Origin of the sequence: Rhizobium indigoferae, assembly GCF_034554815.1 — a bacterium.
Lineage (GTDB): Bacteria > Pseudomonadota > Alphaproteobacteria > Rhizobiales > Rhizobiaceae > Rhizobium > Rhizobium leguminosarum.
This window is the reverse complement of record NZ_CP140637.1, coordinates 228884-286554: the sequence shown is the minus strand read 5'-3', so window position 1 is coordinate 286554 and position 57671 is coordinate 228884. Positions and strand designations below refer to the sequence as shown.

At 60.7% G+C, this 57671-nt stretch carries 48 protein-coding genes and 1 pseudogene (2 of these 49 running past the window's edge); 20 read left to right on the top strand and 29 right to left on the bottom strand.

The annotated features are described in order from the left end of the window. From U5G49_RS27865 to melA, 5 genes are all read right to left on the bottom strand, one after another. Window positions 1-682, bottom strand: partial view of a carbohydrate ABC transporter permease gene (locus tag U5G49_RS27865; protein ID WP_193444469.1) — the 5' portion only. The gene continues 236 nt to the left of window position 1, outside the view; the window shows 682 of its 918 coding nt (coding positions 1-682); it begins with the start codon at window positions 680-682; its stop codon lies beyond the left edge, outside the window. Beyond that, window positions 679-1935, bottom strand: a complete 1257-nt coding sequence (locus tag U5G49_RS27860) for an ABC transporter substrate-binding protein (protein WP_193444470.1) — start codon at window positions 1933-1935, stop codon at window positions 679-681. The genes U5G49_RS27865 and U5G49_RS27860 overlap by 4 nt, the downstream gene beginning before the upstream one ends. A gap of 31 nt (window positions 1936-1966) precedes the next feature. Beyond that, a complete protein-coding gene (locus U5G49_RS27855) occupies window positions 1967-2926 on the bottom strand; it encodes an N-acetylglucosamine kinase (protein ID WP_193444471.1) in 960 nt (319 codons plus the stop codon). Beyond that, the gene (locus U5G49_RS27850) at window positions 2923-3717 is read right to left on the bottom strand and encodes a DeoR/GlpR family DNA-binding transcription regulator (RefSeq protein WP_193444472.1); all 795 of its coding nucleotides are present in this window, start codon (window positions 3715-3717) and stop codon (window positions 2923-2925) included. The genes U5G49_RS27855 and U5G49_RS27850 overlap by 4 nt, the downstream gene beginning before the upstream one ends. Before the next feature lie 188 nt (window positions 3718-3905). Beyond that, entirely contained in the window at window positions 3906-5222 is a 1317-nt protein-coding gene (melA, locus tag U5G49_RS27845; RefSeq protein WP_193444473.1) for an alpha-glucosidase/alpha-galactosidase, read from the bottom strand. A 99-nt stretch (window positions 5223-5321) separates the two neighbouring features. Between melA and U5G49_RS27840 the strand changes: the two genes are divergently transcribed. Further along, window positions 5322-6188: a helix-turn-helix domain-containing protein gene (locus U5G49_RS27840; protein ID WP_193444474.1), complete on the top strand. Its 867-nt coding sequence runs from the start codon at window positions 5322-5324 to the stop codon at window positions 6186-6188. A 131-nt stretch (window positions 6189-6319) separates the two neighbouring features. On the opposite strand, the gene U5G49_RS27835 is transcribed toward U5G49_RS27840, so the two are convergent. Then, complete coding sequence (locus tag U5G49_RS27835) at window positions 6320-7279, bottom strand: HD-GYP domain-containing protein (protein WP_312861311.1); 960 nt, start codon at window positions 7277-7279, stop codon at window positions 6320-6322. Between the two features lie 86 nt (window positions 7280-7365). After that, window positions 7366-9180, bottom strand: a complete 1815-nt coding sequence (locus tag U5G49_RS27830; RefSeq protein ID WP_193444476.1) for a putative bifunctional diguanylate cyclase/phosphodiesterase — start codon at window positions 9178-9180, stop codon at window positions 7366-7368. Between the two features lie 369 nt (window positions 9181-9549). On the opposite strand from U5G49_RS27830, the gene U5G49_RS27825 reads away from it, so the two are divergent. The 7 genes from U5G49_RS27825 to U5G49_RS27795 all read left to right on the top strand — a co-directional run bounded on the left by U5G49_RS27825 (window position 9550) and on the right by U5G49_RS27795 (window position 17844). Continuing rightward, window positions 9550-11085 (top strand): sensor histidine kinase, encoded by a 1536-nt coding sequence (locus tag U5G49_RS27825; RefSeq protein ID WP_018245619.1) that lies wholly within the window; start codon window positions 9550-9552, stop codon window positions 11083-11085. Between the two features lie 290 nt (window positions 11086-11375). Further along, the gene (locus U5G49_RS27820) at window positions 11376-12386 is read left to right on the top strand and encodes a LacI family DNA-binding transcriptional regulator (protein WP_193444477.1); all 1011 of its coding nucleotides are present in this window, start codon (window positions 11376-11378) and stop codon (window positions 12384-12386) included. A gap of 42 nt (window positions 12387-12428) precedes the next feature. Continuing rightward, entirely contained in the window at window positions 12429-13703 is a 1275-nt protein-coding gene (locus U5G49_RS27815; protein WP_032983656.1) for an ABC transporter substrate-binding protein, read from the top strand. A 72-nt stretch (window positions 13704-13775) separates the two neighbouring features. After that, on the top strand, window positions 13776-14627 hold the full coding sequence (locus U5G49_RS27810) for a carbohydrate ABC transporter permease (RefSeq protein WP_018245616.1): 852 nt from the start codon (window positions 13776-13778) through the stop codon (window positions 14625-14627). Further along, on the top strand, window positions 14624-15481 hold the full coding sequence (locus U5G49_RS27805) for a carbohydrate ABC transporter permease (protein ID WP_018245615.1): 858 nt from the start codon (window positions 14624-14626) through the stop codon (window positions 15479-15481). The genes U5G49_RS27810 and U5G49_RS27805 overlap by 4 nt, the downstream gene beginning before the upstream one ends. Window positions 15482-15494: 13 nt before the next feature. Beyond that, entirely contained in the window at window positions 15495-16553 is a 1059-nt protein-coding gene (locus U5G49_RS27800; protein ID WP_193444478.1) for an ABC transporter ATP-binding protein, read from the top strand. A gap of 19 nt (window positions 16554-16572) precedes the next feature. Beyond that, complete coding sequence (locus U5G49_RS27795; protein WP_193444479.1) at window positions 16573-17844, top strand: MGH1-like glycoside hydrolase domain-containing protein; 1272 nt, start codon at window positions 16573-16575, stop codon at window positions 17842-17844. Between the two features lie 13 nt (window positions 17845-17857). On the opposite strand, the gene U5G49_RS27790 is transcribed toward U5G49_RS27795, so the two are convergent. From U5G49_RS27790 to U5G49_RS27725, 14 genes are all read right to left on the bottom strand, one after another. Further along, window positions 17858-20485 (bottom strand): AAA family ATPase, encoded by a 2628-nt coding sequence (locus U5G49_RS27790; RefSeq protein WP_018245612.1) that lies wholly within the window; start codon window positions 20483-20485, stop codon window positions 17858-17860. Continuing rightward, window positions 20482-21606 (bottom strand): metallophosphoesterase family protein, encoded by a 1125-nt coding sequence (locus tag U5G49_RS27785; protein WP_131590891.1) that lies wholly within the window; start codon window positions 21604-21606, stop codon window positions 20482-20484. Before U5G49_RS27785 ends, U5G49_RS27790 begins: the two co-directional genes overlap by 4 nt. Before the next feature lie 289 nt (window positions 21607-21895). Continuing rightward, the gene (locus U5G49_RS27780; protein ID WP_193444480.1) at window positions 21896-23287 is read right to left on the bottom strand and encodes an aldehyde dehydrogenase family protein; all 1392 of its coding nucleotides are present in this window, start codon (window positions 23285-23287) and stop codon (window positions 21896-21898) included. Between the two features lies 1 nt (window position 23288). Next, a complete protein-coding gene (locus U5G49_RS27775) occupies window positions 23289-24935 on the bottom strand; it encodes an acetolactate synthase large subunit (protein ID WP_018245609.1) in 1647 nt (548 codons plus the stop codon). 248 nt (window positions 24936-25183) lie between these two features. Then, window positions 25184-25711: a GNAT family N-acetyltransferase gene (locus U5G49_RS27770; protein WP_131590896.1), complete on the bottom strand. Its 528-nt coding sequence runs from the start codon at window positions 25709-25711 to the stop codon at window positions 25184-25186. After that, window positions 25708-25986: a type II toxin-antitoxin system TacA family antitoxin gene (locus U5G49_RS27765; RefSeq protein ID WP_018245607.1), complete on the bottom strand. Its 279-nt coding sequence runs from the start codon at window positions 25984-25986 to the stop codon at window positions 25708-25710. Before U5G49_RS27765 ends, U5G49_RS27770 begins: the two co-directional genes overlap by 4 nt. Before the next feature lie 154 nt (window positions 25987-26140). Beyond that, complete coding sequence (locus tag U5G49_RS27760; RefSeq protein WP_026188693.1) at window positions 26141-27019, bottom strand: DUF6030 family protein; 879 nt, start codon at window positions 27017-27019, stop codon at window positions 26141-26143. A 320-nt stretch (window positions 27020-27339) separates the two neighbouring features. Then, complete coding sequence (locus U5G49_RS27755; protein ID WP_018245605.1) at window positions 27340-29454, bottom strand: carboxy terminal-processing peptidase; 2115 nt, start codon at window positions 29452-29454, stop codon at window positions 27340-27342. 147 nt (window positions 29455-29601) lie between these two features. Then, entirely contained in the window at window positions 29602-30081 is a 480-nt protein-coding gene (locus U5G49_RS27750) for an MEKHLA domain-containing protein (protein WP_020493431.1), read from the bottom strand. A gap of 130 nt (window positions 30082-30211) precedes the next feature. Further along, a complete protein-coding gene (locus U5G49_RS27745; RefSeq protein WP_018516795.1) occupies window positions 30212-31402 on the bottom strand; it encodes a M20 aminoacylase family protein in 1191 nt (396 codons plus the stop codon). 71 nt (window positions 31403-31473) lie between these two features. Then, window positions 31474-32253 carry an amino acid ABC transporter ATP-binding protein gene (locus tag U5G49_RS27740; RefSeq protein ID WP_018245602.1) on the bottom strand — a complete coding sequence of 260 codons (780 nt, stop codon included), beginning with the start codon at window positions 32251-32253 and terminating at the stop codon, window positions 31474-31476. Next, the gene (locus U5G49_RS27735; protein WP_018245601.1) at window positions 32250-33179 is read right to left on the bottom strand and encodes an amino acid ABC transporter permease; all 930 of its coding nucleotides are present in this window, start codon (window positions 33177-33179) and stop codon (window positions 32250-32252) included. The genes U5G49_RS27740 and U5G49_RS27735 overlap by 4 nt, the downstream gene beginning before the upstream one ends. After that, on the bottom strand, window positions 33176-34066 hold the full coding sequence (locus U5G49_RS27730; RefSeq protein ID WP_026188692.1) for an ABC transporter substrate-binding protein: 891 nt from the start codon (window positions 34064-34066) through the stop codon (window positions 33176-33178). The genes U5G49_RS27735 and U5G49_RS27730 overlap by 4 nt, the downstream gene beginning before the upstream one ends. Window positions 34067-34121: 55 nt before the next feature. Next, window positions 34122-35084, bottom strand: a complete 963-nt coding sequence (locus U5G49_RS27725; protein WP_193444481.1) for a substrate-binding domain-containing protein — start codon at window positions 35082-35084, stop codon at window positions 34122-34124. Window positions 35085-35185: 101 nt separating this feature from the next. Between U5G49_RS27725 and U5G49_RS27720 the strand changes: the two genes are divergently transcribed. Continuing rightward, a complete protein-coding gene (locus U5G49_RS27720) occupies window positions 35186-36511 on the top strand; it encodes an aminotransferase-like domain-containing protein (RefSeq protein WP_026188691.1) in 1326 nt (441 codons plus the stop codon). Between the two features lie 58 nt (window positions 36512-36569). Here the strand turns inward: U5G49_RS27720 and U5G49_RS27715 are convergent, their stop codons facing one another. Both U5G49_RS27715 and U5G49_RS27710 read right to left on the bottom strand, forming a co-directional pair. Beyond that, complete coding sequence (locus tag U5G49_RS27715; RefSeq protein WP_003562390.1) at window positions 36570-37292, bottom strand: response regulator transcription factor; 723 nt, start codon at window positions 37290-37292, stop codon at window positions 36570-36572. A gap of 13 nt (window positions 37293-37305) precedes the next feature. After that, window positions 37306-38544, bottom strand: a complete 1239-nt coding sequence (locus tag U5G49_RS27710) for a GAF domain-containing sensor histidine kinase (protein ID WP_018444724.1) — start codon at window positions 38542-38544, stop codon at window positions 37306-37308. A 281-nt stretch (window positions 38545-38825) separates the two neighbouring features. On the opposite strand from U5G49_RS27710, the gene U5G49_RS27705 reads away from it, so the two are divergent. From U5G49_RS27705 to U5G49_RS27680, 6 genes are all read left to right on the top strand, one after another. Continuing rightward, complete coding sequence (locus U5G49_RS27705; protein WP_063475766.1) at window positions 38826-39842, top strand: ABC transporter substrate-binding protein; 1017 nt, start codon at window positions 38826-38828, stop codon at window positions 39840-39842. 71 nt (window positions 39843-39913) lie between these two features. Beyond that, on the top strand, window positions 39914-41365 hold the full coding sequence (locus U5G49_RS27700) for a sugar ABC transporter ATP-binding protein (protein ID WP_193444482.1): 1452 nt from the start codon (window positions 39914-39916) through the stop codon (window positions 41363-41365). Further along, window positions 41362-42309, top strand: coding sequence for an ABC transporter permease (locus U5G49_RS27695; protein ID WP_193444483.1), 948 nt, complete (start codon window positions 41362-41364; stop codon window positions 42307-42309). The genes U5G49_RS27700 and U5G49_RS27695 overlap by 4 nt, the downstream gene beginning before the upstream one ends. Further along, window positions 42306-43256, top strand: a complete 951-nt coding sequence (locus U5G49_RS27690; RefSeq protein ID WP_193444484.1) for an ABC transporter permease — start codon at window positions 42306-42308, stop codon at window positions 43254-43256. The genes U5G49_RS27695 and U5G49_RS27690 overlap by 4 nt, the downstream gene beginning before the upstream one ends. A 14-nt stretch (window positions 43257-43270) precedes the next feature. Continuing rightward, the gene (locus tag U5G49_RS27685; protein WP_193444485.1) at window positions 43271-44185 is read left to right on the top strand and encodes an SMP-30/gluconolactonase/LRE family protein; all 915 of its coding nucleotides are present in this window, start codon (window positions 43271-43273) and stop codon (window positions 44183-44185) included. 420 nt (window positions 44186-44605) lie between these two features. Beyond that, complete coding sequence (locus U5G49_RS27680) at window positions 44606-46651, top strand: SPFH domain-containing protein (protein ID WP_193444486.1); 2046 nt, start codon at window positions 44606-44608, stop codon at window positions 46649-46651. Window positions 46652-46969: 318 nt separating this feature from the next. Here U5G49_RS27680 and U5G49_RS27670 read toward each other — a convergent pair whose 3' ends face one another. After that, on the bottom strand, window positions 46970-48196 hold the full coding sequence (locus U5G49_RS27670) for an MFS transporter (protein WP_193444487.1): 1227 nt from the start codon (window positions 48194-48196) through the stop codon (window positions 46970-46972). A gap of 118 nt (window positions 48197-48314) precedes the next feature. Here U5G49_RS27670 and U5G49_RS27665 point away from each other — a divergent pair, with 118 nt between their 5' ends. After that, a complete protein-coding gene (locus U5G49_RS27665) occupies window positions 48315-48905 on the top strand; it encodes a TetR/AcrR family transcriptional regulator (protein ID WP_026188688.1) in 591 nt (196 codons plus the stop codon). Between the two features lie 300 nt (window positions 48906-49205). Then, window positions 49206-49774, top strand: a pseudogene (locus tag U5G49_RS27660) (nucleoside 2-deoxyribosyltransferase). Window positions 49775-49946: 172 nt separating this feature from the next. Here U5G49_RS27660 and U5G49_RS27655 read toward each other — a convergent pair. From U5G49_RS27655 to U5G49_RS27645, 3 genes are all read right to left on the bottom strand, one after another. Continuing rightward, on the bottom strand, window positions 49947-51293 hold the full coding sequence (locus U5G49_RS27655; protein ID WP_193444488.1) for an SLC13 family permease: 1347 nt from the start codon (window positions 51291-51293) through the stop codon (window positions 49947-49949). A 95-nt stretch (window positions 51294-51388) separates the two neighbouring features. Then, a complete protein-coding gene (locus U5G49_RS27650; RefSeq protein WP_193444489.1) occupies window positions 51389-52903 on the bottom strand; it encodes a malonate--CoA ligase in 1515 nt (504 codons plus the stop codon). After that, the gene (locus U5G49_RS27645; protein WP_193444490.1) at window positions 52900-54324 is read right to left on the bottom strand and encodes a malonyl-CoA decarboxylase; all 1425 of its coding nucleotides are present in this window, start codon (window positions 54322-54324) and stop codon (window positions 52900-52902) included. The genes U5G49_RS27650 and U5G49_RS27645 overlap by 4 nt, the downstream gene beginning before the upstream one ends. 165 nt (window positions 54325-54489) lie before the next feature. Here U5G49_RS27645 and U5G49_RS27640 point away from each other — a divergent pair, with 165 nt between their 5' ends. Continuing rightward, window positions 54490-55140, top strand: coding sequence for a GntR family transcriptional regulator (locus U5G49_RS27640; protein WP_026188687.1), 651 nt, complete (start codon window positions 54490-54492; stop codon window positions 55138-55140). Window positions 55141-55199: 59 nt separating this feature from the next. Here the strand turns inward: U5G49_RS27640 and U5G49_RS27635 are convergent, their stop codons facing one another. Further along, window positions 55200-55457 carry a hypothetical protein gene (locus U5G49_RS27635; RefSeq protein ID WP_246288961.1) on the bottom strand — a complete coding sequence of 86 codons (258 nt, stop codon included), beginning with the start codon at window positions 55455-55457 and terminating at the stop codon, window positions 55200-55202. Between the two features lie 62 nt (window positions 55458-55519). Here U5G49_RS27635 and U5G49_RS27630 point away from each other — a divergent pair, with 62 nt between their 5' ends. Continuing rightward, window positions 55520-56386 (top strand): creatininase family protein, encoded by an 867-nt coding sequence (locus U5G49_RS27630; RefSeq protein ID WP_193444491.1) that lies wholly within the window; start codon window positions 55520-55522, stop codon window positions 56384-56386. Here U5G49_RS27630 and U5G49_RS27625 read toward each other — a convergent pair. Beyond that, window positions 56349-57338 (bottom strand): LysR family transcriptional regulator, encoded by a 990-nt coding sequence (locus U5G49_RS27625; RefSeq protein WP_193444492.1) that lies wholly within the window; start codon window positions 57336-57338, stop codon window positions 56349-56351. The genes U5G49_RS27630 and U5G49_RS27625 overlap by 38 nt on opposite strands. Window positions 57339-57522: 184 nt before the next feature. Between U5G49_RS27625 and U5G49_RS27620 the strand changes: the two genes are divergently transcribed. Continuing rightward, window positions 57523-57671, top strand: the 5' portion of a protein-coding gene (locus U5G49_RS27620) for an ABC transporter substrate-binding protein (RefSeq protein WP_193444493.1). It continues 868 nt past the right edge of the window; 149 of the gene's 1017 nt are visible here — the first part of the coding sequence; the start codon lies at window positions 57523-57525; its stop codon lies off the right edge, out of view.

Below are 57671 nucleotides of genomic sequence, written 5' to 3'. Positions count from 1 at the left end.
TCGCGCTGCGAACCAGCGGAAGGGTTACCAATGCGAACATCTGAACGCGCGTCGCCCCATCGATCCGCGCAGCCTCATAGAGATGAGCAGGGATACTCTGCATCGCCGCAAGGACGATGACGATCGTCAAAGGCATCATGCGCCAGACGTGGACGATTGTTACGGCGACGATGGCGCTGGTGCGATCGTTGAACCAGACGTGATTTTCGAAGGGGAGCCCGAGCGCAGAAAGAATGCCGTTCAACAGACCCGCACCCGGTTGATAAATCCAAAGCCAAATGACCGAATTTACAACGCCGGGCAGCGCCCAGGGCAAGATCACTGCTGCGAGAACCCACTGCCGCCCGACCTTGATCTGATTGATGAGAGCGGCGGCAAGAACGCCGAACACGGTTTCGGCGACGACGGCCAGAACAACGTATGTGAGCGTGTTGCTCCAGGTGGTCGCGAGCTGGCCATCCGATAGCATTCGGCTGTAGTTTTCCAGGCCGATGAATGGAGTGCCGGCCTGCATGGGGTTGACCCTGTGCAGGCTGTCCCAGACGGTTCTTCCCATCGGGTAGAAGACCAAAGCTGCCATCGTGATAACGATGGGCGACACCAACAGCAAGCCGAGCGTGGCGTCGGCGTTGAAGCCGACCCCACGCTTGCTCGTGGCCCCCTCGGACGCCAAAGCTGTCATTGCGCCATCGCCTGCTTGGCGGCGGAAGCGATAGCCTCCATCGCCTGGTCGACGCTCATCTGTCCCTTGGCAGCGCTATTGATCGCTGTGTTTACGCCGCTGGAAAATTGCGGATACCAAGGCGGCGTGCCCTGCGGAAACAGCGGCTCAACGGTCTTGGACTGTGCCACGAGAGCATCGCCGCTGTTCAGCTTTCCGGACTCGTTGAGTTCGGAAAGCGCCGACGTGCGGGTCGGCAAGAAGCCGTTCACGGCATTCTTCTTCTGGAAGTCCTTGCTGGTGAACCATTTGACGAAGGCGATCGCCGCCTCCTTGTTGGGAGAGACGTTTGGAATAGCCAGCGCTTCTGGAAGCCCGAAACTGCGCGTTTCACCGCTTGCCGTCGGCACGAGGATCGCTTCCACCTGGCCGGCGACTTTCGACTGCTTGGGGTCGTTCATCTGGCCAAGACGACCAGGCTCACCGGAGATCATGATGCTGGTGATGCCCTGCCCGAACATGCTCTCATTGATCTGGCTGTCTTTCAGGCCGGTAGACGCCGGATCGACCAGCCCTTCTTTGAGGAGCATCAGCTCGAAAGCAAGCGCCTTGTAACCAGCCGAATCCGGCGAGGTGAAGAGCGGATTGAAGTCCTTGTCGAAGAGTTCGCCACCGAAGGCTTTGGTCAGCAAGTACCAGCTCGTTGACGCGCCTTCGGTTGCTGAAACCGGCAGGCCGATCGGATACTCGACAATGCCCTTTTCCTTGATTTTCTTGGCTGCAGCGACCAGGGCGTCCAATGTTTTCGGCATCTCGGTGATGCCTGCATCCACGAAATGCTTCTTGTTGACGAGCATCACCCGGAAGTCGTTGGTGTAGGGGATACCCAATAACTTGCCGTCGACGGTGAAGATCTTCGCAACACCGATATCTTTCACGGTGTCGGCGTCGATCACATCATCAAGCGGCATGTACCAACCTGCGGCGCTGAACTGACCGGTCCAGGACCAATCGAATTCGGTCACATCAGCCGGCGCTGTCCCGGCAACCAAGGCCGTCACCAGCTTCGGGCGGATGTCGTCCCAGGACAAGGTCTGCAGGTCGACGTGAATGCCGGTTTCGGCTTCGAAGTCAGAGGCGATATTCGGTCCCTGCGGCGATGGCATGAGCACCGTGATCGATTGACCGGCAAGCGGCTTGGCGTCCTGGCCAAGAGCGGGTACGGCGATTGCCAGGGCTGCTGATGCAAGTAGAGGCAAGATCAATTTATGCATGTTCCCATCCTTCATTATTCTTGAGCTCAATTCACTGGGATGCGCAGTCACCGCCTTCGGCCGTGGCCACGATTTGCCCGAACCAGCCATCGTCTAATGGCCAGTCGAGAAGCTGGGCGGCAGCCAGGAGCGCGCCGCCGATCGGAGGAAGTTTCGGCAAAGCCGGAGGCCTGCCAATAAGGCGTTTAAGCGCCTCCAGAAGTAGCCGGCTCGAAAAGGTACCGCCGGCATAGGTCCAGCCGGAATCCGGATCACAATGGCCGGCAATTGCCGCATGATGCTTCGCCAATTCATCGGCCGCCTGCTCGATCAACGCGATCGCCCCTTTGTCGCCGCCAAGTGCGACCTGATCGACGAGGGCCGAAATTGCTGCAATGTCTGCCCGCGGGTTCGCCAAGGAGCTGGCCCAATCGCCGAGGCCATTCATGGGATTGCTCGGGTCGATGTGAAGGTGGTCAAACAAGGCCTTTGCGAGAGCCGTTGTGGGAGCACGCCCGTCCAAGCTTTGGCTGACGAGGTTGAGCGCCCTCCGCCCGATCCAATGGCTGCTGCCCTCATCACCGACAAGATCTCCCCAGCCGCCAGTGCGCGCCGACTGGCCTTTGGAATTACGCGCCCATGCCATTGAACCCGTGCCGGAAAGAATGAGGATACCCGGCTCACCCGCAAAAGCACCGAGATGGGCCGCGTCAACGTCGTTGAGGACGCGCCGGTGGACGTTTGGGAACAGGCGCTCGATCGCATCCCGTTGTAGAACCGACAGGCGCTCAACCTCCCCGTAGGCGGGCAGCGCCGCGGCGACGGCCGCCAGATTTCCTTCATCGCGAAAGGGAAGGAGATGCTGCTCCAGCTCCTGGAGCCAATTCGGATTGTCCATGGGATTGACCCCGTGGCCGCGGGAACGCCGCAATATCCGGCCACGCTTGTCCGCGAGGGCAACGAGCACCTTGCTTCCGCCACCGTCGATGCCGAGGATCAGCGCGTCGCTCACTCTTTCGCCCTCACGTCGGCGATCGTTGCGTCGACGCCGAAGTTGACAAGCTCGTCGCGCCAATGCCGCGAAAGCCCGGAATCGGTAATGACTTTCGCGGTGTCCAGCGGCGCGACCTTGTAGGTCGCCGTGGTTCCAAATTTCGAGGAATCGGCCAGGACGAAACGATTGGCCGACCGAGCCAGCATGCGCCTGTTGAGGCTCGCTTCCGCACTGTCCACGCTGTAGATCGCGCCGTCGGAACTAATGGCGCTGGCGCCAAGAAAGAGCTGGTCGAACCATAATGTTTCCAGCATTGCCTCCGCCTGAGGTCCGACAAGCGACGCATTCTCGCTACGCAGCTGACCACCGAGAAGTACCACCTCCAAATTCGGAATGTTCAGGAATTCCTGCGCTACCGTCAGGCCGTTGGTGAATATCCTGAGCGGCATGGGGTTGATGCGAACGAGGCGCGCAAGCTGCAGGACGGTCGTTCCGGCGTCGAGAAAGATTGCCGTACGCGGATGAAGCAGGTCGTAGGCCGCGGTGGCAATCGCCCGCTTGGCCGATAAATGGCGCTTTTCCCGCTCCTGAAATGCAACCTCAACCGATGATCCTTCGGCAATGCGCGCTCCGCCATGCACGCGATCAATGGCCCCCTCCTGCTCAAGGATCTGCAGGTCTCTACGAACCGTGGCAAGCGATGCGCCGATCGCATCGGCAAGAGCCTGGATGGTCGAAAAGCCGTTCGCGTAGAGGTGGCTGCGAATGGCATCCAGCCGATCGACCTTTACTCCAACTGCTTGGCTCAACGAAATTCTCCCTCACGATCCATCCCAATTTCGATCACATTTTCATTTCAAATGATCAGTGTCAATCAATTTACTGACGTTTTTTGATTTATTGGATGACGCTGGAACGAAAAGGGCGCGCCGTGAATTCACGGCGCGCCTAAAACGAATGAACTATCATGCGCATGTGGCTGGATTATCCGCGGATCTCACTGATATCTCGGCAACAAATCGCCGTGCGCATCGATCAGGTCGTCGACAAGGTTCCAGATTTGGTCTGGAGACAATTCCGCAGACGTATGCGGATCGAGCAGAGCGGCTTGGTAGATGCGCTCGCGGTTTTTTGTAAGGGCCGCCTCGACCGTCAACTGCTGAACAGAAACGCTCAAGTTCATGACGGCGGAAAGCTGAGAGGGGATCCGACCGACCCGGACCGGCTGAATTCCGTTTCTGTCGACATGGCAAGGCACTTCCACGATACACTCATCGGGCAGATTCTCGATCAGGCCGTTGTTTGGAACATTGCCGTATATCAGCGCCGGGTTGCCGGTTACCGCGGCATGAATGATGCCGGCCGCGTATTCATTGCTGCGGCACACCTCGATCGGCTTGTCGCCTTCCAGTTCCTTGCGCAGGGCATGCCACTCTTTGATCTGCACTTCGCAGCGGCGGATGTATTCGTCCAACGGAATATTGAGCTGATCGATCAGATCCCCTCGTCCCTCCTTGATGTACCAGGAGGTATACTCGGAGAAATGCTCGCTGGATTCGGTGACGAAGTGGCCGAGCCGTTTGAGCACATCGAACCGCACCCGATCGTCCGGCGGAACGCGGCCATCGGCGGCGAGAGCGTTCAGTCTCGGATAGAGATCTTCAAGCCGTCCGTCGCTGTGAACTTTCTCATATTTCAGGAAGAAGGCGACGTGATTGATGCCAGCCGAAACGTAGTTCACGTCGGCAATGTCCTCGCCGAGGCATTGCGCGAGATGCCCGGCAGTGTGCTGCACACTATGGCACAAGCCGACGGTGCGGATTTCCGGGGCCAGATCCTTGATCGCCCAGCAGTTGATGGCCATCGGGTTGACGTACTGCATCAGAAGAGCCCGCGGGCAAACCTCCTGCATGTCTCGGCAGATCGCCTCAAGGACTGGTATCGTCCGCAAACCGCGGAAAATACCCCCGATGCCAAGGGTGTCGGCGATCGTCTGACGCAAGCCATATTTTTTCGGAATGTCGAAGTCGGTGACGGTAGCCGGCTTGTAGCCACCGACCTGCATCATGAGGATCACGAAATCGGACCCGCGCAGTGCTTCCCGCCGGTCGAGCGTGGCGTCGATCCTGACGCTTGAAAGCTTAAGCGACTCGCAGATCCGGCGAGTGACGATTTCTGACGTCTTCAGTCGCTCTGGATCGATATCGAAGAGGCTGATGGCGTAGTCGCTCCCTCTCTGCGTGGACAGGACATCTCCCAGAATGTTCTGGGCAAAAACGGTGCTGCCAGCGCCAACCAGACAAATCTTCGGCATTGCAATCTCCCCATCGGTTGTGATTGCTTATTGCTCCTTCTAGATCAGAATTTCTTCCTGACATCGGCCTATTAATTCCGGGATTCGAGTCTCAGACACATGAAACATACCCAAAGCCGCGGCGAATGGATTGGATCCCGAGGGCAGTTCCTGATCGAGCGTCACATCGCTGATGCGATGGCCGCACCGCATTGGCACGATCACGTTGAATTAAACCTGCTCATGGCAGGCCAGATGACCTACCTTTTCAATGGAAGGCTGGAACAGGTTGAGGCCGGCCGCCTGGTTTTATTCTGGGCCGCAATTCCCCATCAGACGATCGCTGTTGCCGAAAACGCGCCGCTCGTATGTCTCTATCTTCCCCTTATCGATTTCCTTGGTCTGCCGGTGGACAGAAAGGCGAGGCAGTCGATCATGCAGGGGAGGTTTCTGGCGCAAGCAAATCAGGAGACGATGGATGCGTTGACACTCCCACGATGGGAAATAGAATGGCAGGGCGGCAGTGCGGCAAGACGGAAATTGATCGTCGAGGAAGTACGACTGCGAATACGACGTCTGATCCTGGACAATGCTGAAATCGACAATTCGCCAACCCATGTCTCTCCGACATCGTTGGCTGACCACGCGGTGCGCCACGTCGAGCTGCTGATCGACCTCATCAATTCCCGATACGCAGATCCGATAAGCGTGCCCGATCTCGCCAAGCTTGCGGGAATGCATCCAAGCACCGCTAACAGCGCTTTCCGAAAGATTCTGGGAATATCAGTCAACGAATACCTGACCCGACATCGGATTGCCCGGGCGATGCAGCTTCTGGCAGACACGGAGAACCCCGTCCTCCAGATCGGTTTTGACTGCGGGTTCGGTTCCAGCAGTCGCTTCTACGAGATTTTCAAGGAGCGAACGGGCACGACCCCCCGTCACTTCAGAGAAGCGGTGAACTCCAGGAACACTCCAGCACCCTGATGGGATTCAAACCGACGAGGTGGAGATCGCTCCTGTGCCCTTGGCCTCTGCTGCCGAAGTGACCGCCGATCCGGAGCGGAGTTGCAATTGACGTTTGGCCGGTGCGACGCGCCGTCCGGCAACTGACGGCTCTAGTGGAGCGTGCCGCTGATCACCATTTTTGATACAAATGCGGAAAGAAGCTGGCTGTCGAAATGGCCCGGCGAATTCATCATCATGTTGATTGCCTCCGCTTGCGAGAAGGCGCGCTTATACGGCCTGATTGTGGTCAACGCTTCGTAAACGTCACAAATCGCCGCAAGCCGGGCTACGTAAGGGATCTTCTTTCCGGCGAGCCGACCAGGATAGCCAGAGCCATCGAACTTTTCGTGGTGGTAGCGACAAATGTCGAGCACCTGCTTGGGAACATGCGCGACATGAGAAACCAGCTCATATCCTCGCTGAGGATGCCCGCGCACAAGATCCATTTCCTCGGCCGTCAGTTTACCGGGTTTCGTCAAAATTTCGTCCGGCAGCGCCATTTTTCCCAGATCGTGAACCAGTCCACCCAGTCCCAGGACCCGTACCTCCTCTTCTCCATGACCGAGGCTGCGCCCCAGGGTGATCATCAGTGCGCTAACCGCCAGCGAGTGGAGGAACGTCAGCTCATCTTTTTCCTTCAGCTTCGCGACTGCGATCAGCGCACCGGCATTGTCGAAGGCTGCCGACATGATCCGCTCCACAGCTGAGCTTGCCGCATCGCTGGCAAAAGAGGCTTTGATCCTGGCGTGGGCAAGCATTTGGCGGATCTGCGGTCTCGTATCCTCTACGCATTCCTTCGCCTGCTTGATATCCTTCGCCGAAAACACGGCACGAAGCTGGGCGTCAAACGCAGCCCGGTCGATGTCCTGTGTCGCACCCGGGTCGACATCCGCGCCTTTTCGGACGTCGATCACGACCGTCATCAGGCGGCTTGCCATCAAACTCTCGACCTGACCGGCCGCCGAGATCAGGAACGGCTTGAACCGGCGTGTCCTGTCTTCCCCCTCAATCTCGACGTCCTCGACATACATTCCGACCCGCAATTGGCTGACATGTATCCGTTTTCGCATCTCTGATCCGTTCAAAATGATCTTGGTACTCATGTGTTGTCTCAGGTATCGGGCCTTGCCCGAGCGCGAAACCTCGCCCAGGGAGGCTATCGGGCTCCGGCACGGGTCTTGTCTTTGTTGGGCCATTGTCCATGCTGCTCTAAAATGGCTGCGGCAGCCGTTCGATCGACTGCTTTCGAAAAGAGGTAGCCCTGTCCGAGCTTGCAGCCGAGCTGGCTCAACTGAGCAGCTTGGGATTCTGTCTCAATCCCCTCTGCGACAACCCGGATTCCCAGCTTGTCAGCTATTCCGATCAGGCCTTCAACGATGAAAGTTCCTGCGTCGCCGGGCACCATGCGATCGATGAAGGACTTGTCGATCTTGATGATGTCGACCGGCACCGTCAGCAGATGGGTCAAAGACGCGTAGCCCGTGCCAAAGTCGTCGAGGGCAACCCGTAAGCCCTTGGACCGAAGAGCCTTTATCTCCTCCGCCACAACATAGTCCCGTTGTCCGAGGTAAACCGATTCCGTTACTTCGAGGATGATGTGCTTAAGAGGAACCTCCGCTTCCCCGAAAATGCGGCACAGCCTGTCTTGCAGATTACCGCCACGAAAATCTGCGGCAGACAGGTTGATGCCGACATGTTGAAGAGGAAGGCCTCGGGCGAGCCAGCTCCGGATGTCCCTTGCAACCCTCAGTAACATCCGTTGTGTCAGCTCAGCAGCAATATGGGCGTCTTTCGTGGCCTCATGGAAATGCGCTGCGGCTATGATTTCGCCGGAAGGCGTGGTCATTCGACACAAGGCTTCGAAACCGACAATTTCGCGAGTATCCAGGCGCAATATCGGCTGGTAATGCGCGTCGATCCGATCCTCTTCCAGGGCGACGCCCACATCGCGAACCGCCCTGAAGCGTCGGGTCAGGGCGGTGCCCAGGCCGGGATAGTGTTGCACGTACCGGCCGCGATTGTGTTCTTTCGCATGATAGAGCGCCACATCGGCGTTCTGGCGGATCTGGTTAGGGTTTGGTTCCATCTCAGCCAGCGCACCGCCAATCGTCGCGGCGGGAAAGACGACATGACCGTCGCAGGTTGACGGAGAGGACAGTGCTTTCAAAATGTCGGTTGCCCCGACATTCAGATCAAGGTCCTTGTCGTCCGACACAATGACAGCAAACTCATCTCCACCGAGCCTAAACGTGTTTTTGGGGCCTGCTGTCGCGGCGATCCGGTCTGCAACCACTTGAATCAATGCGTCGCCGGCTGCGTGCCCGAACGTGTCGTTCACGAGTTTCAAGTTGTCGATGTCCACCAGCAAGATGCCCCAGGCGCGCCGGGATCGAGGCAGCTCTTCGGCTAGAAGCTGGTTGAAACGAGCGCGATTCGACAGCCCTGTTAAAGCGTCGCTGTATGTCAGCCGCTGACGTTCCATTACACGTTCTTCGCGATCGATGGCGATTATGCAGAGATGGACACAGGCGTCGACGAGGTCCCGTTCGATGGCCTTCGGACCGCGGTGGTCTCGATAGTAGAAGGCGAAACTACCAATCACCTGCTCGCCACGCTTGATCGGGCTGGACCAGCAAGCCTTCAATCCCAGTGGAAGGACCAGGGACTTGAAGTCCTGCCAACGAGGATCAGTCTCGATATCGGTGACAATGACCGCTTCACCGAAATAGGCAGCAGCGCCACAGGAGCCCGCAAGAGGACTGGCCTCAAGATTGTCGACAGCCGCTGAATAGTGAGGCGGTAGGGAAGGTCCAGCGAGTGTGTGAAGACGGCTCCCGTCGAACGTCAGCACCGAAGCGATGATCCCAGGAATGGCGGCCTCAACCTCGAGGCAAAGTTGCTCCATCGTTGCTGCCAGCGGTTCCCCTTTGGCAATCATTTCCAGAATGGCATTCTGCAACTCAAGGATCATGACGTCACTTCCCGGAAGGAGACCCTCCCTAGCAAACCGACTTTCAGATCAGGTTACGCGGTTGATTAGATTTTGATCGAATAGACGCCGATGATCAGTTAAGAACCTCGTCGTGCCGAGCCTCGCGTGCGAAAGGTTTTATCCATCATTCGGATCTCCTTCTCGAACGGAGTGGGATTGACCGAATGTCGCGGTCATTCTCTAAAGGTGACTGTGAACATACAATCCTCAGTCGTACTTTTGAGGACGCCGAGTAGTGAGCACTGCATAATTTTCGAGAGTCAGAAATCAGCTTATCGGATATGGTTCGGAATGCGTTGCAATGTCCCCGTCTGGCCGTCGCCGCACTATGGAAATTGGCCCAAAAAGATGATCGGTGGCGATAAATACGTTGGCTCCGTAGGCAAAGCATCGCTCGCGATCATCGCGCTGATGTTCCTGTCATTCACCACCCTCCTGTCGATCTGGCTCATATCCAGTTACGAGACAGCTGTTCGCCGGGGCGATGAGCGTGTCAGCGCCGCTTCCAAAATCGTTGCAGCGAACGCGAATTGGTTGAATTCCCTTGCTCGGGAGACCCTGCACCGAATTGATGATGCTCTGGGGCCGAGTACATCTTTGCCCGGCCCCGATCGGGTGCGCGATCTCGACGCTGCCGTCTATGACCTTCCTCCTCAGGCGACCGCCTATGTCATCGGGGCAGATGGAAAAACGCTCTTTTCGAACGATCGCGATATCAAGCCGATCAACGTTACGGACCGCGACTACTTCGTTCGGTTGAGAAACGGCGCTGACGAATATACATCCCCCCTGATCATCAGCCGCCTTTCCCAGCGGCAGATATTCGTCTTCAGCCGCAGGCTCGAACGCAATGGCGTGTTCGCTGGCGCCGCCGTGATTGCCTTCGACGCGAGCATCCTAAGGCCAATATGGGACGCGGTCGCGATAGGCGAGAACTCGATTGTCGGCCTCATCAGGCGCGACGGGCAACTTATCGCCCGATACCCGGAACCCGCCGGACCAGTCGATATGCGAAACCACAAGCTGTTTACCGACTATATGAGGAAGGCGACATCAGGCACATATCGCTCCGTGTCGCCAGTCGACAATGAAGATCGCCTGGTCGCATACCGAATCCTCGAACGCACCCCTTTTGTGGCCATTGCTTCGGCAGATATCAACGTAATCATGCAGCCCTTTTGGGAGGATGCCAAAATCGCGGCTTTATTGGTCGCTTTCGCCCTCGTCGGGGCTTTGGCAGCTGCATTGTGGATTCAGAACCTCATCAAGGTGGACACATTGCACACCAGGCAGCTTGCGGATGCGTTGCGATCGAATGAAACGCTCATGCGCGAGATACACCATCGAGTGAAGAACAACCTGCAGACGGTGATGGCCCTGCTGCGCTTGCAGGGTTTTGAACCGGAAGCCGTTCAAAAATTAAACGAGCGCATCTCTGCGATGTCCGCAGTTCACGAGCAGATGTACGGCTTCGACCAGTTTAGCGGAATATCTGCTCGGGAATTCATTCCGTCATTCGTTAGGACGCTCGTAGACGTCCATGGTCGCGCCGTTTCCGTTGACTTTGAAATCGACGACATCGTGATTGCGGCCGACAAGGCAACGCCGTTTGCCCTCCTGCTCAACGAGTTGATTGCCAACAGCATGAAATACGCCTTCGACGGCCGGGCATCCGGAAATATTCGCGTCATGCTGCACGCGACTGAAGGAGAGGAATCCCAACTGACCGTCGCCGACGACGGGATTGGATTCGATGGCCGATCGGACAGCGCCGGGATGGGGACGCGGCTGATTAAAGCCTTCGTAAATCAACTGCATGGCGAGGCGAGATACAATCGCCTGGAAGGAACGCAGTTTACGGCAACCCTCAAGCTTACCGATTGAGCGAGAGCTAATTCGAAGCCACCTCCCTGCCCAAAGCAAGACTTCGGTTATCCCCGCCGCATCGGGAGCGGGACGCGGAGCTACTTTGCGAACTTCCCGAGCGTATCCAGATACACAAGATAGTGGTCCCGCCTAGGCTGCGCTGAAAAGACCCGCCCCTTCGCATATCTCTGTGACGTCTCTGCTCGTCTTGAAAGATCATGCGTGCGACATCTGCACGAATCCAAAACGTTTTGGCTTGACTCCCAAAACGTTTTGGAGAATCTTTTTCTCACTTCGGGAGGAAGATCTTGGCCAATCTCAAACAGCTTGCGCAATCGCTGGGACTGTCGATCACCACGGTGTCGCGTGCGCTCGACGGTTACGCCGATGTGTCGGCCGCCACGCGAGAACGGGTGCGCGAGGCTGCCGACAAGGTTGGCTACCGGCCGAATGCTTCGGCCCGTCGCCTCCGCAGGCAGCGCGCCGAGCTGGTTGCCGTCACGCTGCCAAGCGATCCTGGCCATATCGGCCCTCCGCATTTCCTCGATATGTTGTCCGGCTGTGCCGAACATCTTGCCGCTGCCGGCCTCAATCTGGTGATTGCACCGGTGCCGCGCGGCGAGAGCGAACTCGACATCTGCCGCCGCTTCGTCGATGGCCGCCGCGTCGACGCCATGCTTCTCGTCCGCACCAAACGGAAGGACGAGCGCGTCGAATTTCTGCAGTCGCGTGGCATTCCCTTCGTCACCAACGGCCGCACCGAAAGCCTGCTGCCCCATCCCTATATCGACGGCGACGGCTTTGCTGGCTTCCGAGCCGCGACGCTGCGCTTCCATGCCGCCGGCCACCGCCGTATCGGCCATATCGCCGGCCCGCAGGAATATTATTTCGCGCATGACCGCTGCCGTGGCTGGCGGGCGGCGATGGAGGAATGCGGCCTTCCGACCGACCTCTGCGCCGAAGGTGCGCCGTTGGAACAGGGCGGCTACCTCGCGGCGCTGGAACTTCTGCGCCAACCATCGCGTCCGACCGCACTCGTCTGTGCCACCGACGAAATGGCAATCGGGGCGCTGAGGGCGCTGCGCGAGGTCGATGGCGGCAACCAGATCAGCATTGTCGGCCATGACGATCTGCCGATGGGCGCCTTCACCAGCCCCCCGCTCTCGACCATGCGCATGACCGGCGAAAACCTCGGCGCGAGCTTCGCCTCGCTGCTGTTGCGCGCCATTGCCGGAGAGCCCGCCGAAGAACTCCAGGAACTTCACGCGATCGAATTCGTCGATCGCGACAGCCATCGCCGTCCCGCCAAGGCGGCATAGACAGAAGTGCATCTCAAACAAAGAACAATGAAGGAGGAGAAGATGAAACATATCATGTCATTTGGAATTCTGGCTTCCACCGTGCTGGCCTTCGCCTCGCCGGTGCTTGCCCAGACGGTTTTCGTGTCCACCCAGCTTCGCCCGATCGAAGAGGCGACCGTCGTCCGCGAGGAGCTGTTGAAGGATGTCGGCTCGGTTGATTACGTGGTCGAGGAGCCGCCGCAATTTGCTGTCCGCATGGAGGCCGAACGTCAGGCCGGCAAGCGCACCGTCAGCCTCGTCGGTGCGCTACATGGCGAGCTCTCGCCGCTTGCCGACAAGGACACGCTCGAGCCACTCGACGATCTCGCCAAGAAGCTGGCAGCGAGCGGCATGCCGCAGTCGCTGCTCGACCTCGGCAAGCTCGGCAAGCCGACCCAGCAGTATATCCCCTGGATGCAGGCGACCTATGTGATGGCTGCCAAAAAGGAAGCGCTGCAATACCTGCCTGATGGCGCCGACGTGAACGCGCTGAACTACGATCAGTTGATCGAGTGGGGCAAGAATATGCAGGAGGCGACGGGCCAGCCGCAGATCGGTTTCCCGGCCGGCCCGAAAGGGCTGATGGCGCGTTATTTCCAGGGCTATTTCTATCCGTCCTTCACGGGGGGTGTCGTGCGCACCTTCCAGAGTGCCGATGCGGCTGCTGGCTGGGAGAAACTGAAGGCGTTGTGGGCCTATGTGACACCGAATTCGACCAGCTACGACTTCATGCAGGAGCCGCTCGCTGCCGGCGAAGTCATGGTCGCCTGGGATCATATCGCCCGGCTGAAGAATGCCATTTCTGCCGCACCGGATGATTATGTGGTCTTCCCCGCTCCCGCCGGTCCCAAGGGCCGCGGCTACATGCCAGTCGTTGCTGGTCTCGCCATTCCGAAGGGCGCGCCTGACAAGGCCGGCGCAGAAAAGATCATCGAGCATCTGTCTATGCCGGACACGCAGCTCCTGACCGCCTCCAAGGTCGGCTTCTTCCCGACCCTGAACGTCAAGCTGCCGCCGGATCTCGACGCGGGCGTTGCCCTTCTCGCCGGTGCGGTCACCGCCACCCAGGCTTCCAAGGACGCCGTCATCTCGCTGCTCCCGGTCGGCCTCGGCGACAAGGGCGGCGAGTTTAACAAGGTCTACATGGACAGTTTCCAGCGCATCGTGCTGCAGAACGAGCCCGTTGCAGACGTGCTGAAGACCCAGGGTGCCACGATGGCCAAGCTGATGACCGACACGAAAGCTGCCTGCTGGGCGCCCGATGCCAAGAGCGACGGCCCCTGCCCGGTCGAATAAATCCGCCCGAGACGCGTCCGGGCGAAATGCCCGGGCGCTCCTTCACCACTCTGCTCGTCAAGGCGGGAGCCGATGACCAATAGCCGACCCTGGATCCCCTATCTGCTGATCCTGCCATCCGTCGCCTTTCTGGCGCTGCTCTTCGTCGTGCCGCTGGTGCAGACAATCTGGCTGGCGGTTTCGGATAATGGTGTGCTGTCGCTTGATAATGCCGAGCGGATGGTCACCGACATCAATTTCACCCGCTCGGTGAAGAACACCTTCCTGCTGACGATCGCTGTCGTGCCGGTGCAGATCGCCATTGCGCTTGCTATGGGCACCATGGTCGCCAAGGTCGGCCGCGGGCGCGAGACGATCCTGTGGATCTGGACGATCCCGCTCGGCATTTCCGATCTCGCCGCCGGTCTCGTCTGGCTGTCGATCCTGCAAAATACCGGCTATCTGAATTCGCTGCTCTTCGGCCTCGGCATCATCGGCAGGCAAGCGAGCTGGCTTTCCTACCAGACGCCGGTCGCGCTCTTCATTGCAATTGCGGTTGCCGAAATCTGGCGCGGCACGGCCATCGTGATGGTCATCATCGTCGCCGGTCTCAACCAGGTGCCGAAGGAATTCAAAGAAGCCGCCGAGATCTTCGGTGCTGGCCCGTGGACGCGCTTCTGGCGCATCACCCTGCCGCTGATCCGCCCGGCTCTACAATCGGCGCTGATCCTGCGCACCGTGCTCGCCTTCGAAGTCTTCGCGGTGGTCTATGCGCTCGGCGGACGCAATTTCCCGGTCCTCGTCGGCGAGGCCTACAACTGGCAGAACCAGAACCAGAACTACAGCGTCGCTGCCGCCTATGCGGTGCTGATCATGATCATCTCGCTTGCCGCCACGCTCATCTATCTGAAGGCCTTGAAAGTCGATCCGGAGCGCCTGCCATGACCACGGACACCATCAGCACGGCCGCAGACACACCCAAAGCGGCCGGCTTCGTCTCTTCACGCCGTTGGCTTCTCTGGAGCGGCATCGCAGCGCTTTGCGCCTGGGTGCTGGTGCCGATCTATCTGGTGGCACTCGGCGCACTTGGCGGTCGCCAAGGCGTCTATATCTGGCCGAAGACCGGTCTTCCCACTGGCATATCGCTGGAGCCCTTCATTCTCTTCCTAAAGACCGAAGGCGTCGTCCAGTCCTTCCTCAATTCGCTGGGGGCAGCCGGCATTACGGTGGCGCTTTCGATCCTGCTCGGCGCGCCGGCCGGTTATGCGCTCGCCCGCTATGATTTCCGCGGCAAGGACAGCTACCGCCTCCTGGTACTGCTGACCCGCGCCTTCCCGCTGGCAATCCTGGCATTGCCGCTGACGGTCTCCTTCATCCGGCTCGGCCTCTATGACACGATCGTCGGCGTCGGTCTCATCCATACCGTCCTGGCGCTGCCTTTCGCGGCACTCGTTACGCAGGGCATTTTCCTCGGCGTGCCCAAGGAGTTGGAGGAAGCCGCCTGGGTGTTCGGCTGCACCCGCATCCAGGCCTTCTTCAAGGTGGTGGCACCCTTGGCGCTGCCCGGCATCGTCGCAACCGCGGTCTTTGCCTTCGTCATCTCGTGGAACGAGGTCTTTGCCGCCTCGGTGCTGACGGTGCGCAACCGCACGCTGACCGCCTACCTGCTGACCGTGCTGTCGGAAAGCCCGATGCATTACCGTTTTGCCGGGGGCCTGATGCTCATCCTTCCCTCGGTTGTCTTCATCTTCGCGGTCAGACGTTACCTCTTCGCGATCTGGGGCATTTCCTCCAAATAACGGGACCAGAGATATGGCCAATATTGTCATCGACCGCATCCGCAAGAGCTTCGGAGCCTTCCAGGCGCTGAAAGAGGTCTCGCTGACGATCAACGACGGCGAATTCGTCTCGCTGCTCGGTCCGTCCGGCTGCGGCAAGACCACGCTGCTGCGCATCATCGCCGGCCTCGAGACCGCAACGTCGGGAGATGTCCGCATCGGCGACAAGTCGGTGATCGGCTTGCCTCCCAAGGATCGCGGCCTTGCGATGGTCTTCCAGAACTACGCCGTCTTTCCGCACATGACGGTCTATGAGAACGTCGCTTTCGGGCTGCGGATGCAGAAGGCCGACGACGCCAGGGTGAAGGCGCAGGTCGAGAAGGCCGCCGGCCTCCTGCATATCGAGCAATATCTCGACCGCTACCCGAACAAGCTTTCTGGCGGCCAGCGCCAGCGCGTCGCGGTCGCTCGTGCCCTTGCCGTCGAACCGAAGGTTCTCCTGATGGATGAGCCGCTTTCGAACCTCGACGCGTTGCTCCGCCTCGAAATGCGCACCGAACTCAAGACCGTGCTGCAATCGGCGGGGACCACGACGATCTACGTCACCCACGACCAGACCGAAGCCATGGGCCTTTCCGACCGCATCGCCGTCATGCATGGCGGCGTGGTCGAGCAGGTCGGCCATCCTGTCGAGATCTACAATCACCCGGCAACACGTTTCGTCGGCGGCTTCATCGGCAACCCGCCGATGAATTTCATCAAGGTGCCGGTGACGAACAGCCACGTGGCGGCAGGCGCCGAGCAGCTTGCCGCGCCGCAGGGGGCCGGCAATGAAGTGATCCTTGGCCTGCGCGGCGAAGCCGTCGAACTCGCACCGCTGCCGCAGGGTCTCGAAATGAGGGTACGCGTTGCTGAACCGATGGGCTCGCACCTGCTTCTAACCGGCTCGATCCACGACCAGCCGGTGCGCGTCATCCTGCCGGCCTCGGAAACCGTCAAGAGCGGCGACACGATCGGTCTGAAGCTCGACCAGAAGCGCATCACCTGGCTTTCACCCGAAAGCGGCAAGTCCTTTCCGGCCGTCTTGGCCTAAGAATACCGGAGCATCCGACATGAATATGCATATCGACCAGGCGAAGCGCATCCTCGCCGCCAACGATCGCGGCGGTTATACTGTGCCGACAGACCGGCTCTATCCCTTCCAGTGGAACTGGGATTCAGCCTTCGTCGCTATGGGCTTCGCGCTCTACGACATCGATCGCGCCTATCGCGAGCTGGAACGGCTGGTCGAGGGCCAGTGGGCGGACGGGATGATCCCGCATATCGTCTTCCACGCGCCAAGCGAAACCTATTTCCCGGGACCGAACGTCTGGCGCACGACGCACATGATCCCGACCTCCGGCATAACCCAGCCGCCGGTCTTCGCGATCGCGCTGCGCAAGCTGCATGAAGCCGCCGCGGGCAACGATGCCGAGACGCGCACCCTGCCCCTCTACGAGGCGGCGCTGAGATGGCACCGCTGGTGGTATTCCGCCCGCGATCCCGATGGCACCGGGCTCGTTGCGCTCCTGCATCCCTGGGAAAGCGGCAGCGATAATTCTCCCGCCTGGGACATCGCGCTCGCTCGTGTACCCTCCACCACCGATACCCCCGTCGTGCGCAAGGATACCGGCCATGTCGATGCCGACATGCGCCCGCGCGACGAGGATTACCGCCGCTTCATTCATCTGGTCGATACCTATGCCGCCTGTGGCTGGGATCCAGCGAAACAATGGGAAAAGGCGTCCTTCAAGGTCGCCGAGATCCAGACGACCGCCATCCTGCTCAAGGCCGGCGAAGACCTCGAGCACCTTGCCCGCCTGTTCGACCGGACCGAGGACGCGATCGAGATCGCTGCCTTCAATAACCGCACTCGCAAGGCGATAATGGCCCAATGGCGGCCGGATCTTTCGCGGTTCGTGTCGCGAGACCTGATCTCCGGCAAAGATGTTGAAGCCGCAACGCAAGCCGGTTTCATCCCCCTCCTCTCGCTGGACCTCGACAAGCAGGTTGCCGGCGCCCTGGTTTCGGAAATGAAAGCCTGGTCCAAGGATCTCAAGGTCGCCTTTCCGACGACGAAGCCGGGCATCGCCAGCTGGGAGCCGAAGCGTTACTGGCGCGGCCCCGCCTGGGCGATCATCAACTGGCTTCTGATCGACGGACTGAATCGCAATGGCCACGCGGATGTCGCCGAAGAGCTGCGGCGATCCACCATCGCGGCGATTGAAACGGAAGGTTTTGCCGAATATTTCGACCCGGTCACCGGCCAAGGATGCGGCGGCCTCGGCTTTTCCTGGACGGCCGCCGCCTATCTGTGGCTTGAGCGAGGCGTCGGCGTCGCCTGAGCATCGATCCTCATCAATCCGGCTGCCATGGCTGCATGGTGAGCACATTGCCGCCCAGCTTGGCGAAGGCGCGCTGGCGGCAGGAGAAGACGAGGATCTGCTGGTCGCGGGACTGGCGGTGCAGCGCATCGAACATCCGCTCGATCCGGTCGTCGTCGGAATAAACAAGCGCATCGTCGAGGATGACAGGCGCCGGCCGGCCGTCGCGGGCAAGCAGCCTTGCGAATGCGAGGCGGGTCAGCACCGACAGCTGCTCCCGCATGCCGCCGCTCAGCCGGTCGACATCCTCGTCCAGGCCGTTGCGGCGCACGATCTGCGGCAGCAAGGTGTCGCCGTCGAACGTGATCGAGATGTCGTCGAACAGCAGGCCGAGCAGCGGGGCGAGTTCGTTCATAACAGGCTTGAGATAGAGGTCGCGCGCGGCCGCCCGCGTCGCCGTCAGCGCCTTGCGCAGGCGATCGAGCACGCCCACCTCCGTCTCGAAACGCTTCACCTGCTCGCGCGCCGCTGCCAGCAAATCCCGGCTTTCCAACCAGTTTTCTTCCACCGCACCGTCCGAGCGGGTACGGATCTGACCGCCGAGATCGGCAAGCTCTTCGCGAAGCCTGGCAATTTCGCGGCCTGCGGCGTCGGCGACCGAGCGCGCCCTGGCAAGGGCGGCCTCTGCGCCTGCGAGGTCCCGCCCTGTCCTGCGCAAAGGCTCGGCCCGCAGTTCGACAGCATCGACCTGCTCTTTGGCCCTGGAAAGCTTGAGAGCAAGGTCCTGTTGCAATTCAGTTCGGCCGGCTTCGGGGCCGATGACCGCCTCGATGGCCTCGAGTTCCTGGCCAAGCCTGGTGTGCTCCGTCTGCGCGCGCAATATGGCCTCGCCGGCTTCCGTGCGCATCACTGACGCCTCCCGCGCCCGGTTCCGCGATAGTTCGATGCGCCGCGTCGCATCCGCGAGACGGGCGCGCACCTCTTCCGGGTCGGCCTCGAGTTCGACCGGATCCTGGCTGAGTTCGGCAAAGCGTGCGGCGTCGAGGTGAAGCTTGTCAATGCCATTCGGGGCGAGATCCGCGAGCCGCTGGCGCGCCCGCACGAGTTCCTCCTGCTTGTTCCGCGCGGCAATATCGCGCTGTCGCGCCGCTCGCAGACTGTCGACACCGAGCTTGGCAAGCAATGTTTGGCGCGTGGCTTCCGCAGTCTCCAGCGCCCCGTCCTGATCTGCCTGCCGGCTGGAGTGGATGGTCAGGGTGCCGACGCCTGTTATGTCGAGCTTCGCGATCCCGGCAAAGCTTCTGTCCTCACCCCCAATCAAGGGCTGGCGGTCCATGCTCACCGATCCGGAGGCATCCTTCAGGTAATCGACCCTGAGCGTGGGAAGACCGACCTCGGCGGCTGCACGCAAGCCGACGATCTTGAGATCCAGCGCTTCAAGCCGCTCGACCGCATCGGCTGGAATGGCGAGCAATGCATGCGCCGCCTCCCCGTCCTCGATCTGCTGGCGCGCCGCTTCCGCCTGTTCGAGACGCAGACGGACCTCGGCCAGTCGCTCTGCGGCGTGGCGTGAACGGAGCGCTGCCTCCAGCCGCGCAAGCAGTTGACGGTCTATCCGCTCCTCCTCTTCGGCCGCCTGCACCTCCGCCGTTGCCGCCTCGCTTTCGGCCAGCGATGCCGTGCGTCGCTTGGCTGCACTCGAGAGTTCTTTCTCCGCCAAGGCGAAACGCCGCGCGAGTTCGCCGCTGCGGTTCAATGCCGTGTGGAAGCGGTCGAATACCTGTTGCGCCTCATCGCGGCGGCTGGCGGCCAAGGTGGCCTCGGCATCGAGCGCTTTGAGTTCCCTGTCATGCAGTTTAGCGGCTTCGAGCACCACCTCGGCATTGGCAATCGCCGTCTTTCGGCCGGCTTCCTCATCAGGGTTTTCCAGTTCGCTCAGTCTCGCCTGCACTGAGCGGCGGCGGTCGAGTGCGCCGTGCAGCATCTCGACCTCCTTGGCCAGCCGGGCCTCCTCCTCCTGCAGCCGGTCACGCTCCTCGAGAGCGGCGGCAAAGCGGCCTCCTGCCTTCGGCCGGAGCGTCGCGGTGACCAGGCGATTGAGTTCGTCCTCGCAGGCTTCGAGCACCGCCGACATGCGCCGTCCGCCCGTCAGCGCCTCCACCTCGCCCTGTACCGAAGACAGCAGGCTTTCGCGCACCCGCTTGTCGTTCTCCTCCTCGCTCTTGCTGCGATTTTCGATGCCGGTGACGCCTTGACGCACCCAGAGCAGGCCTGCCGGGCCGGAGGTTCCGCCGGAAATGAGATCGCCGATGAACGCCTCGGCCTCGTCGGCCTGGGCGACGATCCGGCCGCTGCCGAGATCGGTGACGCTGGCACGCCGTCCGCTATGGAACTGCTTGGTCAGGCGGTAGCGGCCGGCTTCGATCGTGATATCGGCCTCGACGATCGGATTGCCGCCGCTATAGGGGCGCAGCATCTGCACGCTCTTTGGATTGCCGCTGTGCGGTTGGAAGAACAGGGCATGCAGCGCCTCGAAACAGGTTGATTTGCCGTGTTCATTGGCGGCGCTCAGCACATTGACGCCGTCGGTGATTCCTTCGACTGATATGCCGCGGCCGGCGAAACGTTTGACATTGTGGAGGCGAAGGGCGGTGAGTTTCATCGATCGATCGCCTCGCAATAGGAAAACAGGCGGATCAACGCTTGGCGCGCCACGTTCCTGTCGTCGCCGGAACGGGCCTCGTCGAGGCTTTCGGCAAGCAGCAAGTCCGCAGCATCGCGCAGCGCACCGGCTCGATCGATGGTCTCGAGATCATCGCTCTCGCAGTCGGTCCCCAGAAGGTCGGTATCGATCTCCAGATGCGCAAATTCCGGCGCGACCTGCTCCAGCAGGCTGATCATTGCTGTGCGCCCGTTCAACCGGGCACGGCCGGACAGCGCGATGCGCAACAGGGTTTGTCGGCGCGCGAACGGTTCCGGCAACGCGGCCTTCAGCACTTCAACACCGTCTTCCGATGCCAGCAGAGGAAGGTGCAATGTCTGCCAGGAAAAACTGGCGGTCGTCACCGCCGCCGTCGTCGGCATCGCCCCCTGCCCGGCAATGGAAACGACCATCGCCTGCCCCGGCCTGTCATGCTTGAAACGGTCCGGCTCGGGCGCACCGCTATAATACGTCCTGGCGTCCACCGCCACCGATCCGTGCCAATCGCCGAGAGCCATATAGTCGAGGCCGGCCAGCGCCGCGCGGTTCGGCGCAATCACGTTGGTCGCCGTGGCATCCTCCGAAAATTCCTGGATAGGGCCATGGGCGAGGCCGATGCGGATAGCGCCGTCCGGTGTGGCGGCACCCGTCATCCATTCGGTCAGGTCGCGGCCAGGCCTCCTGGTCGTGCAAGGCGCCGGCAGCAGGATGACATCAGGTCCAAGCGGAAGGGGCACCGCTTCCGTCGCCAGGATGACATTGTCGGGCACAACGCCGCGCGCCGCACTCCAGAGCTGGTCCGCCAGCAGTGAATCGTGGTTGCCCGGAAGCAGGACCCAGCGCAGCGGCGTATTCCGGGCCATCTCGCCAAGCGCTTGCCGAAGCACGGCAGGCGTCGGCGTCTCGGTATCGAAGGTGTCGCCCGCGAGCAGGATGACACCAGCGCCATGCTCTCGTGCCGCCGCGGCGAGCCTAGCGATCACGCCATGCCGCGCCTCGCGCAGGCGCCCTCTCAAATCCTCCGGAAGATTGCCAAATCGTTTGCCAATATGAAGGTCCGAACTGTGCAGGAAGGAAAACATTAATCAGCTATGTTTGCGATGCGCTGCGAGCTTTCGAGCATGGCCAAGGACCTCTCGTCCGTAGTTTCGTGATTCCGTTGTTCCATGACAGACCATGCCTCCCGATAACAGGCGAGGCAAGTCGATCCTGGCTGAGCGAGCTGTTATCCAATGCTTGTCTAACTCTCAGCGGTACTCGACATCGCATCGCCCAGCAGCCTCGATGCAAATGCCGCTGGTCCAGCACGCTGGCGAAAGGGTCGTCCATTGTCTTTGTCGGCTGCCAACGGCGACGGAGTACCGACTGATCTTAAGTAACCTGGTTGAACACGACCATCTTGTCGTCGGCCATCTCTTCCATCGTTGAGGGAATGCCGCCGACCCCGTATCCGGACTGTCTGCGTCCGGCGAAAGGCATCCAGTCGGTGCGAAACGCCGTATGGTCGTTGACGAGAACGGCCGATGCATCCAGATGTTTTGCCGCCTTGAGAGCAACCGCTATGTCGGCGGAAAAGACGCTTGCCTGGAAGGCATAGGGCAGCGAGTTGGCAATGCGGATCGCCTCGTCGAGGTCGCGGTAGCCGAAGACGCAAGTCAGCGGTCCAAAGACCTCGAGCACCGACACCTTCGCTTCGACAGGCGGGTTCAGCAGAACCGAAGGCAGAAGCGTCGTATCGGACATCCGCCCGCCGCCGATCTGCTTGGTCCCGGCATCCGTCGCCTCCTTGATCCAGCTCGTGACGCGGTCCGCCTCGCGCGGCAGGATGAGCGGCCCTACCTCGGTTTGTGCAAGCTTGGGATCGCCGACATGCAGGGCCGCAACCTTGGCGGCGAGAGCCTCGGTGAAGGAAGCCAGAATATCTTCGTGTACGAAAAGACGCTGCGCCGACACGCAGACCTGCCCAGCGTGGTAATAGCCGCCCTTGACGATGGTGCCGACAATCGCATCGACATTGGCGCTGCGGTCGACGATCACGGGTGCCGCTCCGCCATGTTCCAGCGCGCATCGGGTGCCCGGCGGCAACTTGCTCTTGAGGTACCAGCCGACCTTTGCAGAGCCGATGAAACTCAGAAACGCCACGCGACGATCGGTTGCGAAGGCTTCGGCAAGCGCATTGTCCTCGGTGATGAGGGTCTGGCACCAGCGTTCGTCGAGACCGGCCTCCCAGAACAGCTTGACGATCTCGATGCAGGAAATCGGCGTCGTTGCCGCCGGCTTCACGATCACAGGGCAACCGACCGCAATCGCCGGCGCGATCTGATGGATGATGAGATTGAGCGGATGGTTGAACGCCGATATCGCCGCCACGACCCCGATCGGCTCCTTGGTGGTGAAAGCCCATCGGTTCGCGCTGGCCGCAGTCAGCCCCATGGGGATTTCCTTGCCGCCGAAATTGCGCAGTTCGTCTGCCGCGTTCACCAGGCCGTCGATCCCGCGCGTTACCTCGATGATTGCGTCGGTCAGCGGTTTGCCGCCTTCGCTGGCGATCATCATCGCAAAGCGGTCGCGGTTCTCCTGCAGAAGCGCCGACGCCTTCCTGAGGATTGCCATCCGCTGATGCGCGGGCAGCCAGCCGTCGCGATCGGCAAAGGTCTTTGCGGCGACCTGAAGCTTGCGCTCGAGCGCGGATGCGTCGTCTGCCGGCAGCTCTGCAATCGGCACGCGGTCGAACGCCTGATAGACCTTCATGGTAGACTGCATCTCAGGCCTCCAGTATCGCGGGGAGCCGCTCGCGAAGCTCCTTCACCAGCACGCGTTCATTTTCCGAGTAGTCGACCGGCACATTCACCAGATGGACGCCACCTCCAGAGAATGCCTCTTCGAGGACCTTTTTGAACTGGCCGATATCGTCGACCCTGGTTCCCCTGGCGCCGTAGGATTCGGCATATTTCACGAAGTCGGGATTGCCAAAGGTCATCCCGAAATCCGGGAACTCATCCACCGCCTGCTTCCAGCGGATCATGCCGTAAGCATTGTCCTCGATGACAAGAACGACGAGGTTGAGTTTCAGCCGGACGGCCGTCTCGAGCTCCTGGGAGTTCATCATGAAGCCGCCGTCGCCGCAGATCGCCATGACACGCCGCTCCGGGTAGAGCATCGAGGCAACCATCGCCGACGGCAGCCCGGCTCCCATCGTTGCAAGAGCATTATCGAGCAGCAGCGTGTTCGCCATCCGCGTCCGGTAGTTTCGGGCGAACCAGATCTTGTACATGCCGTTGTCGAGCGCCAGTATGCCGTCATGCGGCATCACCTCTCTTATATCGTGGACCAGCCGCTGTGGCGTGAAGCGATCCTCCGTCGCCCGCGCGGCGATGCGCTCGAGAATGCGCTCGCGGAGATGAAGAAGCGCCTGCGCGTTTGGCAGCTTGCCCTCGAGGCGATCGGCCAGCGCCTTCAGAGAGGGGCCGATGTCGCCGATGACCTCGGATTGCGGGAAATAGACCTGCTCGACGGTCGCCGGCTGATATCCGATATGGACGACCTTCGGACCGCCCTTGCCCATGATGAACGGCGGCTTCTCGATGGTGTCATGGCCGATCGTGACGATGAGGTCGGCCTGTTCGATGGCTTCGTGGACATAGTCGCGCTCCGACAGCGCCGCGGTGCCCATGTAAAGTTCGGTTCCACCCGGAACCGTTCCCTTCCCCATTTGGGTCGTGAAGAACGGGATGCGCGTGCGGATCACGAATTGCGCGATGTCGGAGGTCGAGCGCGGACGCGAGGCGGCGGCCCCGAACATCAGAAGCGGACGCTTGGCCGCGGTGATGAGCGCGGCTGCGCGGTTAAGCGCCGCCTCACTTGCCGTCGGCAGTTCGAGCTGGTGCGGCGCAATCAGCGCCACCTCCTGGCATTCTTCGGCCGCGATATCTTCCGGAAGCTCCAGATGCACCGGCCCCGGCCTTTCCTCCTGGGCGATGCGGAACGCCTCCCTGACCGTCGTCGGGATCATCTGCGGCGATACGATCTGCCTTGCGAGCTTGGTCAGCGGCTTCATCGACGCGACGACGTCGACCACCTGGAAACGCGCCTGGCGGGATGAGAGGATCCCTTTCTGACCGGTGATCATCACCATCGGCATCGCACCGAGCAAGGCGTATGCCGCACCCGTCGAGAGGTTGAGAGCACCCGGCCCAAGCGTCGTCAGGCAGACGCCGGGCTTGCCAGTCAGGCGGCCATAGGTCGCGGCCATGAACGCCGCCGCCTGCTCGTGTCGGGTGAGCACGAGCTCAATCGACGACTTGCGGATGGATTCGACGACGTCGAGATTCTCTTCGCCGGGAATGCCGAAGATGCGTTCGACACCTTCGTTCTCAAGCGCTGCCACTAGAAGATCGGAGCCTTTGGTCATGGATGTGTGCCCGTGCTGTTTGATTCGAGGCTTCAAAAGGAAGGACCCTTCGAAGATATGTTCTTTTCCGGGCCTGTCCATGCGTTCGGCGGCATCGGCGGTTGTCCTCAATCCCGGTGAGAGTTTGTAGATAGGATTTGGCGCGGGAATAAAAAAGCTCTCCGCAGTTCTGCTGGCAAACAGCTTTGACTGATGATGTGAGGTGTCGCGGTTCGGGCCGGCAGCACAATGGCTTGGCGGCTAAACGGCTACAGGAGCCCCTTGGCCTTGAAGTCGGCGGCGAAGGTGGCAAGCGGCATAACGAGGGTGAGCGGTTTCCCTTGCAGCGGTTCGGCGCCGTAGCTGGCATACCAATGGGCGGCGCGCTCGCTCTTGGCATCGATGATTAGCAGGATCCCGCCGCCCTCGCTGGCGAGCCGCAGGCAACGGAGCGCTGCAGCAGCGATGAGCTGACCGCCTAAACCTTTTCCCGCCACCTTTACGTCGGTTGCCAAGCGCGCGAGCTTGAAGCCTGCGACTTCATGGCGTGCGAGGCCTCTCGTCATCTTCGGAGGCACGGCCTCATGCGTAACGGCAGAGGGCGCGACTGTGTAGAATCCGAGGATGCGATCAGGGTGGGCCTTGTCGATAGCGCAGAAGGTTTTCGCCGCATTCTGCTCATGGCTCTGCCGGGCGAAGCGCCGAATGAACTCGTTCATTGCCGCATCACCGCAATCGAATGAGGCCCGATCATGCGACTTAGCGATCGGCTCTTCATGCCAGACGGGGAGGGTCACAAGGCATCCGGTAGAGCAGAGATCGCGGCGCGTAGTCTCGCGTTTGGTTTGGGCGGGCGTTCAAGCAGGTCGAGGATGCGGATGAAATCGCGGCTCGAAACGGTCTCAACTTCAGCAGCCTGGATGACGGCTTCGGCTTCAGGTACTATCTTATCGAGAATGAAATCGGCCATATCCTTGTTCGAAAGGGCAGCTGCGCGCGCGATCATTGCCTTCTGCTTTGGCGGGATGCGCAGCTGGTAGCGTTCGGATTTATTGTCCGCGGTTCTCGGCATAACTATCTCCTTGATCTCAATATAACGTACACATAGTATGTGTACAAGAAGATTTAGGGATGATCGCAGCATTCATGGCCGAAATCACCACGGCGGTCTGTTTGGCTGCTCGGCGTGACGCTTTCATCGCTCAAAACGATGAAGCCGTCGATGTTTAGCCACAGTTCCAAATTGATCTTGGACTTTGACGGGGGCTTGCGACGTCATTGAGCGCAATTGGCTGATATGGATGCCCCCAAGCGCTCCCTGAAGATGAAGCTGGCAGGAGCACTGCGGGCATTTGTAGCCAGCGCTCAGTCGAAAAATACATCTTGGTCCTCACCTGCGAACCTGAAGTCGCCTTAAGGCCAAGAACAAAATTAAAGATATTTGCGCTGCCGGCTTCACGTGTGAAGCTGAGATAGGAGCCGAATCGTTCGTATTCGACATTTTGAAGGTTTTGGATCGAGGCAAGAGTATCCTCGAAATCACGCCAGCACGCCTGCTTCACAATGATCTCGAAAATGCGTAGGACGGCCGGGGCGAGGCGTCCCTGGGCGTCGGTCGTTGGCCCAATGATCTTGGCGCGGATCTCAAGAATGTCGCCCATTTCATCTCCGCGAACCTTCAGGAAGGTCGAGCTGAGCGGACGCACCTCGTCCCGTTCGTAGATGCGCTGAAAATAGCATTCATAGCTGCGATTGCGCATCGATGCGGCTTTCCATTCGCTCATCTCGATGCCGGCCTCTCGAAGAGCACCGCAAATATTCGGCCCCGAGACGCGCCATATCCGCAGAAACTGACTTGCCAATTCCAGCTTCGGGACCTCGATCAGCTGCAGCGATATCGACATCGGCGGGAGGGTAGAAGGAGCCGCCGGATCAGGGCGGGCGGCTATGCGAGATGATCGGACAGCCTTATTGAGAGCTCGATGTTCATAGGGCCTGACCGGCTCTTCGAGGTGGTGGATTTCGCGATAAAAGACAACGATGCCTGCAAGAAGCAAAACGGGTATCAAAAGGCCCCAAAGCAGAGACCGGCGGTTGCTCAGCAACGGGAAATTCCGGTGCCAAAGCGGGCTGTCGCGAGGAGGATCGACTGCTGATAGCACTTTGTCCACGGCGCGACCTCACGAGAAAAACAGGAGCGGCTGCGAGCTCGAACTCAATCAACCTCGATCCTATTTGCGACCAACCGCCGGTCGGCGCGTGGACCAATCAGCCCTGCTGGCGACTCCTTCTCAGGCGAGCAACGGATATGAAAAACGGTACAGTCTGTCCGACTCACCTTCAACACTGCAAGTGTGAAGTCGCGTGTGTCGAGCGTCAAGCAGCAACCCCAGTGGACGGCGTTCGCCCTCTAGGTGTCGAATGACTATTTTCCGTCCGTTTTTCCCGTTTGTTTCGTGGCTGCCTTTAGCATGCCTTCCTGCAAATCCACCTCGTCGGCAAGAATGGCGGCCGCCTCATCCAGCAGGACGTCTTTGGCGTTCTTGCGGGCATTCTCGATGGCAATATCAGCGCTCAGGCTGCGCTCGCCGGCCTCAAGGCCATCATCTCCAAGATCCTCGCCATCCCCTGCTTCCGCTCGATCCTTGAAGCGTTTCTCGCGAGCCGTCGCTTCTTTGCGACGCTCGGCTTCATTGAGGGAGATGACCCCTTTTTCGCGCTGGGCCTTGAGGTCGGCAATGTCTTTCAACAGGCGTTGGAAGTCCGGATCGCTGCCAACCCGCGCATCATGGCGGCTTTGCAATGTCGGCAGCAGCGTCGTGACAGTGTCAGCGGGCGTGTAGTTCGCGGGCTTGATCTCAGCCCACGGCAGCGCATTGTCATAACTGGTCTCCCCGAAAACAGTCGGATCGGACAGTCCCGGCAAGCCGATATCAGGCGTCACGCCGCGCAGCTGCGTCGTACCGCCGTTGACCCGGAAAAACTGGGCAATTGTCACTTTCAGTTCCCCGAACTCGGGTTTGCTGTTGCGGACGATCTGGTCAAGATCGATGACGGTTTGAACGGTGCCCTTGCCGAAACTGGGTTCACCGACGATTACGCCTCGACCGTAGTCCTGGATTGCCGCGGCAAAAATCTCCGAAGCCGACGCCGAGCCGCGATTGATCAGGACACCCATCGGACCTGTCCAGACAGGCGCTGCAAACTCAGCACTTTTAACCTCGATCTTGCCGTCGCTGCGACGTTGCTGAACGACCGGTCCATTGCCGATGAAGAGACCGGTCAAATCAATTGCCTCGTCCAATGAACCGCCGCCATTGTTGCGCAGGTCAATGAGAACGCTGTCGACCTTTTCCTGCTTCAGTTCGTCGAGAAGCTTGGCGACATCGCGGCTTGCGCTTTTGTAATCCTTGTCGCCTTTGCCCTTGGCTTCAAAATCCTCATAGAATACCGGCAGCGTGATGATCCCGATTTTACGCGTGGCGTCGCCCGCCTTCACGGACAGCACAGTCTTCCTGGCGGCCTGCTTGTCGAGACTGATTTTATCGCGCACCAGGCTGATGACGCGGTGCGTGCCATCTGCTCCGGCATCTGCCGGCAGGATGTCCAGCCGCACGACGGAGCCTTTTTTTCCGCGTATCATCTGCACGACTTCATCAAGGCGCGTGCCCACCACTTCCTTGATCGCCCCATCCTTGCCTTGACCAACACCGGTAATGCGGTCTCCGACCGCGAGCTTGCCGGACAGTTGCGCCGGCCCGCCAGGCACGAGCTCACGGATCGTCGTGTAGTCGTCGCGTTCCTGCAGCACAGCTCCGATACCAAACAGCGAAAGCTTCATCGAGACATTGAAGTCGGCTGAAGCGGCCGCGCCGAAATAGTCCGTGTGCGGATCGATCGACGTCGAATAGGCGTCCATGAACGACTGGAACACGTCGTCGCTTTTGAACTTGTAGGCGCGCTCGAGTGTGTTTTCGTAACGTTTGTCGAGCGTTTCGCGAATAGCCGTGTCGGTTTTGCCGCCGAGCTTCAGCCGCAACCAGTCGCTTTTGACGCGTTTGCGCCAAAGCTCATTGCTTTCGGCTTCCGACTGCGACCACGGCGCTTTATCGCGCAGCACCGAATAATTTTCCTGCGTACTGAAATCGAAGCCCTGCTTCAGCAGGCTGCGCGCGTAGTTCATGCGGTCGACAACGCGCTGTTCATAGGCGTTGAAAATCGCAAACGGGATCTTCAAGTCCTTCCGTTCTATCGCATCGTCGATCTCGTTGCGATCTGACATAAACCTGTCGATATCCGCTTGCAGGAAGAGCATGCGGTCCGGATCAAGTGACTTGATGAACCCATCCATGATCCTGGCCGACAAGGCGTCGTCGAGTGGAACGGGCTTGTAGCTATACCGCGAAAGAAATTGTGCGCTCAACTCAGCGGCTTGCGCCTGTCGCTTTAGCGGCGCCAAAACAGGCGGTGATGCGACTTCAGCATATGCGGACTGTGCAATTGCAAGAAATGCACCAAGGAAAACGTAGGCTATGCGCATGCAGCGTTGATCCAATTCTTTATGCCTGATGTCGATGTGCGATCTATGTGACGCAATCATGGTTTTTTGGCAACCAAGTGGCAAACGATGGTTTGCAAAGCCGCGGAAACATATCCGGCGCGTGGTCGGCGTCTCCGCAGCCGGCGCTCAATCCGCCTGCACGTCTTGCCAGGAGTCGAATGTCGCAGCCTGACCACGACGGTGTCCGCTGCGGTCGACGAGATCCCAGACGATGGCTTTCTCGATATAGAAACGCCGTCCTGACTTGGCGATGCGAAGTCCGCGGTAGTCGGCGATAAAGCCGTTGGCCGCTACGGCATTCAACAACCTGTCACGTTCCGCGCGATCGGGTGCCTCCGCCGAAAGACGCGATGGCAAAGTGATGAACTCGTCCCACGAATATTCAAAGCAGGCCTGAGCAGCGCGGTTTGCGTAGATGAAGCGCGGATCGGCGTCAGTGTTGTGGGCAAGGACAACCGCCGGCGACTGCTCGTAAAGCCATTCGGCACCCTGGCCCTTGGGCGTCAGGCTGCGTCCTACGCTTCGTTCGAAGCTTTCCGCCATCAGTGCGTAAAATTCGAGATCGTAAGACGAGTCGAGGCCGGCGTCGGTATAGTTGGCAGTCATGCTGCCCATCCTGAATTGCGGCGAGAGATCTTGAAGTGATCTTCTCGCTTGAAAAGGGGCTACAAAATCCTTTTGCGCTACAGAAAGTGCAAGCTCAAATGCGACCCGGTCAAGCCCGGCGATCGGGACTTCAGGCGTCGTCCTGCAGGTAGCGCTCCGCGAGCCTAGCCCACATGGCCGCACCTACCGTCAGGCTGGCATCGGCGAAGTCATATTTGGGGCTATGCAGGATGGCGGAATTCATGCCGTTGCCGAGGCGCAGGAAGCTGCCCGGCTTGTGCTCGAGAAAGTGCGAAAAATCTTCGCTGCCGGGAATGAGCGGGCACGTCGCGACCTTGTCTTCGCCGATCAGTTCTGCCGCAACGATGCGGGCAAAATCCGTCTCGGCAGGGGAGTTGACGACGACAGGATTGCCGCGATCGTAGTCGATCTCGATCGAAGCATTGTGACCCTCGGCCACCGCGCGGGCTAGCTTCGTGATGCGTTCCTGCAGGAGATCGCGAATGCCAGGCTCGAAGGAGCGCACGCTCAATGCGAGCTTGGCATATTCCGGAATGACGTTGACGGCGTCGCCGGCATGGATCGTGCCGACGGTGATGACCGCTGTCTGGGTCGGATCGAGGTTGCGCGAGATGATCGTCTGCAGCGAGACGACGAGGTTGCACGCCACGACCACGGGATCGATGGTCAGGTGCGGCCGCGACGCATGGCCGCCTTTGCCCTTGATGGTAATCTCGACGGTATCCGACGCCGCCATCATCGGGCCGGATCGCAGCAGGATGGTGCCTTCGGGAGCGCCGGGGTGGTTGTGGAGGCCAAAGATTGCGTCGAACGAAAATCGCTCGAACAGGCCGTCGGCGATCATCGCCTGGGCGCCGCTATTCTTGCCCGCCTCTTCCGCCGGCTGGAAGATCAGCGTCACCGTGCCGTTGAAGCGGCGGGTTCGGGCGAGATATTCGGCGGCGCCGAGCAGCACGGTGGTGTGGCCGTCATGGCCGCAGGCATGCATCTTGCCGGGGGTGCCGCTGGCATAGGCAAGCCCGGTTTCCTCGACGATCGGCAGCGCATCCATATCGGCGCGGATGGCGATGCCCTTGCCACCCTTGCCGGCGCTGAGCCGCGCAACAACCCCATGGCCACCGACATTGCGGGTCACGTCGTAGCCCCAGCCTTCCAGCTTTTCCGCGACGTAACGTGCCGTTTCCGCTTCTTCAAAGGAGAGTTCCGGATGGGCATGCAGATACTGGCGGGTCGCCTTCAGCTCCCCCTCCATGGCTTCGAAGTCGGAAAGGCGGGCATAGGCATTGTCGAGCGTGGGCATGAAAACATCCAGTATTGGTCGAAAAGGACGATTGTTCCGACCCGAGGGCCGAAGCAGCGAGGTGACACCAGTCAGAGAAAACGGGCGAGGAAAGCCTGGGTTCGGGGATGTTGCGGATTGCCGATGACATCCTCGGGCTTGCCCATTTCAACGACATTGCCGCCATCCATGAACACCACCCGATCGGCCGCCTCACGGGCGAAACCGATCTCGTGGGTCACCACGATCATCGTCAGGCCCTGTTTGGCGAGATCGCGCATGGTGGAGAGAACTTCGCCGACCAGTTCCGGGTCGAGCGCAGAGGTGGGCTCATCGAACAGCATCAGCTTGGGCTTGATCGCAAGGGCGCGGGCGATGGCAACGCGCTGCTGCTGACCGCCGGAGAGTTGCCGGGGATAGCTACCCGCCTTTTCCGACAGGCCGACCCGCTCCAAAAGCCGCATGGCGTTCTCGGTTGCGGCCTTGCGGCTTTCTCCGTGCACACCGATCGGAGCTTCGATGATGTTCTGCAGCACCGTCATATGCGGATAGAGATTGAACTGCTGGAACACCATGCCGATCTTGCGCCGCTGGCTGGCGATCCCGTTGCTGGACAGCTTTTCCAGCCGGTTTTTACGAAGGCGATAGCCGATCTGTTCGCCATCAACTTCGATGAACCCCTTATTGATCGCTTCGAGATGGTTGATGCAGCGCAGGAAGGTCGATTTTCCCGAGCCGGACGGGCCAAGCACCACGACGACTTCACCCGGCATGACGTCGAGGTCGATCCCCTTTAGCACTTCGAGCCGGTCGAAAGATTTGTGGACGTTGCGGGCTCTGACGAGAGGTTTTGCAATTTCGGCACCGGTCAATGGCTTGCCTCCTCGGCAAGGGTCTCGGATTTGGCGGCAGCGGCGTTGTTGCGACGTTCGCTGCGCCCGTAATAGGCTTCGATATAGCTCTGGCCGAGATTGAGGATCGAGGTGATGAAGAGGTACCAGAGGACGGCAACCAGCAGCATCGGCACGATCTCGAAGGTGCGATTGTAGATCGACTGGACGGAATAGAGCAGATCGGCCATGGCGATGACGCTGACGAGCGACGTTGCCTTGATCATGCTGATCAGCTGGTTGCCCGTCGGCGGCACGATCGAGCGCATCGCCTGCGGAATGATGATCCGCCAGAGCGCCCTCGCCTTGGTCATGCCGAAGGCTTCCGCCGTCTCGAACTGGCCGCGATCGACCGAGAGCAGCCCGCCGCGAATGATTTCGGCCATGTAGGCCGCTTCGTTCAAGGCAAGGCCGACGATCGCCGCCGTCATCGGCGTGATCACCGAATTGGTCTCCCAGCTTGCGAGCGCCGGACCAAACGGAATGGCGAGCGAAAGTTCGGGAAAAAGGGTCGAGAGATTGTACCAGAAGATCAGCTGCACCAAGAGCGGCGTGCCGCGAAAGAACCAGATGAACAGCGATGCCAGTGAACGGGCGAGCCGGTCATTAGACAGTCGGGCGATCGCCAGTCCGAGGCCGAGAACGATACCGATGGCCATAGCGACCACCGTCAGGCCCAGGCTGACGTAAAGGCCACTGATGACAGTCGGATCGAAGAAATAGGCCGCGACGACAGGCCAGCCAAAATTCTCGTTATGAGCGACGATCCACAAGAAGTTCGCGGCAATCAGGAGCACGACCACCCATAGGATGAGCCTGCCCGTTTGAAAGGGCTTGTGGGCGTGGGCAACATCGCGGAAGTCCGCACCGCCCAAAGGCGGTGCGCCAATCGAATGGTGATCGCTCATTTCGGCAGGTTTCCGCCAAGATTGAGGCCGGGCTGCTTGATCATGTTGTTCTCAAGACCCCACTTCTTCATGATGGCGGCATAGGTCCCGTTATCCATCAACGCCTTGATCGAGTCGAGCAGAACGGGGCCGAGCGGGGAACCTTTCGGCACGACGGCGCCCTGGTAGAGATCGTCAAAGCCATTCTTCTGGCCAACGCCGCTCAGTTCCAGCTGGCCGTTTGCCTGAGACACGAAATATGTCAACGGTGCCTGCGAGGAGAAGAAGGCATCGGCGCGTTTGGAGCGGACTGCCAGGATCGAGCTCGGCTGGTCGGTGTAGGACTGCACTTCGGGCGCGGGCTTGCCACCCGCCTTGCACTTTTCGACCTGGGCCTGGATCACCTTTTCGGCGGAGCCGCCGGCCATGACTGCAATGCGATTGCCGCAGGCGCTATCGAGCGAATCAATGGCCTTCGGATTGCCCTTCTGAACGGAGAAGACCACGTATTCCTGAACCCAGTCGATGAAATCATTGGCCTCTTCACGGGTTTTGAAGTCACCGATCGGGCCGAAGGCGAACTGGTATCGGCCGGAATTGATGCCGGCGAGCAATGCGGTCAGTCCGCTGACGGTTTCGTGCTCGATCGTAACGCCGAGCATCTGGCCGATTGCATCGGTCAGATCGGCGCTGGCGCCCGTCAATTTCGTGCCGGTGACGATCTCATAGGGAGGAAAGGAACCATTGTTGACGGAGATCATCTTGCCGTCCGTGCGGATCTTCTCCGGCAGGCGGGCGTGAAGCGCGTCGTTGACGGTCTGTTTTGGTACGGCCGCCTCCTCAGCGAACACCGACGTCGTCATCATCAGGCCCAGCAGGGCGGCGGAAGCGATCAGTTTCGAATGCATGTCATTCCCCTTTTTGGTTTTGCGAAAATGGTAGTTCAACATGACGCGAAGAGTTTCACCGGGCCTTGGCGTGCCACGGAAACAGCTCGGCGGGTGTCAAAAGGCGCGGCATGATCTTCTGTTCGTAAAGTTCCTCGGCAAAGTCGGCGATCATTGCCTCGTTCTCGGCAAGCCCGCTGGCCCTCCAGGTCGGCGGCAGATCGGCCGCGCAGCGGCGCAGTTCGTCGATCATCCACGGTGTTGTGTCGGCGTATTTCTCACGCTTTTCCAGCCACAGACGCTGGGACTCGTCGATCAACTCGCTGAGTTCATCCATGATCCAGGGATGCTCCCGGACGATATCAGCCTTGAAGCCGATCAGATGCATGCCGGGGATATAGCCGACCTCATTGAGGTAAGTGACTTCAGCGGCGCGGAAATCATCCAGCACCTGTCGCAGGGGCGATTCCTGATCGAAGAAACCCTTCGGCATGAAAGGCGTGAATACGGCGTCGAGCCCACCATCCAGCAAAAGATCGACCATCGGACGCTCGCCGGGGACAGCCTCGATGCGGCCAGGCCGACCAAAGCCATCGAGCCGGTCGACGACCGGGTGAGCTTCCGTCAGGCGCCCGGCATACCACATGGCATCCTCGACGCCGACGCCCTCCCGGCGCAACGCAGCACGGGTCCAGGTATTTCCGGAATCGCGCCAGCCGGTTACGCCGATCTTCTTGCCGCCGAGATCGGACAGCGTGCGGATCGGATTGTCCTTAGCGGTGATAATGCAGCGATGGCGGAAGCCGCGCATGATGAAATTCGGCATGCCGACGATCCGGTCATCACCATCATGACGCATCTGCGAATAGCGGCTGAAGGACATTTCCGCGGCGTCATGCGCCGCGTCATCGGCGAGGCTGGAGACCAGCGTGCCCACACGATCCACTTTGATATCGAGACGGGAAGAACTGACGTCACCGAGCACCAGCGGCGTCATGTAATCCCAGTCTCTAAGGGCGATGCGAAGCGTCACAGGCATGCAAAAAACTCACTGAAATGGCTCGACGAGAGGCAAATTAAATGTTCAAACTAACGAGCACAAATGTTATTACGTTATTGAACATTTAAAGTGAGAAAAAAATGGGCGACGCGGTCGAAGCCTCCTGGTTTGCCGAAAAAATAGCCGATCGCAGCATCAGGGGGATCGCTCTCGAAACAAGCGCGCTGATCCGTGCCGGTGTCCTGCCCATCGGCACGCGCCTGCCGGCGATCCGCGATATCGCCTACGAATTGCATGTCAGTCCGGCGACGATCTCCGAAGCTTGGAGCGAATTGCGGCGGCAGAAGATCATCAGCGGCCGGGGGCGCAACGGCACCTGGGTCAGCGGCGACCGCTTTGTCGCCAAGCCGGAACGCCTCGCCAGCTCGGGAAACTATAGGGAAGGTGTGCTCGACCTTACCTTAGCCGGGCCGGATGCAGCACTTCTTCCCCGCCTGGCCGAAGCAATGGCCTATGGCGCGTCCGTCGACGATCTCAACAGCTATGAGCGGAGCCGGATCGTACCTGAGTTGAAGGACGCCGTTTCAGAGCGATGGCCCTATGAGGCGGAAGCCTTTCTGGCCACCAATGGCGGTTACAACGCCGTCTATACGATATTGCATGCGCTGGTCTCCTCGGGCTCGGCGGTCGCGATCGAACATCCGACCGCCATGCGACTGCTCGATATTCTGGAAGATCTCGGCGTGAAAATCATTCCTGTCGCCTGCGACGGCGAAGGCCCCCTGCCGGATTCGCTGCGCGAAGCTTTGCGGCAACGTCCCGCGGCCTTCCTGTTCCAGCCGCGGTTGCATTCCGTGACCGGCGTTACGGTCAGTTCATCCCGCCTCGATCAGCTCGGAGATGTGCTGGAAGACAGCGATACGCTTGTCATCGAGGACGATGGCGTCGGCGATGTGTCGGCGGCACCTCCGCAGTCGCTCGGTGGCCGATTTGCGGAGCGGACGATCCATATCCTGTCACTCTCGAAAAGCCTCGGCCCGGATCTGCGTCTCGCGGTCCTGTCGAGTTCCGCGCCTATCGTCGACCAGATCCAGTCTTACCGCTCCTTCAGTGCCGGCTGGACCAGCCGTATCCTGCAAAGTGCCGCCGCCTGGTTATTGCGCGATCCGGCAACCTGGCAGCTTATCGGCGAGGCGCGCGAGATCTATCAGCAGAGGCGCGACGCTCTTGCCGAAGCGCTCAGCGAACGGGGAATACCGATACCGCCAGGCCAGGGCCTGTGCCTCTGGGTGCCCGTCGTCTCCGAACCATTCGCGATGGTGACGCTCGCCGCACGCAATATCGCCGTCAACCCGGGCAACAAATTCTCCGTCTTGCCAAGCAGTCATATTCGAGTGGCGACGAGCACACTCAGCGATCGCTGCGAGGAAGCTGCCGATGCAATCGCGCTGGCTCACGCGCCGTGAAAGGCAGTGGCCGCAGCCCACGTCTCTGATCCCCAGTCATTCCACGCAAGTCTGGAAACTACTTTCCCTCAAGCCATTCCTGCAGCTCTGCCTCCGCTCGCTCCAGAGCGCTGTAATTCAGGAGTTTGCGCAGGAAAGCGACGGTGACGGCGCGGGCGCGCAGATTGAAGCGGCCGTCCTCGTGGTCGTCACCGGCGCTCTGGTAGACGTCGAGCTTATCGTAAAGCTGCTGCAGACGGTTCTGCACGCTGCGCAGCGACAGGCCCCGACGTTTGGCGATGGCCCGGTCGGTGAGGCCGAGCGCGATATCGACGAGGATCTCGTATTCAGAATCGGTGAAGCCGTTCGTCTGGCCGAGGCTCTTCTGCTGCAGGCCCCGCACCTCGCGGTCGATGACGCACTGGCTCTCGATGAAGATCGAGCGCAGCGCAAGCTTCAGCCGCTCGTCGGAGGCGGATTTCAGCACATAGCCATAAGCGGCGCCATCCGGCACGATGCGGGAGACGCCACGCACATAGGCCTCATCCGAGTAATTCGACCAGAACAGGATGCGGGTTTCCGGCCGCTCCTTCCAGATGGTGCGCGCCGCCTCGATACCGTTGCGGTTCGCCATCTGCAGGTCCATGACGATATGTGCCGACTTGTGGTCGCGGGCGAGCTTCTCGCCGACGGTTCCGTTCTCCGCCTCGATCACCGTGTCGCATTCCGGCAGGGCTGCGTTGACCGCCTCGTGCAGATAGGACCGGTGCAGCGGGTCGTCCTCGACGATCAGAACCTTCATGGTGCCCTTCTCCTCAGTTTGGCCCGATTGCCGGGTCGTGCGGTACGAGTGGCAGCACGACGCGCACCGCAGTCCCGCGATTGTTGTGGCCGGGCCCGGTCGTGAACCGCGCCGAAATCAGCCGCGCACGGGTCTTCATATTGTCGATGCCACCGCCGATCCGTCCCCGCGCTTTGGTGAGGCCGGTTCCGTCGTCGGAGATTTCGATCGACAGCCGGTCGTCATCGGCCTCGAGCCGCACGGTGACGGCCAGCGGGGCGGCATGGCGCACCGCATTGTTGATCGCCTCCTGCGCGATCCGGAACAGCGCGACGCTGACGGTCGGTTCCAGTCGCTCCAGTGCGCCGTGCGTCTCGTCGACAAGGCCCCATTCGATCCCCGATCCGGTGTCGCGGGTCGATCGGTCCAGATGATGCTCGATCGCCTGGGCGAGGCCGAAGAGCTGGAGCACCGAGGGTTTTGCTTGTTCGATGATCTGCCGCAGATCCTGCATGCAATGCTGCAGTGAACGGGAGATCGGCTCCAGCGCCTCGGGCGCCACCTCGCCGTTGCGCGACAGCCGATCGATCCGGCGGGCGAGCCGCGTCAGGTCGGCGAGCGTCTGGTCGTGCAAGTCCATGCCGATGCGCTGGCGTTCCTGCTCCAGGGCTTCGGTAAGCTTCAGCGCACCTTGCCGCAAGCCCTCCTCGCGGGCGCGGGCTTCTGCCTCGACAATGGCCGAGCGTTGCGCCTGCTCAGCCGCTTGCAGCGCGAAGAAATAGGGCGTCAGCAGGTCGGCGATAATACGGGCGCGTTCGATATCCTCCATCGTATAGACGCCCGCCCTGTGCGACGAACAGGAGAGCGCCGCGATGATCGTGCCCTGCACCTTCATGGGCACATGCAAGCGGCTCCTCAGCGACTGTTCGACGATCGGCCGCTTGAACGCGCCCTCGAAGTGGAAACGCGGGTCGGTCATGGCGTCGTCCGCCAGCAGAAAATCCACCTCGCCCCAGAGCAGCGAGCGGATGGGGCTGTTGACAACAGGCGCACCGGCAAGGCCGCCCCAGGCTGTCTCGATGCCCGTCTCATAGGCCGTGTGGTAGTTGCCGCCCTCAAGCAGCACGCAAACATCGAGATGGTCGTGCGGGATGATATGGGCGACCTCGGCCGCAACGGAACGGATAGCCGAGCGGAAGTCGAGCTGGCCCGCGAGCAGCCGGGAAATGCCGAGATAGTGGTCGAACATGGCTGCCGGTACGAGATGCAGCATCGTCAGTTCCTCCCCGAGGCCGCAGCAGGCTCCTCAACCCGCAGCGTCTCCTTCCCAGTAAGCGCCCGCGGACGCGTCGCCGTCTTGCGTAAACCCGCAGCTTGTTGCGCAAATCCCGCAAACGACTTGCCGCCTTGCCCCTGTACAGGCCGATCGATCTCCCGCATCCTGCCCTTACTGAGAGGAGGAAGCTCAGTGCAAGAACAATTTTCACTCGGACCCAATTGGGCCGGCAGGAGTGAAGCGATCCGCCGACCAGCGCGATCATCAGGGAGGAAGACATGACAATCCGTAAGATGCTTCTGGCATCGGCCGCTATTGCTTGCGCCGCGATGCCCGTTTCCGCCTTTGCCGATACGTCGGCCAAGAAGATCGCTCTTTCAAACAACTATGCCGGCAACTCGTGGCGCCAGGCCATGCTGACGAGCTGGGGCAAGGTGACGGGTGAAGCCGTGAAGGCTGGTACCGTTGCCGCAGCCGACCCTTTCACCACTGCTGAGAACCAGGCGACTGAACAGGCCGCTCAGATCCAGAACATGATCCTGCAGGGCTATGACGCCATCGTGCTCAACGCCGCCTCGCCGACGGCGCTGAATGGTGCGGTCAAGGAAGCCTGCGACGCCGGCATCACCGTCGTTTCCTTCGACGGCATCGTGACCGAACCCTGCGCCTGGCGCATCGCCGTCAACTTCAAGGAAATGGGCCGCAGCGAAGTCGAGTACCTGTCGAAGAAGATCCCGGACGGTGGCAACCTGCTCGAGATCCGCGGCCTTGCCGGTGTCTTCGTCGACGACGAGATCTCGGCCGGCATCCACGAGGGCGTCAAGCAGTTCCCGCAGTTCAAGATTGTCGGCTCCGTTCACGGCGACTGGGCGCAGGACGTGGCGCAGAAGGCTGTTGCCGGCATTCTGCCGAGCCTGCCCGATATCGCCGGCGTGGTGACGCAGGGTGGCGACGGTTATGGCGCCGCACAGGCGATTGCCGCGACCGATCGAAAGATGCCGATCATCATCATGGGCAACCGCGAAGACGAGCTGAAATGGTGGAAGGAGCAGAAGGACGCGAAGGGCTACGAGACCATGTCCGTGTCGATCGCGCCCGGCGTCTCGACGCTTGCCTTCTGGGTGGCGCAGCAGATCCTCGACGGCAAGGAAGTCAAAAAGGATCTCGTCGTGCCCTTCCTGCGCATCGACCAGGATAATCTCGAAACCAACCTCGCCAATACCCAGGCCGGCGGCGTCGCCAACGTGGAATACACGCAGGCAGACGCAATCAAGGTCATCGAGTCGGCAAAGTAAATCTCCCGGCGACTGCCGCGCGGCCGCAGATGGCCGCGCGGCATTTTTTGCAAGCAGGCATGGCGGGCAGCATGGATGAGGTTTTGAAGGCGGTGATCGCCGTCGAGGGCGCCAAGGTGAGCTTCGGCGCGGTCAGGGCACTCGACGGCGTGACCCTCCGCGTCATGCCGGGCGAATGCGTCGGGCTGGTGGGACACAATGGCGCCGGCAAGTCCACCATCGTCAGCGTGATCAACGGCGGCCTCACGCCGCACGAAGGAAGCGTGGCGAGCGACGGCGAGCGGCTGGAGCGCTACGGTATCAACGCGGCGCGTGCCCGCGGCGTGCGCTGCGTCTTCCAGGAACTATCGCTCTGCCCAAACCTTTCGATCGTCGAGAACACGCGTATCATGCATCGCCATCTCGGCGGCTTCGGCTGGCGCAGGCGCGCCGCAGAGATCATCGAGAAAAGCCTCGATGCCGTCTTTCCCGGCCACGGCATCGACAGCAGCCGGACCGTCGGCGATCTTTCGATCGCCGAGCGGCAGATGGTCGAGATATCAATGGCCTTTTCCGACGCCGGCATTGCACCCCGTCTGGTGATCCTCGACGAACCCACTTCATCGCTCGATGCAAGCCTTGCCCGGCAGATGCTCGACTATGTTCGCCGCTTCATCGCCACGGGCGGGTCCGTCATCTTCATCTCGCATATCCTGCACGAGATCCTCGAAACCTCCGATCGCATCGTCGTCATGAAGGATGGCCGTGTCGTCGCCGAGCGCCCGGCGCAGGACTTTGACCATCACGGCCTCGTGGAAGCCATGGGCACCGTTGCGAAGGAGGAGACCAAGCAGCGCGCGGCGCGCGAACAATCCACCGCCCCGCTCATTCTCTCCCATCAGGCGAAAGGCCTGCCCTTTGCGGCGCGCAAGGGTGAGATCATCGGACTGGCGGGTTTGGCCGGCCACGGCCAGACTGAGCTGCTGCTCGCCCTGCATGCCGCCCAATCCGGCAACTGGCTGCCGGAGCGCGATCCGCTCGTCACCTTTGTCGCCGGCGACCGACGCCTCAACGGCGTCTTCGAGCTGTGGAGCATCCTGCGCAATTTCTCCATCGCCTCGCTCGGTGACCTCTCCCGGCGCGGCCTCATCCTCGCGGGCGAAGAGGAGACGAAGGGCGCTGACTGGAAGCGGCGGATCGAGATCCGCACGCCCGACATGGACAATCGTATCCTCTCGCTTTCCGGCGGCAACCAGCAGAAGGTGCTCTTTGCCCGGGCGCTGGCGACACGCGCGCCTGTCGTCTTGATGGACGATCCGATGCGCGGCGTCGATGTCGGCACCAAGCAGGAGGTCTACGCGATCATCCGCGAGGAAGCGGCGCATGGCCGCACCTTCATCTGGTACTCGACCGAAATGGACGAGGTCCGCCTCTGCGACCGCGTCTATGTCTTCCGCGAAGGCCGCATCACGGCCGAACTCGCCGGCGACGCCGTCAACGAGAAGAATATCATCGCCGCCTCCTTCGAAGGGGTCGCCGCATGACGGTCCGGCTGTCGTCCGACGCCATGCGTCTTGCCATTCCCGCCTTGTCGCTGACGCTGCTGCTTGCCGCTGTCTTCTGGCTGCAGCCGCGCGCCATGAGCTATGTCGGGCTCAACTTGCTATTCAACCTGGCTGTGCCGATCGCGCTGGCGACGATCGCCCAGATGATTGTGATGGCGGTCAACGATCTCGATCTCTCGATGGGCACATTCGTTAGCTTCGTCGCCTGCGTCACCGCAACCTTTCTGCGGGATGCCCCGGTGACCGGCGTGCTGATCCTTGCCGGGGCGATCGCAACCTATGCGGCGCTTGGCGTCGTCATCTATCTGCGCGACCTGCCCTCCATCGTCGTGACCCTTGGCATGAGCTTCGTCTGGGGTGGCCTTGCCGTATTGCTGCTGCCGGCGCCGGGCGGGCAGGCGCCCGATTGGGTCCGCTGGCTGATGACCGTTAAGCCGCCGCTGGCGCCGATTGCGATCGTCGCCAGCATCGTCATCGCCGTGGTTGCCCATCTCCTCATCATGCGCTCCTCGCTCGGCGTGCTGATGCGCGGCATTGGCGGCAACCAGCGCTCGGTCGAGCGCGCCGGCTGGTCGATTGTCGCGGCGCGCGCTGCCGCCTATGGGCTTGCCGGCCTCTTTGCTGTGCTCGCCGGCATTGCCCTTGTCGGCCTGACCACCTCGGCCGATGCCAATATCGCATTGCGCTACACGCTGCTGTCGATCGCCGGCGTGATCCTTGGCGGCGGCGAGTTCATCGGCGGCCGCGTCTCCCCGATCGGCGCCGTCATCGGCGCGCTGACGCTGACGCTCGCCGGCTCGTTCCTGTCCTTCCTGCGGATCTCGCCGGACTGGCAGATCGGGGCCCAGGGCGCGATCCTGATCATCGTGCTCGCACTTCGTCTGGTGCTGAACCGCCTGGAGAAGCGGGAGAAGCGCCGATGACCCCTCTCCTTCGCCTCTTTCGCAAACCCTGGATCTGGTCGTGGCTTGCCGCCTTTGTCGTCTGGTTTTTGACGATCATGGTGACGCTCGGGGCCAGCGCCCTCGGCCTGTCGCAGGCAGCCCTCACCTTCGCGGCCTTCTCGGTCATCGTCGGCATCGGCCAGATGTTCGTCATCACGCTCGGCCCCGGCAACATCGACCTCTCGGTTCCCGCCACCATGACGCTTGTCGGCACGGTGGCGCTGAAGCTGATGAATGTCGAAAACGGCATGATCCTGCCCGGCCTTCTCGTCGCCATCGTCATCGGCCTTGTCGTCGGTCTCGGCAACTATGCACTTATCAAGGCGCTGCGCATTCCGCCGATCATCGCCACACTGTCCATGAGCTTCATCGTGCAGTCCGCCGCGATCTGGACGAACCGCGGACTGCGCATCAAGCCACCGAGCGTGCTGGCGGAATTCACCACGTCGCACACGCTCGGCGTGCCGAATGTGGCGATCGTCGCACTCCTCATCTCGCTGCTGGCCTGGTTCTTGCTCGAAAAGACGATCTACGGGCGCTGGATCTCGGCGATTGGCCAGAGCATGCCGGCAGCCCGCATGGCCGGAATTCCGGTCGACGGCACGCGTTTCGTCACGTACCTCTTCTGCGCCGTTCTTGCCTCGGTCGCGGGCTATCTGCTCGCCTGCTTTTCCGGCGGCGCGGCGCTCAACATGGGCTCGGAATATCTCTTGATGTCGATTGCCGTCGTCGTCATCGGCGGCACGGCGGTCGCCGGCGGCGATTCCAACGTGCCGGGCATCTGGGGCGCATCGCTCTTCATGTTCCTGGTCGTCTCCATGCTCAACACTTACGGGCTCGGGGCGGGCATCCGCCTGATCATGACCGGCCTCATCATCATCAGCGTCATCATGCTCGCCGGCGGCCGCCGGGCCGGCATGCGATAATTGGGAAGACCGCCATGGCCGAGGCCAACATCTATGAAATCCACGACCCGCGCTTCCGGCAGTTAATCGTCACGAGTGCCGGCCTCGATGAACTCTATTCCGGCTGCCGCTGGGCGGAGGGTCCCGTCTGGTTCAACGACGCGAACCAACTGCTCTGGAGCGACATTCCCAACCAGCGCATGCTGCGATGGACGCCTGAGAGCGGCGTCTCAGTCTATCGCCAACCCTCCAACTTCACCAACGGCCATACACGCGATCGGCAGGGACGGCTGATTTCCTGTGAACATGGGACGCGCCGCGTCACACGCACCGAGGTCGACGGCTCGATCACCGTGCTCGCCGATCGTTTCGAGGGCGCCAGGCTCAATTCGCCGAACGACGTGGTGGTGAAATCGGACGGCACGATCTGGTTCACCGACCCCACCTACGGCATCATGTCGGACTATGAAGGCTATCGCGCCGAGCCGGAGCAGTCGACCCGCAACGTCTACCGGCTCGATCCGGCAACCGGCGCGCTTTCCGCCGTCGTCACCGATTTTACCCAGCCGAACGGCCTCGCCTTCTCGCCCGACGAGACCATTCTCTATGTCGCGGATTCCGCGGCAAGCCATGACGAAAGCTTGCCACGCCACATCCGCGCCTTCGATGTGATCGACGGCGAAAGGCTCACCAACGGCCGCGTCTTCTGCTTGATCGACAACGGCATCCCTGACGGCATCCGTACCGACGTAAACGGAAACCTCTGGTCGAGTGCCGCCGATGGCGTGCATTGCTTCGACGTGACCGGCAAACTGATCGGCAAGATCCGCGTACCGCAGACCGTCGCCAACCTGACCTTCGGCGGACCCCAACGCAACCGGCTGTTTATTGCAGCGACGCGGTCGGTTTATTCGATCTATGTCGCCGTGAGTGGGGCGCAGGTGCCGTGAGGTTGGGGGCGGGCAATCACTATTCTCATAATTTTGCGGACGCTTGGCAAAGAAACCACCGGCCGAAACGATCAAGCGGAAAGAGCATAATTCAGTAGAATTGAATGCTCGAAAAATCGAAATCGTTGGAAGTACTTGCCTGATTTCCGCATCGAACATCTTTAAACCTATAGGCGCAATTCCTACGTGCTTCGTCGTCATGTCTATCAAGGCAACTCCGATGTGAGACACTCACGACCACGCCGTTCCTCGGTGGGGACTCGGGACGCGCGGTCATTTTTCCAGACAATGAGCAGCCCAAACGTTCGACACGCACTTCCTGCGTCGTTCGTATAGGCGCGCAAACTCCCCGTCTCAGCAACCAAAACCAACCGGGCCGCCGTCGGGTGGACGAACCCGTGCGCCCAGTGGAGAGAAAATATGGATTCCGTACAATATCTTGGTCCGATGGAATGGCTGGCGATCGAAATCGTCGCCCTCATCATCGTGCTGACAGTTCTGTTCTGGTGGAGCGGCGTGATCCGCTACATCCCCAACGACAGGCTTGGCATCCTCGAGAAACTGTGGAGCTTCCGTGGCTCCGTAAACAATGGCTTCATTGCACTGAACGGTGAGGCCGGTTTCCAGCCGGACGTCGTGCGCGGCGGCCTGCATTTCTTCATGCCGTTCCAATATTCGATGCATCGCGCCAATCTGGTGACCATTCCGCAGGGCCAGATCGGCTATGTCTTCGCCCGCGATGGCAAGTCGCTACCGCCAACCAAGACCTTGGCGTCGAATACCGAGGCTGACGATTTCCAGGACGTGCGCGCTTTTCTTGAAAAGGGCGGCCAAAAAGGTCCACAACGCAAGATTCTGCGCGAAGGCACCTACGCCATCAACCTCGCACAATTCATCGTGCTCACTGCGCAGTCGAACTATGCGGTAAACTTGAACGCCTCCGAACAGAAGCTGTTTTCGGAGATGTCGGAGATGATCGCGGAGCGGGATGGTTTCGAGCCGGTCGTCATTCGCGATGCCGATGACATGATCGGCATCGTCACCATCCATGATGGCTCGGCGCTGCCGGATGGCGAGATCATTGCGCCGACGGTTGCCAATGATCCCAGGGACCCGAACTTTCATAATAATTTCCAGGATCCCGAGAAATTCCTCAATGGCGGCGGTTATCGCGGCCGGCAGTTGCAGGTGCTTGCTGATGGTAGCTACTTCCTCAACCGCATTTTCGCGACTGTCGAACTGGTCGAAAAGACGGTCATCAGTGTCGGCACCGTGGGCGTCGTCGTTTCCTATACCGGCCGCCGTAGCGCGGATGTATCCGGCCAGTCCTATAGGCATGGCGAACTGGTCGAACAGGGTTCGCGCGGTGTCTGGTCGACACCGCTTCTGCCGGGCAAGTACGCGTTCAACACCTATGCGGGCAATATCGTCATCGTGCCGACGACCAACTTCGTGCTCAAGTGGACGAAGGAGCAGTTCGGCGAACATCGCCTTGATGAGAACCTTTCGGAAGTGTCGCTGATCACCAAGGACGCATTCGAGCCGGTCCTGCCGCTCTCGGTCGTCGTGCATATCGACTATATGAAGGCGCCGCTGGTGGTGCAGCGCTTCGGCGATATCAAGCGGCTGGTCGAGCAGACGCTCGATCCGATGGTCTCGGCCTATTTCAAGAACATCGCCCAGACCAAGACCCTGATCGAACTCCTGCAGGAGCGCAGCGAAATCCAGCGCAAGTCCGGCGACGAAATGCGTGAGAAGTTCGCCTCCTACAGTCTCGAACTGCAGGAAGTGCTGATCGGCACGCCGCGCGCCGGCAATGGTCAGAACAGTATCGAGCAGATCCTGATCCAGTTGCGCGAACGCCAGATCGCCGTCGAAAAGGTTGAGACCTACAGGTTGCAGGAAGCCGCCGCGATCCAAGAGCGGACGCTGCGCGAGAAGGAGGCGCTGGCCGAGCAGCAGGCCAAGATCACGACTTCGGCGCTCGCTATCGAGATCAGTGAAAACGAGGGTAAGGCGCAGCTGGCCCGCACCCGCCAGCAGGCAGAGACCATTCAGGTCACCGCCAAGGCCGAAGCAGAAAAGGTCCGTCTCGCCGGTCTCGGCGAGGCCGATCGGATCAAGGCGATCGCGCTTGCCGATGCCGAGCGTATCAAGGCGACCGGTTTCGCCGATGCCCAGACGGTGCGGGCCGTCGGTCTGGCGGAAGCGGAAGCCACGGAGAAGAAGGTCGCGGCCTTCGGCGGTCCGGACTACCAGCTCAATTCGCAGGTCTTGATGCGGTTTGCCGAAGCGATCGAGAACGGTAGGCTGCCGCTAGTGCCGCAGATCCAAGTCGGCGGTGCCGGCGGCGAGAAGGGCAGTGCAAACGGATTGGTGGAAATGATGTTGTCGATGCTGGTAGCCGACCGGCTCGGACGACAGGGCTCGCCGGCGGCGATACCGGCGCCAGTCGAGCAGCATTGATTGTGGATGGGCCGGTTATGCCGGCCCGTTTCGCATCTTGCCTGTAAACTCCGTTCCCGCTCGATTGCGGCGCTATTGACGAAACCGGACCTCAACTTTACGGCAAACTATTATGGAGCTTGAGTGAAGGAGCAGCGCGAGGCGATCGAGTGCGCGGCGTACTCCTGGGCGGGTGCATTCTGCGCGCCGCTCCAGATCGATCTGCTTCAGCCAGGTTCCGGTACCAGAACGCCCGCCAGAATTTCCTGCAGGATAAGGTCCGACACATCGCGCTTGCCGGAAGCCTCCTGCGCCCTTCCTTTCTACCGCACGCACCTGCTACTGCGCCGGTTCCAGCATCGCGCAACCTTCCCCGTCGGTGCACTCTCCCGAGAGGGTGCGCTGACCGAGGGCAATGATAAGGACGGTCGCCGTCCCGGCCGCCGAAGACACCCAGAATCCGCTCTGGGGTCCGTAGCTGTCGACGACCCAGCCCGAGACGAAGGCGCCAAGCGCCATGCCGATGCCGATACCGGTCATCACCCAGGTGACACCTTCCGTCAGCACCGTTTCAGGCACGCGACGCTCAATCAGTCCGAAGGCCGTTATAAAGGTCGGTGAGATCGCGATGCCGCTGACGAAGACGGCGATTGCAAGCAGGTTTACCGAGCTGCCAGCGACCAGAAGCGGCAACGAGGTTAGTGCGAGCGTGGCGACGGCGATCAGCAACTGACGGTGCAAGGGGATGCGCAGATTAAGCGCTCCGAGGGCCAATCCCAATAGGAACGAACCGAGAGCATAGACACCGATGACCAGGCTTGCCGCATTCGGCTGACCAAGCTCCTTGGTGATGGCGACAACACTCACCTCAGCGGTTGCGAAGATCGCGCCGACGAAGATCAGCGCGAGCGTGATGATCTGCACCGGACGCTGCCGGATCGCGGAGCCAACCGAAGCCGCGCCGGTGACATGACGCACCTTTGGCTCGGTGCCGCGCTGCACGATGAAGGCGGCCGTCCCTAGCGCTAGAAAAGCTGTGCTCACCATCATGCCGGCTTCCGGGAATAGGGCGACCGCAAGCCCGACGGACAGCGAGGCGCCGGCGATATAGACCAGTTCGTCCGCGGCACTTTCGAACGCGAAGGCCGTGTTGAGCTCGGGCTTGTTGCGAAAGAGTTCCGTCCAGCGCGCCCGCATCAGCGCCGGGATGCTTGGCATGGCCGCCGCGAGGAAGGCCGAGGCGAACAGCGTCCACACCGGCCAATTCTGGTTGGCAGCGGCGATCAGCGCGATGAACGCCAGTACTGACACGATGGTGCTGGGAACGACGACTGCCGTCTGGCCCAGCCGATCGACCGCTCGCGAAATCTGCGGCGAGATCACCGCATTGGTGAGCGCATAGGTCGCCGATACGGCGCCTGCCAGCCAATATTCGCCATGTGCCTGGGAGAGCATGGCGACGATGCCGATCGGCGCCATGGCGATGGGAAGGCGTGCGAAAAAGCCGGCTGCGGAGAAGCCCTTGGCCCCAGGTGCCGCGAATATTTGTTTATACGGATTTGACATGGGACGATCCCTCCAGCTATCGGATAGAACACTTATATACGAAGCGTATGTATCTAGATAATGCATACGTCCCGTATGTCAATGAAAAAGATACGCGGCGTATGTCAAAGGAGTAGCCATGCGCAAACCGCGCCAGGAGATGATCGCAGAGACCCGCGGCAAACTTATCGCAGCCGGGCGGCGCGCCTTTGGCACGATCGGCTACGCGGAAGCTTCGATGGACGATTTCACCGGCGAAGCGGGACTGACGCGCGGGGCCCTCTATCACCATTTCGGTGACAAGAGGGGCCTGCTCCAGGCCGTCATCATGGAAATCGACGCGGAAATGACTGAACGGCTGAATGAGGTCTCGGCCGCCGCTCCCACGCGCTGGCAGGGCTTTGTCGATGAGTGCTCCGCTTATATCGAAATGGCGCTTGAGCCCGAAATCCAGCGCATCATGTTTCGCGATGGCCCTGCCGTACTCGGCGATATCTCGCAATGGCAGAACACCCCCGGCTGTATCGCCGCCCTCTCTCGCAGCCTCGACCGTCTCAAGGCCGATGGCGAGATCATCGACATCGACACCGAAACCGCCGCTCGCCTCATCAATGGCGCCAGCAGCCATATGGCGCTGTGGATCGCCAATGCGGAGAATCCGGAGGCGGTTTCGAAGCGGGCGGTCGCGGGGTTCAAGGCTATGTTGGGGAGCCTACGCAGACAGGAATGAGGTGTTTGATTCCCCGCTCAGTCGCCGCGGGCAGTTCATTGCGCACCGTGTTGACGTCGAGCTGGGCCGCGCCGCCAACATCGACATCGACATCGACATCGAGCACGAGCAGGCCTGACGTGGCGATGGCACCGCGTTGCCTATGCTGCACTTACAATCTGCAGCACGGCGGCGTGATCTCTACGCGTGCAGATACGCGCTGCGGCATGGGCGGTTTCGGCCACTGGATTGTGATCCTACTTCGCTGTAGAGCGAGGAAGGTATTTTGATGCCAAGCCCATCCCTTTTAGGTGCGATTCTATGACAAAAAAAGTTTACCTCGCCGGTCCGGAGGTCTTCCTTCCCAACGCCCGTGAAATGCTCGACCGCAAGGCGGCACTTGCCCGTGAGGCGGGACTTATTCCGCTCTCGCCTGGCGATCTGGAAATCCCGCACACGAACTCGAAGCGCGAGCGGGCGGCTGCGATAAACGCGGTGGACGAGAAGATGATGATTGAGGCTGACGCGATCATCGCCAATCTGACGCCCTTTCGTGGCATTGCCGCCGATACAGGGACGGCCTTCGAACTCGGCTTTATGTGCGCAAGCGGTAAGCCTGTGTTCGCCTACACGAATGTGGCCCGCGATCACAGCGGGCGGGTGAGCGATCTTTATGGCGGGGCCGTCGCCTATGATGCTGAAGGTCGACTGCGGGACCCGAATGGATTGCGGTCGAGGATTTCGGCCTAGCCGACAATCTGATGCTGCACGCCGGGATTGAGCGGCGCGGTGGCGTCCTGATCATCGGAGATGCGGCGCGGGATGCACTCTATACGGATCTCGCCGCGTTCAAAGCGTGTCTTGCCGTCGCCGTTGAGAAACTGCGCTAAGGCGCCGAATGATAAGACGTCCTTCTAGTTGGCAAGAGCTGGCCGCCGCTTCACGCCGGCAGAAGGGATCGCTCTCCCTTGAAAACGTTTTTCCCCGTTTCCGTGATTGGGACATCCACGGTCTCCAAGTGTGCCGAGGCTCGGCACACTTTTCGCTGGGAGCAGCCCGTCGTCAAACGAGCCCGGGCACGACGAACACCAACCAGGCAACGATCGGACCGATGATAGCGATCAAGGCGCTGTAGATCAGGAGCTGTCGCAACACCTGCTCACGGCTGTCGTCCGGCGCATTGGCGACGACAAGGGCGCCGTTGGTGGAGAATGGGCTGGTGTCGACGATCGTCGTCGAGATGGCGATCGCCGCGACCACACCGATGGCGCTGATGTGGCCTTGCAGGAGGAATGGAACGGCAAGCGGGATGATCGCGCCGAGCAGCGCGGTCGAGGAAGCAAAGGCCGAGACGATTGCGCCCGTAAAGCAAAGCAGGAGCGCTACCAGCAGCGGCATGCCTAGACTGGATATGCCATTCGCCACGTAGTCGACCGTGCCGGCCTTCTCCATGACGCCGACATAGGTGATGATGCCGGCAATCAGCAGCACGGTCGACCAACTGACCTTGTCGATTGCTGCCTTCTGGGTCTTCGGTGACAGCAGCGCGAGGACGACGGCGACGGTCATTGCGACGAGGCCAACGTTGAATTTGAAAACCAGGGCGCCGATGCCGAGCGCCGTCAGGCCGATCAAGGTGGTAATTCTCTCATTGTTCAGGCGCAACGTCGTCGCGGTATCAGCCGCCGTACCGTAGGCATGCTCCCTGAAGGGTTTTGCCGGCGTGCCGCCGTGACCTCTGATCGACGCCAATACGCCCTCGGGATGGAGTTCGGGCAAGGGGCCAAGTGATGCGGGAACTTGCTTCATCACCCTCGCGCCGCCGAAAACGAAGAAGACCAGCACCGCGATCGCCAGATTGAAGAAGAAGCTGGAGAGAAACAGCGAGGTCGGAGCGAAAGGCAGGCCGGCCTTCGCAACGATCTGGTTGGTGATTCCGCCATAGATGCTGATCGGCGAAAAGCCGCCTGCCTGTGCGCCATGGATCACCATCAAACCCATCATCACCGGGTGAATGCGGTACTGCACGGCAAAGCTCAACGCGACGGGTGCGAGAATGGCGACCGCAGCAGGCCCAAGTGCGCCGAAGCCAGTAATGATGGCGGCGACCAGGAACATCACCCAGGGAATCAAGCCGATCCGCCCGCGCACCAGGCGAACCGCACATTCGACGAGCCAGTCGATCGTGCCGTTGATCTGCGCTATGGCGAAGAGGTAGGTGACGGCGACGAGCGTCAGGAACAGATCACTCGGAAAGCCGGCAAATATATCGTTGGTTTTCATCCCGATGATCATCGAGCCGAGCACGAAGGCGCCGGCAAAGGCGAGCGCACCCATGTTGATTGGCTGGATCGTCGCAATGATGAACATGGCGACCAGCAGGCCTATGGACAGTAATTCAATACCCATGATTCCCCTCCCTCCGACGCCTCCGCGTCGCAGTTGCTGTTTTTAAGATTGATACGGGATGTCGACGCACCCTCCTCCCAGAGGGCGCGGTCTCTTTACGTCCTTGTGTAAAGATCGGCGTATTGCTGCCGCAGGATGTTTTTCTGAACCTTGCCCATCGTGTTGCGCGGCAAGTCTTCGGCAAAGATGATGCGCTTGGGTTGTTTGTAGCGCGCGAGCCGGTCCTGGAGGGCGCTGACGATAGCTTTTTCATCGAGGACGGCGCCGGTTTTGCGCACGACGACGGCGGTCACGCCTTCTCCGAAATCGGGATGCGGCACGCCGATCACAGCGCTCTCAACCACACCCTCGATCTGGTCGATCTCGCCCTCCACCTCTTTCGGATAGATGTTGTATCCACCGGAAATCACCAGATCCTTGCCGCGGCCGACGATGTGGACATAACCTTCCCGGTCGATCTTGCCGAGATCGCCGCTGATGAAGAAACCGTCGGCGGTGAATTCGGCCGCGGTCTTTTCGGGCATGCGCCAATAGCCCTTGAAGACGTTCGGCCCCTTGATCTCGATCATGCCGGTTTCTTCAGGCGGCAGCGCGAGCCCGGTGGTGGGATCGGTGACGCGCACCGTCACATCAGGCAGCGGGAAGCCGACCGTTCCGGCAATCCGTTTCCCCTCATAAGGGTTGGACGTGTTCATATTGGTTTCCGTCATGCCGTAGCGCTCGAGAATCGCGTGACCGGTACGTGCCTGGAACTCGGTATGTGTTTCTGCAAGCAGCGGCGCCGAACCGGAAATGAAGAGGCGGATGTTGGCGACCGCTTGCTTGTCGAGGCGCGGGCTTTGCAGGAGGCGCACGTAGAAGGTCGGCACGCCCATCAGCATCGTTGCCTGCGGCATCAGCGACAGGATCTCCTCCGGGTCGAACTTCGACAGCAGGAACATCGAGGCGCCGGCAAGCAGTGTGACGTTCGTGGCGACGAACAGCCCATGCGTGTGGAAGATCGGCAAGGCATGGATCAGTCGATCGCCGGCGGTGACGCGCCAAAAATCTCGCAAGGTCAGGGCGTTCGAGAGCAGGTTCCCATGCGTAAGCATCGCCCCCTTGGAGCGTCCCGTCGTTCCCGACGTGTAGAGGATCGCAGCCAGATCATCGGCGGAGCGCGAGGCATCGACAAAGTCGGCCGGCTCATCGCGGGCGAGATCCAGCAACGAGCCGCTGCCAGCAGCGTCGAGCGTTTCGACGATCGCACCGCGGGGCTTGGCGATTGTCTCCACGCCCCCTCGAGCCGACGATGCAACAACCACCAAACGCGGCTCCGCATCGCTGATAAAATAATCGAGCTCAGCCAACGTATAGGCGGTATTGAGCGGCAGGTAGACGGCGCCGCTTCGAAGACAGGCGAGATAGAGGATCAGTGCCTCCGCACTTTTCTCGACCTGCACCGCAACGCGGTCGCCGGGGCGAATGCCGAGCGCGTCCATCGCGCTGGCAAGGCGGCCGGAAAGAGCGAAGGCGTCGTCATAGGTCCATGCGCGTGTGTTATCGATCCGGATGAATGGTGCGTTACCGGGCGCGGCGGCCCGCATGGCGTCGAAAAGATGGTTGCTCACTTTCGCCCTCCTCCAAGCGTTGAATTCACTATCTGTGCGAATGGCCGGGAGCCTTGCTGCCCATTGCCGCCGCTGCGGCTTTCGTCGTTCTGGTTGAGCAGGCTTTTGACAGCAGGCGAGGCAATCACTTCGCCGCGCTGCGCCAAAGCCTCGTGGTTGGCCACGATGTCGTCGAGCTTGTAGAGATAGTTGACCATCAGGCCGTGTGCCTGCTGCATCGCCTTTGATGAGCGGTCGCCAAGAAAATTCAGTCTTTCAAGTCGAGCGCCGTTGCCGAGATGGAAGCGGGCGACAGGATCCACTGGGCGGCCGTCCGGCGTCCGTTCGACCAGGAAATAGCGGGCCGCAAGAGGCAGCAACACGCGCTCCACTGCGATCGCTGTCTTCTCGTTGTCAGGCCAGTTCGGATCGTCCAGCGACATTAGCGTTTCGCGGGCCGCTTCGGATAAGAACCGGTCGGCGGCCGAGGCGCGCGCCTTGGCAAGCCAGCGGGCAAAGCCTGGAACGGGCGATAGCGTGACGAAGTTCTTCAGGCCGGGCAGGTCTCGGCGCAGATCTTCGACGACCTGTTTGATCAGGAAGTTGCCGAACGAGATCCCACGCAAGCCTTCCTGGCAGTTGGAGATCGAATAGAAGACGGCCGTCGTCGCCTCGTCGGCGTTGATCTGCTCCCTGCCCTCGTCGAGCACATCCCCGATCGCGCGGGGCACCGATCGTGTGAGCGCCACCTCGACGAACACCAGCGGCTCGTCGGCTAGTCGGGGGTGGAAGAAGGCAAAGCATCGGCGGTCGGCCGGCGCCAATCGACGACGCAATTCCTCCCAGCCGGCGATCTCGTGCACCGCCTCGTATTTGATGATCTTTTCCAGGATGTAAGCCGGCGTCGTCCAGTCGATGGGCCGCAGCGTCAGGAAGCCACGATTGAACCAGGAGCCGAACAGATGCGTGAAGTCGGCGTCAAGCGCGTGATAACCTGCGGATTGGTCTTTGGAAGCAAGAAGCTGCTGACGCATCCGGACGAGCTTGGCGGTGCCGTTCGGTGCGTGGTTCAATCGGCGCAGAAGCTCCTGTCGCCGCGGCTCGGCTGCCTGGTGGAGAGCAATGATCGCGGCAGAGCTTTTGTCAGCGCGGTATTTATCAATCGCTTGGTCGAGCTTGGTTGTGTCGGGCCCGAACTTTTCATGCAGCATAAGGAGGAATTTCTGCGCGCCCTCGCTCTCGAGCGCGCCCCAGCGATCGAGTATCTCGGCGGCAAGCGCCATGCCCGAGGCCTCGCCCCGGCTCGACAGCAACATTTCACAGAGTGTCTGGAGATCGACCTTGGCTGCGACCTGCGGGGCGCGCGCGCCGGAAAACAAAAGCTGGCGTCCGCGATCCGTGATGCTCTGTAGCATGTCGGTGAAGAAGGAAGCCTCAGACATGCCATTTCTCCTCTCTTCTGCCGACCGGCCAAAGGTGCGGACCTTTTTGACGGCAGCTTCCCATCCTCGGGTTTCACCGGTAGTATGTAGAATGCCATTCTTCGTACACGAGGTCAACAATCGTGTATACAAGAATATCATTTGTGTATGAGGGAAGTGAAACGAATGTCCGAGAATGTCGGCCGATGGCTTCGGGATGAGATTGAAAATTCAATTCTTTCCAACGAGTTCTCTCCCGGTGAGCGGCTCGACGAAACGGTGCTTGCGACGCGTTTCGGGGTCTCCCGCACGCCGGTGCGCGAGGCGCTGATGCAGCTCGATGCCATTGGTCTCATCGAAATTCGACCGCGCAGAGGTGCTGTTGTCATCGATCCGGGCCCGCACCGCGTCTATGAGATGTTCGAAGTTATGGCGGAACTGGAGGGCCTGGCCGGGTCGCTCGCCGCACGGCGGCTGGACAAGACCTCTCGAGAAGCGATCACGGCCACCCACGGCCGCTGTGAGCAATCAGCCGCTGCCGGTGACAGTGATGCCTATTATTACGACAATGAGGAGTTCCATAAGGCCATCTACGCCGCCGGCCGAAGCGATTTCCTTGAGCAGCAATGTCTGCAATTGCATCGACGCCTGCGGCCGTATCGCCGCCTCCAACTGCGCGTGCGCAACCGCCTGTCGACGTCCTTCTTGGAGCATTGCGCCATCGTCGATGCGATCTTTGCCGGAGATGGAGATGAGGCCCGCCGGCTGCTGCGGGGGCATGTTGGCATTCAGGGCGAGAGGTTCAGCGATCTGGTCGCGAGCATGGCGGCCAGATAAGGCTCAAGCGCATAACCCAGAAAATCGGAACCGAATTTCGGAGAGGATTATGCGCAAATTCAAAGAGATAGAGCGCCCTTGACGCGTCTGAAAGACGCGCGGCGCTCTAGGCGTGGTGCTTCCAGATCGAATGCAACGGTCATCAGATAGGGCGAACCATCTCGCTGCCATCCCGCGAGTTTGTTCTTCATTGCGCCACTGCCGGCCACGATATCGTCTGGCGTATCGACGTCGAGGCTGCGAGCCACATATTCAATGAAGTTGCCTTGCATGCGGAAGCGTCGGCGCAGCGTCTCGTCGGTGCGGTCACAGACCATGTCTACGCCACGGAGTAACGCTCGCGAATGCGTACGAAAAAAAGCAGCGCCATGCGCAAAAAATGATGCTTTTCCGACCCATCTTTATTCCCTACTCCCTATCGAAGCAGGTGACGAAAAGGGAAGACCGCATGGCTACGCCGTTTTACTGGAACGAGCTCAATACATATGACTTTGCCGGCCTCTCCCCCGAGACCACGATTGCTATTCTGCCTATCGCCTCGACGGAACAGCACGGCCCGCATCTGCCGATCGCAACGGATGTCGCCATCGCGACCGGCATGCTGGCGGAGCTGAAGAGGCAGCGGCCGGAGGATCTGAATATCCTGGTCCTTCCGACACAGGAGATCGGCAAGGCCAACGAACACATCTACGGCCCCGGCACGCTGTCGCTCAGTGCCGAGCTGCTCATCCCCGTCTGGACGGCGATCGGCGCAAAGGTTGCCGAAACCGGCCTGCGGAAGATGGTGATCGTCAATTCCCACGGCGGCAATGTCGACATCATGAGCATTGTCGCGCGCGAACTGCGTGTGCGCCATCAAATGGCGGTGGTTTCCACGCAATGGGGCCGTTTCGGTCATCCCGAAGGAATGGTCAGCGATCACGAGAGCAGATACGGCATCCACGGCGGCGATGTCGAGACGTCGTTGATGCTGCACTTCCGACCCGAGCTGGTGCGGATGGACAAGGCCCAAAACTTCGCTTCGAAGGCCGAGGGGATGCGGGAGCAATCCAAATTTCTTCAGCCTCTGCCGCCGCATTCGCTGGCCTGGATCGCGCATGACCTCAATCCCTTCGGCGTGGTCGGCGATGCCTCGATCGCCACCGCAGAAAAGGGCGAGGCGATCTGCCGCCATCAGGTCAAGGGGTTTGTCGAGCTGCTCCAGGATCTCAAGGCCTATCCGCTTTCGAATCTCTATGTGAAATAGGCTCAGCCACGGGTTTAGCTTCAGGTGGGATATGACCCTTGGCCTGCAATTCCTGCACCAGGCCGAGCAGTTCGGCGAGCAGATATTCGACGAAAAGGCTGGTGGCCGCGTCGAGGGGCGCGCGGGCGCGGGCAAACAGCTTCATCTGCTGGTAACGCGCATGCGGCTCGGCGATCGGCCGGAAGACCAGTTCACCGCGCCGGCATTCGGTGATGACGTCGAGCGGATTGAGCAGCGTCAGCCCCGTGCCGCATTTGACGAGCTGTTTCAGCATCTCCGATGCATTGGTTTCCAGCACCGGCTCGACCGAGATGGGCAGGCGCGCAAAAGCAAGGTTGATCACCTCGCGCAGGCTGGTGCCCGGCTGCGCCAGAACCAGTTTTTCCTGGGTGACATCGGCGAGGTTGATCGGTCCGGGACCGATCAGGTGATGCCCCGGCGGCAGCACGACACCGATCGGGATATCGAAATTTCCGAGCGTGCGGATGCCGGGCATAGCGGGGATGTTGAAGCCGAGACCGATATCCACCTCGCCGGAAACGACTGGGCTGGCCGTCGTGCCGCCGGTATCGTTACGCAGCTGGACGAAGACGCGCGGATGCTCTGAAAGAAAGCGCGCGATAATTTCGGGCAGGGGCCCGGCGGCAAGTCCAACGGTCGTCACCATGCGCACCTTTCCTGCCTGCTGCATCTTGAGGCTGCGAATGCGCCCCTCCAGGCGCTCGTAATTTTTCAGCACGTCGCGAATATGCTCGATGCAGAGTTCGCCGGCAGCCGTCAGCCGCAAGCCACGCGGCAGCCGCTCGAAAAGCGGCGCCCCGATCTCCTCCTCCAGCGCCAAAATCTGCCTGTTGACTGCCGAAGACGCCACGTTGAGGCGCGCGGCCGCCTTGCGGATCGAACCGCAACGGGCGATCTCGTTGATGTAAAGAAGGCGTCTGGAGTGCAACATGATCTCTCCAATGCATAAGTTTTGCGCAGGGCGCACAAATTATCTTCAGCTTTCCCAGAGATGCCGAAAAGGCATCAATGTGCACGAATTTTGATGCTTTTCAAAGCGCATGGCAATGGCTCAAATTCCCTCAAAAGGGAGCCGAGCAAGGCCTCCCTTGGCCACAAAAGGGGAACTGCCGACCATGTTGAAAGCACTAACGAAGATGCAATTCCTGGGCTGCCTCGGCCTCGCCTCGATGCTTGCCGCCGCCTCGCCGGCGCTTGCCCTCGACAAGGTGAGCTATGGAACGAACTGGCTTGCCCAGGCGGAACACGGCGGCTTCTACCAAGC

Coding starts and splice junctions, on each gene's coding strand:
- U5G49_RS27860 (WP_193444470.1), bottom strand. CDS start 1,935: ATGCATAAATTGATCTTGCCTCTACTTGCATCAGCAGCCCTGGCAATC.
- melA (WP_193444473.1), bottom strand. CDS start 5,222: ATGCCGAAGATTTGTCTGGTTGGCGCTGGCAGCACCGTTTTTGCCCAG.
- U5G49_RS27840 (WP_193444474.1), top strand. CDS start 5,322: ATGAAACATACCCAAAGCCGCGGCGAATGGATTGGATCCCGAGGGCAG.
- U5G49_RS27835 (WP_312861311.1), bottom strand. CDS start 7,279: ATGCGAAAACGGATACATGTCAGCCAATTGCGGGTCGGAATGTATGTC.
- U5G49_RS27830 (WP_193444476.1), bottom strand. CDS start 9,180: ATGATCCTTGAGTTGCAGAATGCCATTCTGGAAATGATTGCCAAAGGG.
- U5G49_RS27825 (WP_018245619.1), top strand. CDS start 9,550: ATGATCGGTGGCGATAAATACGTTGGCTCCGTAGGCAAAGCATCGCTC.
- U5G49_RS27815 (WP_032983656.1), top strand. CDS start 12,429: ATGAAACATATCATGTCATTTGGAATTCTGGCTTCCACCGTGCTGGCC.
- U5G49_RS27810 (WP_018245616.1), top strand. CDS start 13,776: ATGACCAATAGCCGACCCTGGATCCCCTATCTGCTGATCCTGCCATCC.
- U5G49_RS27805 (WP_018245615.1), top strand. CDS start 14,624: ATGACCACGGACACCATCAGCACGGCCGCAGACACACCCAAAGCGGCC.
- U5G49_RS27800 (WP_193444478.1), top strand. CDS start 15,495: ATGGCCAATATTGTCATCGACCGCATCCGCAAGAGCTTCGGAGCCTTC.
- U5G49_RS27795 (WP_193444479.1), top strand. CDS start 16,573: ATGAATATGCATATCGACCAGGCGAAGCGCATCCTCGCCGCCAACGAT.
- U5G49_RS27790 (WP_018245612.1), bottom strand. CDS start 20,485: ATGAAACTCACCGCCCTTCGCCTCCACAATGTCAAACGTTTCGCCGGC.
- U5G49_RS27785 (WP_131590891.1), bottom strand. CDS start 21,606: ATGTTTTCCTTCCTGCACAGTTCGGACCTTCATATTGGCAAACGATTT.
- U5G49_RS27780 (WP_193444480.1), bottom strand. CDS start 23,287: ATGCAGTCTACCATGAAGGTCTATCAGGCGTTCGACCGCGTGCCGATT.
- U5G49_RS27775 (WP_018245609.1), bottom strand. CDS start 24,935: ATGACCAAAGGCTCCGATCTTCTAGTGGCAGCGCTTGAGAACGAAGGT.
- U5G49_RS27765 (WP_018245607.1), bottom strand. CDS start 25,986: ATGCCGAGAACCGCGGACAATAAATCCGAACGCTACCAGCTGCGCATC.
- U5G49_RS27755 (WP_018245605.1), bottom strand. CDS start 29,454: ATGCGCATAGCCTACGTTTTCCTTGGTGCATTTCTTGCAATTGCACAG.
- U5G49_RS27750 (WP_020493431.1), bottom strand. CDS start 30,081: ATGACTGCCAACTATACCGACGCCGGCCTCGACTCGTCTTACGATCTC.
- U5G49_RS27745 (WP_018516795.1), bottom strand. CDS start 31,402: ATGCCCACGCTCGACAATGCCTATGCCCGCCTTTCCGACTTCGAAGCC.
- U5G49_RS27735 (WP_018245601.1), bottom strand. CDS start 33,179: ATGAGCGATCACCATTCGATTGGCGCACCGCCTTTGGGCGGTGCGGAC.
- U5G49_RS27730 (WP_026188692.1), bottom strand. CDS start 34,066: ATGCATTCGAAACTGATCGCTTCCGCCGCCCTGCTGGGCCTGATGATG.
- U5G49_RS27725 (WP_193444481.1), bottom strand. CDS start 35,084: ATGCCTGTGACGCTTCGCATCGCCCTTAGAGACTGGGATTACATGACG.
- U5G49_RS27720 (WP_026188691.1), top strand. CDS start 35,186: ATGGGCGACGCGGTCGAAGCCTCCTGGTTTGCCGAAAAAATAGCCGAT.
- U5G49_RS27715 (WP_003562390.1), bottom strand. CDS start 37,292: ATGAAGGTTCTGATCGTCGAGGACGACCCGCTGCACCGGTCCTATCTG.
- U5G49_RS27710 (WP_018444724.1), bottom strand. CDS start 38,544: ATGCTGCATCTCGTACCGGCAGCCATGTTCGACCACTATCTCGGCATT.
- U5G49_RS27705 (WP_063475766.1), top strand. CDS start 38,826: ATGACAATCCGTAAGATGCTTCTGGCATCGGCCGCTATTGCTTGCGCC.
- U5G49_RS27700 (WP_193444482.1), top strand. CDS start 39,914: ATGGATGAGGTTTTGAAGGCGGTGATCGCCGTCGAGGGCGCCAAGGTG.
- U5G49_RS27695 (WP_193444483.1), top strand. CDS start 41,362: ATGACGGTCCGGCTGTCGTCCGACGCCATGCGTCTTGCCATTCCCGCC.
- U5G49_RS27690 (WP_193444484.1), top strand. CDS start 42,306: ATGACCCCTCTCCTTCGCCTCTTTCGCAAACCCTGGATCTGGTCGTGG.
- U5G49_RS27685 (WP_193444485.1), top strand. CDS start 43,271: ATGGCCGAGGCCAACATCTATGAAATCCACGACCCGCGCTTCCGGCAG.
- U5G49_RS27680 (WP_193444486.1), top strand. CDS start 44,606: ATGGATTCCGTACAATATCTTGGTCCGATGGAATGGCTGGCGATCGAA.
- U5G49_RS27670 (WP_193444487.1), bottom strand. CDS start 48,196: ATGTCAAATCCGTATAAACAAATATTCGCGGCACCTGGGGCCAAGGGC.
- U5G49_RS27665 (WP_026188688.1), top strand. CDS start 48,315: ATGCGCAAACCGCGCCAGGAGATGATCGCAGAGACCCGCGGCAAACTT.
- U5G49_RS27655 (WP_193444488.1), bottom strand. CDS start 51,293: ATGGGTATTGAATTACTGTCCATAGGCCTGCTGGTCGCCATGTTCATC.
- U5G49_RS27645 (WP_193444490.1), bottom strand. CDS start 54,324: ATGTCTGAGGCTTCCTTCTTCACCGACATGCTACAGAGCATCACGGAT.
- U5G49_RS27640 (WP_026188687.1), top strand. CDS start 54,490: ATGTCCGAGAATGTCGGCCGATGGCTTCGGGATGAGATTGAAAATTCA.
- U5G49_RS27635 (WP_246288961.1), bottom strand. CDS start 55,457: ATGGTCTGTGACCGCACCGACGAGACGCTGCGCCGACGCTTCCGCATG.
- U5G49_RS27630 (WP_193444491.1), top strand. CDS start 55,520: ATGATGCTTTTCCGACCCATCTTTATTCCCTACTCCCTATCGAAGCAG.
- U5G49_RS27625 (WP_193444492.1), bottom strand. CDS start 57,338: ATGTTGCACTCCAGACGCCTTCTTTACATCAACGAGATCGCCCGTTGC.